44 protein-coding genes are annotated in these 44,722 nt (G+C 28.8%); 27 read left to right on the plus strand and 17 right to left on the minus strand.

The window, feature by feature from the left end:
• The first annotated feature begins 188 nt into the window (after positions 1-188).
• Positions 189-641 (plus strand): DUF411 domain-containing protein, encoded by a 453-nt coding sequence (locus L8U37_RS06930; protein WP_263728897.1) that lies wholly within the window; start codon positions 189-191, stop codon positions 639-641.
• A 10-nt stretch (positions 642-651) separates the two neighbouring features.
• On the opposite strand, the gene L8U37_RS06935 is transcribed toward L8U37_RS06930, so the two are convergent.
• Genes L8U37_RS06935 through exbB form a run of 3 tightly spaced genes read right to left on the minus strand, consistent with a single transcriptional unit; the run spans position 652 to position 2,115 of the window.
• Positions 652-1,305: an energy transducer TonB gene (locus tag L8U37_RS06935; protein ID WP_263728898.1), complete on the minus strand. Its 654-nt coding sequence runs from the start codon at positions 1,303-1,305 to the stop codon at positions 652-654.
• Positions 1,302-1,691, minus strand: coding sequence for a TonB system transport protein ExbD (gene exbD, locus L8U37_RS06940; RefSeq protein ID WP_220567154.1), 390 nt, complete (start codon positions 1,689-1,691; stop codon positions 1,302-1,304). Before exbD ends, L8U37_RS06935 begins: the two co-directional genes overlap by 4 nt.
• On the minus strand, positions 1,684-2,115 hold the full coding sequence (gene exbB, locus L8U37_RS06945; RefSeq protein ID WP_133319846.1) for a TonB-system energizer ExbB: 432 nt from the start codon (positions 2,113-2,115) through the stop codon (positions 1,684-1,686). The genes exbD and exbB overlap by 8 nt, the downstream gene beginning before the upstream one ends.
• A 157-nt stretch (positions 2,116-2,272) precedes the next feature.
• Between exbB and L8U37_RS06950 the strand changes: the two genes are divergently transcribed.
• Positions 2,273-4,366: a TonB-dependent receptor domain-containing protein gene (locus L8U37_RS06950; protein WP_263728899.1), complete on the plus strand. Its 2,094-nt coding sequence runs from the start codon at positions 2,273-2,275 to the stop codon at positions 4,364-4,366.
• Here L8U37_RS06950 and L8U37_RS06955 read toward each other — a convergent pair.
• Both L8U37_RS06955 and rho read right to left on the minus strand, forming a co-directional pair.
• Positions 4,363-5,898: a DNA polymerase III subunit gamma/tau gene (locus tag L8U37_RS06955; RefSeq protein WP_263728900.1), complete on the minus strand. Its 1,536-nt coding sequence runs from the start codon at positions 5,896-5,898 to the stop codon at positions 4,363-4,365. The two genes, L8U37_RS06950 and L8U37_RS06955, sit on opposite strands and share 4 nt — an antisense overlap.
• A 2-nt stretch (positions 5,899-5,900) precedes the next feature.
• Complete coding sequence (gene rho / locus L8U37_RS06960) at positions 5,901-7,205, minus strand: transcription termination factor Rho (RefSeq protein ID WP_039617780.1); 1,305 nt, start codon at positions 7,203-7,205, stop codon at positions 5,901-5,903.
• Positions 7,206-7,386: 181 nt separating this feature from the next.
• On the opposite strand from rho, the gene L8U37_RS06965 reads away from it, so the two are divergent.
• Together L8U37_RS06965 and L8U37_RS06970 are read left to right on the plus strand one after the other, a co-directional pair.
• Positions 7,387-9,732: a heavy metal translocating P-type ATPase gene (locus L8U37_RS06965; RefSeq protein WP_263728901.1), complete on the plus strand. Its 2,346-nt coding sequence runs from the start codon at positions 7,387-7,389 to the stop codon at positions 9,730-9,732.
• Positions 9,729-9,944 (plus strand): cbb3-type cytochrome oxidase assembly protein, encoded by a 216-nt coding sequence (locus L8U37_RS06970; RefSeq protein WP_220567158.1) that lies wholly within the window; start codon positions 9,729-9,731, stop codon positions 9,942-9,944. Before L8U37_RS06965 ends, L8U37_RS06970 begins: the two co-directional genes overlap by 4 nt.
• An 11-nt stretch (positions 9,945-9,955) precedes the next feature.
• Here L8U37_RS06970 and L8U37_RS06975 read toward each other — a convergent pair whose 3' ends face one another.
• Positions 9,956-10,261 (minus strand): c-type cytochrome, encoded by a 306-nt coding sequence (locus L8U37_RS06975; protein WP_133319851.1) that lies wholly within the window; start codon positions 10,259-10,261, stop codon positions 9,956-9,958.
• 121 nt (positions 10,262-10,382) lie between these two features.
• Here L8U37_RS06975 and L8U37_RS06980 point away from each other — a divergent pair, with 121 nt between their 5' ends.
• The 4 genes from L8U37_RS06980 to gmhA are packed head-to-tail and all read left to right on the plus strand — an operon-like array spanning position 10,383 to position 13,773.
• The gene (locus L8U37_RS06980) at positions 10,383-10,907 is read left to right on the plus strand and encodes a D-glycero-alpha-D-manno-heptose-1,7-bisphosphate 7-phosphatase (RefSeq protein WP_393921569.1); all 525 of its coding nucleotides are present in this window, start codon (positions 10,383-10,385) and stop codon (positions 10,905-10,907) included.
• Positions 10,904-11,857 carry an ADP-glyceromanno-heptose 6-epimerase gene (gene rfaD, locus L8U37_RS06985; RefSeq protein ID WP_263728903.1) on the plus strand — a complete coding sequence of 318 codons (954 nt, stop codon included), beginning with the start codon at positions 10,904-10,906 and terminating at the stop codon, positions 11,855-11,857. The genes L8U37_RS06980 and rfaD overlap by 4 nt, the downstream gene beginning before the upstream one ends.
• On the plus strand, positions 11,850-13,223 hold the full coding sequence (gene rfaE1, locus L8U37_RS06990; RefSeq protein WP_263728904.1) for a D-glycero-beta-D-manno-heptose-7-phosphate kinase: 1,374 nt from the start codon (positions 11,850-11,852) through the stop codon (positions 13,221-13,223). The genes rfaD and rfaE1 overlap by 8 nt, the downstream gene beginning before the upstream one ends.
• On the plus strand, positions 13,213-13,773 hold the full coding sequence (gene gmhA / locus L8U37_RS06995) for a D-sedoheptulose 7-phosphate isomerase (protein ID WP_220567162.1): 561 nt from the start codon (positions 13,213-13,215) through the stop codon (positions 13,771-13,773). Before rfaE1 ends, gmhA begins: the two co-directional genes overlap by 11 nt.
• Before the next feature lie 7 nt (positions 13,774-13,780).
• On the opposite strand, the gene pyk is transcribed toward gmhA, so the two are convergent.
• From pyk to L8U37_RS07025, 6 genes are all read right to left on the minus strand, one after another.
• Positions 13,781-15,232, minus strand: coding sequence for a pyruvate kinase (pyk, locus tag L8U37_RS07000; protein ID WP_220567163.1), 1,452 nt, complete (start codon positions 15,230-15,232; stop codon positions 13,781-13,783).
• A gap of 12 nt (positions 15,233-15,244) precedes the next feature.
• The gene (locus tag L8U37_RS07005) at positions 15,245-16,591 is read right to left on the minus strand and encodes an FAD-dependent oxidoreductase (protein ID WP_263728905.1); all 1,347 of its coding nucleotides are present in this window, start codon (positions 16,589-16,591) and stop codon (positions 15,245-15,247) included.
• Between the two features lie 110 nt (positions 16,592-16,701).
• Entirely contained in the window at positions 16,702-17,325 is a 624-nt protein-coding gene (locus L8U37_RS07010; RefSeq protein WP_133319858.1) for a type III pantothenate kinase, read from the minus strand.
• Positions 17,312-17,644: a hypothetical protein gene (locus L8U37_RS07015; RefSeq protein ID WP_220567165.1), complete on the minus strand. Its 333-nt coding sequence runs from the start codon at positions 17,642-17,644 to the stop codon at positions 17,312-17,314. Before L8U37_RS07015 ends, L8U37_RS07010 begins: the two co-directional genes overlap by 14 nt.
• Position 17,645: 1 nt before the next feature.
• Positions 17,646-18,641, minus strand: a complete 996-nt coding sequence (locus L8U37_RS07020) for a hypothetical protein (RefSeq protein ID WP_133319860.1) — start codon at positions 18,639-18,641, stop codon at positions 17,646-17,648.
• Entirely contained in the window at positions 18,638-19,183 is a 546-nt protein-coding gene (locus tag L8U37_RS07025) for a hypothetical protein (protein ID WP_263728906.1), read from the minus strand. Before L8U37_RS07025 ends, L8U37_RS07020 begins: the two co-directional genes overlap by 4 nt.
• Positions 19,184-19,329: 146 nt before the next feature.
• Here L8U37_RS07025 and gatC point away from each other — a divergent pair, with 146 nt between their 5' ends.
• Genes gatC through L8U37_RS07065 form a run of 8 tightly spaced genes read left to right on the plus strand, consistent with a single transcriptional unit; the run spans position 19,330 to position 25,555 of the window.
• Entirely contained in the window at positions 19,330-19,617 is a 288-nt protein-coding gene (gene gatC / locus L8U37_RS07030) for an Asp-tRNA(Asn)/Glu-tRNA(Gln) amidotransferase subunit GatC (protein ID WP_133319862.1), read from the plus strand.
• Between the two features lie 21 nt (positions 19,618-19,638).
• The gene (locus tag L8U37_RS07035) at positions 19,639-20,208 is read left to right on the plus strand and encodes a CvpA family protein (RefSeq protein ID WP_133319863.1); all 570 of its coding nucleotides are present in this window, start codon (positions 19,639-19,641) and stop codon (positions 20,206-20,208) included.
• Positions 20,198-20,653, plus strand: a complete 456-nt coding sequence (locus tag L8U37_RS07040; protein WP_043019516.1) for a Fur family transcriptional regulator — start codon at positions 20,198-20,200, stop codon at positions 20,651-20,653. Before L8U37_RS07035 ends, L8U37_RS07040 begins: the two co-directional genes overlap by 11 nt.
• An 11-nt stretch (positions 20,654-20,664) precedes the next feature.
• Entirely contained in the window at positions 20,665-22,167 is a 1,503-nt protein-coding gene (gene lysS, locus L8U37_RS07045) for a lysine--tRNA ligase (RefSeq protein ID WP_263728907.1), read from the plus strand.
• Positions 22,168-23,409, plus strand: coding sequence for a serine hydroxymethyltransferase (locus L8U37_RS07050; protein ID WP_133319865.1), 1,242 nt, complete (start codon positions 22,168-22,170; stop codon positions 23,407-23,409).
• A complete protein-coding gene (locus L8U37_RS07055; RefSeq protein WP_133319866.1) occupies positions 23,406-23,951 on the plus strand; it encodes a DUF1882 domain-containing protein in 546 nt (181 codons plus the stop codon). The genes L8U37_RS07050 and L8U37_RS07055 overlap by 4 nt, the downstream gene beginning before the upstream one ends.
• A gap of 18 nt (positions 23,952-23,969) precedes the next feature.
• A complete protein-coding gene (locus tag L8U37_RS07060; protein ID WP_220567171.1) occupies positions 23,970-24,776 on the plus strand; it encodes an SPOR domain-containing protein in 807 nt (268 codons plus the stop codon).
• A complete protein-coding gene (locus tag L8U37_RS07065; protein WP_133319868.1) occupies positions 24,773-25,555 on the plus strand; it encodes a shikimate dehydrogenase in 783 nt (260 codons plus the stop codon). The genes L8U37_RS07060 and L8U37_RS07065 overlap by 4 nt, the downstream gene beginning before the upstream one ends.
• Here L8U37_RS07065 and dnaJ read toward each other — a convergent pair.
• Complete coding sequence (dnaJ, locus tag L8U37_RS07070; protein WP_263670354.1) at positions 25,552-26,673, minus strand: molecular chaperone DnaJ; 1,122 nt, start codon at positions 26,671-26,673, stop codon at positions 25,552-25,554. The genes L8U37_RS07065 and dnaJ overlap by 4 nt on opposite strands.
• A 115-nt stretch (positions 26,674-26,788) precedes the next feature.
• Between dnaJ and L8U37_RS07075 the strand changes: the two genes are divergently transcribed.
• From L8U37_RS07075 to recR, 3 genes are read left to right on the plus strand one after another with little or no spacing between them, the layout of a single operon-like run.
• Entirely contained in the window at positions 26,789-27,460 is a 672-nt protein-coding gene (locus tag L8U37_RS07075) for a response regulator transcription factor (protein ID WP_066006696.1), read from the plus strand.
• A complete protein-coding gene (locus L8U37_RS07080) occupies positions 27,457-28,689 on the plus strand; it encodes an ArsS family sensor histidine kinase (protein ID WP_263728909.1) in 1,233 nt (410 codons plus the stop codon). The genes L8U37_RS07075 and L8U37_RS07080 overlap by 4 nt, the downstream gene beginning before the upstream one ends.
• Before the next feature lies 1 nt (position 28,690).
• Complete coding sequence (gene recR, locus L8U37_RS07085) at positions 28,691-29,263, plus strand: recombination mediator RecR (protein WP_133319871.1); 573 nt, start codon at positions 28,691-28,693, stop codon at positions 29,261-29,263.
• On the opposite strand, the gene L8U37_RS07090 is transcribed toward recR, so the two are convergent.
• Genes L8U37_RS07090 through L8U37_RS07100 form a run of 3 tightly spaced genes read right to left on the minus strand, consistent with a single transcriptional unit; the run spans position 29,250 to position 32,534 of the window.
• Positions 29,250-30,278 carry a hypothetical protein gene (locus L8U37_RS07090; protein WP_263728910.1) on the minus strand — a complete coding sequence of 343 codons (1,029 nt, stop codon included), beginning with the start codon at positions 30,276-30,278 and terminating at the stop codon, positions 29,250-29,252. The genes recR and L8U37_RS07090 overlap by 14 nt on opposite strands.
• Positions 30,275-32,068, minus strand: a complete 1,794-nt coding sequence (gene uvrC / locus L8U37_RS07095; RefSeq protein WP_263728911.1) for an excinuclease ABC subunit UvrC — start codon at positions 32,066-32,068, stop codon at positions 30,275-30,277. Before uvrC ends, L8U37_RS07090 begins: the two co-directional genes overlap by 4 nt.
• Entirely contained in the window at positions 32,061-32,534 is a 474-nt protein-coding gene (locus tag L8U37_RS07100; protein WP_263665026.1) for a hypothetical protein, read from the minus strand. The genes uvrC and L8U37_RS07100 overlap by 8 nt, the downstream gene beginning before the upstream one ends.
• Before the next feature lie 134 nt (positions 32,535-32,668).
• Between L8U37_RS07100 and nhaD the strand changes: the two genes are divergently transcribed.
• Both nhaD and guaA read left to right on the plus strand, forming a co-directional pair.
• Positions 32,669-34,027 (plus strand): sodium:proton antiporter NhaD, encoded by a 1,359-nt coding sequence (nhaD, locus tag L8U37_RS07105; RefSeq protein WP_263728912.1) that lies wholly within the window; start codon positions 32,669-32,671, stop codon positions 34,025-34,027.
• A 9-nt stretch (positions 34,028-34,036) separates the two neighbouring features.
• Entirely contained in the window at positions 34,037-35,572 is a 1,536-nt protein-coding gene (gene guaA / locus L8U37_RS07110) for a glutamine-hydrolyzing GMP synthase (RefSeq protein WP_220567179.1), read from the plus strand.
• On the opposite strand, the gene L8U37_RS07115 is transcribed toward guaA, so the two are convergent.
• Positions 35,573-36,124, minus strand: a complete 552-nt coding sequence (locus tag L8U37_RS07115; protein ID WP_133319878.1) for a class I SAM-dependent methyltransferase — start codon at positions 36,122-36,124, stop codon at positions 35,573-35,575.
• A gap of 112 nt (positions 36,125-36,236) precedes the next feature.
• On the opposite strand from L8U37_RS07115, the gene L8U37_RS07120 reads away from it, so the two are divergent.
• The 6 genes from L8U37_RS07120 to L8U37_RS07145 all read left to right on the plus strand — a co-directional run bounded on the left by L8U37_RS07120 (position 36,237) and on the right by L8U37_RS07145 (position 44,567).
• Positions 36,237-37,676 (plus strand): hypothetical protein, encoded by a 1,440-nt coding sequence (locus L8U37_RS07120; RefSeq protein ID WP_133319879.1) that lies wholly within the window; start codon positions 36,237-36,239, stop codon positions 37,674-37,676.
• Between the two features lie 259 nt (positions 37,677-37,935).
• Positions 37,936-39,186, plus strand: coding sequence for a phosphoribosylamine--glycine ligase (gene purD / locus L8U37_RS07125; RefSeq protein ID WP_263728913.1), 1,251 nt, complete (start codon positions 37,936-37,938; stop codon positions 39,184-39,186).
• Positions 39,183-39,641 (plus strand): RDD family protein, encoded by a 459-nt coding sequence (locus L8U37_RS07130; RefSeq protein ID WP_220567182.1) that lies wholly within the window; start codon positions 39,183-39,185, stop codon positions 39,639-39,641. Before purD ends, L8U37_RS07130 begins: the two co-directional genes overlap by 4 nt.
• Complete coding sequence (locus L8U37_RS07135; protein ID WP_263709775.1) at positions 39,631-41,667, plus strand: LPS-assembly protein LptD; 2,037 nt, start codon at positions 39,631-39,633, stop codon at positions 41,665-41,667. Before L8U37_RS07130 ends, L8U37_RS07135 begins: the two co-directional genes overlap by 11 nt.
• Positions 41,664-42,323 (plus strand): phosphoribosyltransferase, encoded by a 660-nt coding sequence (locus L8U37_RS07140; RefSeq protein ID WP_133319883.1) that lies wholly within the window; start codon positions 41,664-41,666, stop codon positions 42,321-42,323. Before L8U37_RS07135 ends, L8U37_RS07140 begins: the two co-directional genes overlap by 4 nt.
• A gap of 135 nt (positions 42,324-42,458) precedes the next feature.
• Positions 42,459-44,567 (plus strand): polyribonucleotide nucleotidyltransferase, encoded by a 2,109-nt coding sequence (locus L8U37_RS07145; RefSeq protein ID WP_263728915.1) that lies wholly within the window; start codon positions 42,459-42,461, stop codon positions 44,565-44,567.
• The last annotated feature ends 155 nt before the right edge of the window (positions 44,568-44,722 follow it).

A 44,722-nucleotide genomic window follows, 5' to 3' on the forward strand; every position in this document is an offset into this window, starting at 1 on the left:
TTACAAAATAAAAAGAAGGTTTTAGCATTTATTAAGTGGTAGAAAATCAGAAAAGTTATTTAGAAATTTTATTTAGTAGTAATACTTTAATTTAATATTTTTAATTAGCCATAGTTGATATTTTTGGTTTTTGATATAAAATATTAATTTTTATAATGTATTGTATCTTTTTTATTTTTGGAGGATATATGAAAAAATTATTTTTAACTTTAACGCTTAGTTTTACAAGCTTATTGGCTAATGAAAAAATATTAAATATTTACGAAAGTCCCACTTGTGGATGTTGCGATCTTTGGGCTAATTATATGAAAGATAAAGGCTATAAAGTACAAATACACAAAAGTGAAGATTTTTTAAAAATAAAAGAAAAAATGAATATTCAGCCTATGTATCAAAGCTGTCATACTGGCGTGATTGATGACTATGCTATAGAAGGGCATGTTCCTGAAGATGCAGTTGCTTGGCTTTTGGAAAATAAACCTGAGGATGTTATAGGTATTTCTGCTCCTGGTATGCCTCAAGGAAGTCCTGGAATGGAACAAGGTTATGAAGAAGAATATCCTGTAGTTTTGATGCTTAAAAATGGAGATTATAAAATTTATGGGATCTATAAAGGACATAATTTAATCAAGATAAACTAAGTAAAATTGCTTAGTTTATTTTGTATATTAAAGGTATTCTTATATGAAAAGTTTTTTCATATTGTGGAAAATTCTTAGATGCTATGCGTATAGTTTCTAAGGCACTATCATTTAATAGTTTATATTTTGATGGTTTTAATATTTTTAAGTTTAATAAGTTTTTATCCTTAGTCCATGTGAATTCTACTAAAATTTCACCACTCATCCGCATTTTTCGAGCTTGCCTAGGATAAATTAAAGCTTTATTTATAGCTTGCTTAACTTCTTTTAAAAGTTCATTGTTATTAGTTAAAGATATACTTTCTTGAGAATTTATCAGGATGTTTTTTTCTTGAGATGTTATTTTTTGAGATTTTATTTCCTCTTTTAATCGATTTGTTGCTTTAGTATCGGTTGAAGTATTTATTTTTTTAGGTTGAACGATAGGTTTTTCTTTTACTTGTTCTATTTTTTTTATTTTTTCTTGTTTAGATTGTTCATTTTTTACTTTAGGAGAATCTTGTAAAAATTGTTTTATAGCTATATTAAATTTTTCTTCCTTTGTAGTGTTATGTTGTATATGTAAAAAATTCTTAGTATAAAGAAAAACAAAAAGTAAAGGTAAAAAGATAAATAAAGTAATGAAAAATGATTGATTTTTATGATTACTTATAAAAGTCTTCATCTTTTTTGCTCTGTTAAAATTTGAAAATTTTCATGATTTTTATTTTTTAAAATATCAATAATTTTTACAAAGCTTTCAAATTTTGCCTCTTTATCGCTTTTTAACTCTACTAAGGTTTTAGAATTTATAGTGTCAAATTTTTCTTTTATTTCTTCTATGGAAACTGTTTTTCCATCGATATAAAATTTATTTTCTTTATCGATTAAGATGCTTATTTTGTCTTTATTTTCACTTATGGAATTTGAATTTTCACTTTGAGGTAGATTGATTTTGATTTCACCATGTGCGATAAAAGTGGATATACTTAAAACAATGGCTAGTAAAACAAGCATTATATCTATAAAAGGAATAATATTTAAACTTTCATTTTTTGGTAATTTAAGCATTTTTATCCTTAAAAATACGATATGCATTACTCAAAGTTGATATTTTTCTAAGCAATCCATTATAAGCCATCAAAGAAGGGATGGCAACTAAAATTCCCAAAGCAGTAGCCTTTAAAGCCAGCGATAAGCCAATAACAATAGATTTTACATCAATATTTCCACTTGCTCCCATGTCGTAAAATGTAATCATAATCCCTACTACAGTTCCTAAAAGTCCTACATAAGGAGCGTTAGTGTAAATAATATAAAGCATGGTGATATTTTCACTAATTGCATCATCAAATTTTTCTTGGCATTGATAATCATTTAGTTTAATTTTTCTAAAAAATAAGATGCGTTCTATAGTGCACCATATAGCAATAAATGCCATTAACCCTAAAACAATAAATATAATTAAGTCAATATAAGTTTTTAAAAATTCCATACATCCTCGCTTTAAAAATTTTTGTGATTATATTACTAAAAATTAAATTTTTTATTAATAACAATTATCATAATTGATACAATAAATTTATTTTAAATTAATAATTATTATCATAATATTCCAGTTTTGAAAATTTTATTTATCATGAAAGGAAATAATGAAAAAACATTGTTTATCATTTTGTGTCGCTAGTTTTTTGATCTGCAATGCTTTATCACAAGAAGTTTTATTAGATAGCTCCATAGTAAGTGCTTCGGGTTTTTCTCAAGATATCAAAGAAGCCCCTGCTACTATAAATGTGATTGGTAAAAAAGATTTAGAAAGTAAGCCTTATAGGGATGTTGCCGAAGCTATTGCTGATATTCCTGGTGTAGATTTATTTGCTAGTAAGGGAAAAACTGGATCTTATAATATCACCATGAGAGGTATTACAGGATACACTTTAATTTTAATCGATGGACGGCGACAAGGGATAGGTGGAGAAGTAGGACCTAATGGTTTTAATGAAATTTCAAATTCATTCTTACCACCAATTTCTAGTATAGAAAGAATAGAAGTAATAAAAGGGCCAATGAGCACTTTATATGGTTCTGAAGCTTTGGGTGGTGTTGTAAATATCATCACAAAACAAGTAAGTAACGAGTGGGAAACATCATTTAGTTTGGATAGTATTTTTAATGCACATAAAGAATGGGGTAATACTTATGGTACAAGTATATATTCAAGTGGCCCATTGATGAATGATCGTTTGGGACTTACTTTGCGTTTTAGAGAATTTTATAGAGAGCAATCTAATGTTGAATTTAGTAATGGGAGTGGTCAAAGAGTGCAAGGTGATCAAGCACAAAGTCCTACAAAAGCAAGTAATTTTAATTTAGGAACTAGATTAAATTACTTAATAGATGATTATAATACTTTGATATTTGATATTGATTTTTCAAGAAATCATTATGATAATAAAAAAGGCCAACTCGGTACATTAACAAAACCAACAGATAAAAATGATGGCTCTTTAACAGGTGGTTATACAGATACCATGCAAGTAGATAAGTTGGTAACTTATTTAAGTCATGAGGGAGTATATGATGATTTTTTAATTACTTCTACCTTGCAGTATAACCGTGTAAGTAACGATGGGCGTGAGGTAGTTGGCCAAGCAAATCAGCCATTTTTAGGGCAAAATAGAGATATAGTTGCTGAAGATATTATTGTAGATACAAAATCAGTTATTCCTTTAGGTCAAAGTCATATTTTAAGCGTGGGTGGTGAGTATAGACTTGAGAAAATGCAAGATAAAATTGCTAATCCTACTAATTTTGATCAATATTTATTAGCTTTTTTTGCAGAAGATGAATATAGTATAAGAGATGATTTAAGATTTACTTTTGGAGCAAGATATAATTATCATGAAATTTTTGGAAATAATATTTCACCAAGAGCTTATTTAGTTTATAATCCTACTAGTGAGCTTACTTTAAAAGGCGGTGTTTCAACAGGCTTTAGAACCCCATATGCTAATAGATTGATAGCTGGTGCTTATAATTATAGTGGACAAGGTAAATATCCTATGTATGGAAATCCGAATTTAAAAGAAGAAACATCGCTTAATTATGAATTAGCCGCTGTTTATAATAATGATTTGTTTTATATTTCAGCAACTGGCTTTTTAACAAATTTTAAAGATAAAATTTCTAGTCAAAAATTTAGTAAAGATAGTATGATTTTGGGTATTGGAAAATGTGAAGCTGATACATGTTATCAAGCGATTAATCATGGCAAGGTTGAATATAAGGGTATAGAGCTTGGAGCAGGGATTACCCCTATAGAACATTTAAATCTAGATTTAGCTTATACTTATCTTGATAGTGAAGTAAAAGATGCACAAGATAAGGCTGTGATAGGAAAGCCAGAGATTGATAGTTTAAAACACAACATCATGCTAAAAGCAAGTTATAATATCTTTAGCAAATTCACTCCATGGATAAAAGGCGAATGGCAAATAGATCGTTATATGGGTGATACAAATATTAATAGAGAGTATTATCAAGATGTCTTTTTAGCTTCTATGGGTGTGCGTTATGATATCAATAAAAAATGGAATATTAATGCGGCAATTTATAATCTTTTTGATAAAAGTTTTACAAATGATTGGGAGTCTTATAAAAACAAAGGTGAAGATACTTGGGTAAATACTTATAATCGCATAGAAGAAGGAAGAAGAATTTATATTTCAATCAACGGCAGTTTTTAATTTTGTATAGTTGGGGAGCCAAAGAGCTTATTGAGAGCTTCTTTGGTTTCTTCTTTAGGATCGTATTTTTTAGCATCTTTTTTAAAATTTTCAAAATGTTCATTTAAATTCGGAGTACTTTTTATTTCTTGTTTTATAGGAGTTTTGAATATATCTTGTAATTTTTGGGTATCTATAGTTTCTATTTTTTGAATTTTAATTTGTGTTTTTTCTCCAAAAAGCTCATGAAGCAAGACTTTGATTAATTTAAAGCCATTGTTTAGGGTTTTTCTATCATCATCTTTAGCATGTGAGCTAATACTTAAAATATCATCTTCAAAAGAAATAAACTGCGTAGTTTTTTTGAAAACTTCAGCTAAATCATAATCTCTTTTGTAAATAGCTTTTAACAAACTTTCATAAGGATTAAGTTCTTCTTCTTTAATTGTTTGTGTAGAAAGAATTTCTTGTTGTTTTGGGCTTGGTGTGTTATCTTGTTTTGGGCTTTTACTGTAAATAGCCTCATCAATACTTTTTAGATAAGTTGCTTCTATAAGCATGAAAGCCATAACACAAAGTACAAAACTATCATCATCGCTAGAATTTAACATAGTCTTAGCACGCGAAAGAATTCTAAAAAATCTTTCGTAAATTAACATAGAAAAAAGATTGTTTTTAGCAAAAAATGCTTCTTTTAAAAAAAATATCATCTCATCGATGACATTGCTTGCCTCGTAATCTTCAAATTCTTTTAAAAACTCAAGAACTTTATCTTTATCGCTAGCTAAAATGGCTTGATAAAATTCTTCAATTTTAGATGGATCTAAAAAGCCTAGCATCGCAGTAATTTTTTGTGTTTGTATATGATTTTGACAATATACTATGGCTTGATCTAATAAAGTTAGAGTATCTCTTAAAGATCCGTTTCCACTTCTTGCTATGAGTTTTAAAGCTTCTTTTTCATAATTGATATTTTCTTTTTCTAAAATCCACTCAAGATGATTTAAGATATCGTGAATAGAAATTTGCTTAAATCTAAAATGCTGCGTTCTTGAAAGAACCGTAGCAGGAAGTTTCAAAGGGTCAGTTGTTGCTAGTATAAATTTTACATAGCTTGGTGGTTCTTCCAAGGTTTTAAGCAAGGCATTTGCTGCTTGTGGGGTAAGCATATGCACTTCATCGATAATAAAAATTTTAAACCTAGCTAAAGATGGAGCGTATTTAACTTGCTCGATAAGCTCTTGAATGTCTTCTAAGCTTCTATGGCTTGCAGCATCCATTTCTATAATGTCTATATTAGAGCCACTGAGTGAAGATAAGCATTGAGAACATTCTCCACAAGGGTTAGCATTTGGTCCTTTTTCACATACTAGGGCTCTTGAAAAAATTCTTGCACTTGAAGTTTTTCCACTTCCGCGTAATCCTGAAAATAAATAAGCATGTGCTAAGCGATTATTTTCAAGAGCATATTTTAAGCTTGTAGAAACAGTATTTTGCCCTACAAGCTCATTGAAATTTTTTGGTCTGTATTTAACAGCAAGAGCTTGGAGCATTACTACTCATTCATGATGGATAACAACTCTTCATTGCTTTTGGTTTTTAGCATTTTAGAGTATAAGAATTTTAAAGCTTCTATATCATCCATTTGTGAAATAGCTGATCTAATTGCCCAAATTTTTTGAAGTTTTTCAACACCTTGGAGTAATTCTTCTTTTCTAGTGCCTGATTTTATGATGTTAATTGCAGGGTAAATTCTTCTGTCTGAAATATTTCTATCAAGAACGATTTCGCTATTTCCTGTTCCTTTAAATTCTTCAAAAATCACTTCATCCATTCTTGAGCCTGTTTCTATCAAAGCAGTTGCTATGATGGTTAATGAGCCACCATGTTCTATATTTCTAGCTGCACCAAAAAAGCGCTTTGGCTTATGCAAGGCATTTGCATCAACCCCGCCACTTAAAACTTTACCACTGCTTGGTGTGGCAGTATTATAAGCTCTTGCTAATCTTGTAATAGAATCAAGTAATATAATGACATCTTTACCTGTTTCTACCATCCTTTTTGCTTTTTCTATAACAAGTTCAGCCACTCTAACATGATTATAGGCAGGTAAGTCAAAAGTAGAGCTAAAAACCTCGCCTTTAACACATCTTTGCATATCTGTAACTTCTTCAGGACGCTCATCTACTAAAAGTACAATCAAATGAGCCTCCGGATGATTTTTAGCAATAGCGGTAGCTAGTTCTTTCATTAACTCAGTTTTACCAGTTCTTGGAGGTGCTACTATTAAGCTTCTTTGACCTTTTCCTATAGGGGCAAACAGATCAAGCATTCTGCCTGTTAATTTTAAAGGATCATATTCTAATTTGATTTTTTCAGTTGGAAAAATTGGAGTAAGATTGTCAAATAAAGGTCTTTCTCTAGCTTCTTTTAATGGAAGATAGTTGATTGCTTCAATTTTTAATAAAGCATAGTATTTTTCTTGATCTTTTGGCTCTCTAACTTGACCAGTAACTATATCTCCTACACGCAGAGCAAATTTGCGAATTTGTGAGTTTGATACATAAGCATCATTTACACTATCGCTTAAATTTGAGTCCATTCCACGTAAGAATCCATAACCTTCAGGCGAAATTTCTAAAATTCCTGTAAAGAGTATAAAGCCACCTTTTTTGGTTTGTGCTTTTAGAATTTCAAAAATAAGATCTTGTCTTCTAAATTCTCTTGGATTTTCTATTTCTGCTTCATTTGCTATTTTTACTAAGCTTTCTAAATCAAGCAACTTTAAATCTTCTATTTTATAACCTTCAACAGGAATGTGTGTTCTTTGGTGTTGTTTCTTTTCTTTTGTATTTTCCATATATCCTCATAAAATGTAGAAAATGTAGTTTTTGTTTTAGTTTATTCAAAAAAGATTTTATTAAAAAAAATACTTTTTTGTCAAATTTTGGAAATTATAATATAGCTTTGTAAATAATTTTTAAAATTGAAAGTTTGAAAAAATGATAAAATATTGTAAAAACTTATAAAGAAAGTATAAAATGAGATGTAAGCATTGCCAATTAAGCTTTAAACAAGAACAAATGATAGAAAAAAATGGAAATTATTTTTGTTGTAAAGGCTGTGAAAGTGTATATGAAATTTTACAAGAGAATAATTTGGAGGAATTTTATGAAAAACTTGGTAATCAAACTTTAACCCCAATAACAATAGAATATAGTATTAAAGACTATGAAAAATACATACAAAAAACAAAAGAAGGCTTTAGTGAGGTTTTTTTACTGATAGAAGAAATTCATTGTGCGGCCTGTGTTTGGCTTAATGAAAAAATTCTCATTAAAAGCGAAGGAGTGATAGAAGTTGATATTAATTCTATTACCCATAAAGCTAGAATTGTTTTTGATGAAAAAAGTATTAATCTAGTAAAAATTATCCAAAATATAGAAAGCATAGGCTATAAAGCTAGTGTGTATTTACCTACAAAAAATGAACAAAGAGCAACTCAAACCAAAAGAGATTTTTATGCGAAATTAATAGTTGCTATAGCTTGCGTAATGAATATCATGTGGATATCTGTAGCTAAATATGCTGGGTTTTTTAGTGGTATGGAAGCTGATATTAAAGATATTTTACATTTTGCTGAATTTTTACTTTGTACTCCTGTACTTTTTTACACAGGCTCGATTTTTTATAAAAATGCCTATTATGCTTTGAAATTTAAAAATGTTAATATGGATACTCTAGTAATTAGTGGAGCAAGTTTAGCTTATATATATTCAGTGTGGGCAATGTTTTCAAGAGCTTCACAGGTATATTTTGACTCTGTGGCGATGATTATTTGTTTTGTTTTTATAGGAAAGTATTTAGAGCTTTTAAGTAAGAAAAAAGCCCTTGATACGCTCGATCATTTGAGATCATTTTTAGGTAATGAAGTAAGGGTATTAAAAAATGATAAAATAGAAAATATTGATGTAGAAGAGGTGCAAATAGGAGATATTATAGAGTTAAAAGAAGGCGATAGGGTTTTAATAGATGGAGTGTGTATTAGCGGTAATATTAGTTTAGATATGTCTAGTTTAAACGGAGAGAGCTTACCACTTGATGTGCAAAAAGATGATATGATTTATTCTGCTTCTTTAGTTTTAAGCGGGAATGCTTTATATAAAGCAAACACACTTTATAAGGATTCTAAATTAGCTAGGATTATTAATTTACTTGAAAACTCCAGTTCAAAAAAAGCCAAAATAGAAAAAATGGTACAACAGGTGAGTAAGTATTTTTCGCCTATTATTTTAATTTGTGCTTTGTTGTGCTTTGTTTTTACTTTTTTTGTACTAAATTTAGGTTTTGAAGAAGCCATGATACGCATGGTTTCTGTACTAATCATAGCTTGTCCATGCGCTTTGGCTTTAGCTACGCCGGTGAGTTCTTTAGTAGCAATTAGTGCTGGTTTGAAGGAAAAAATTTTATTTAAAGAAGCAGGTGTTGTGGAAGATTTGAGTAAGTGCAATGTGACTGTATTTGATAAAACAGGGGTTTTAACAAAGGCTAGTTTAGAAGTTAAAAAAAGCTTTTTAGATGAAAGGTTGGATAAAAATGAATTATTAAATTTCTTACATTTAACTAACCACCCAGTGGCTAAAAGTATTTTAAAATTTTTAGATAGAAAAATAGATAGTAGAATAGAATTTGAAAAAGTTCAAAATTTTCAAGCAAGAGGCTATAAAGCCTTTTTAGGCAAAGATGAATTTTTGGGAGGGAATGAGAAATTTTTTAAAGAAAATCATATACAAGTGCAAGAATTTCAAACTACGCATTTTATATTTGCTAAAAATAAAACTATATTAGCAGTTTTTGAATTAGAAGATAGTATGAGAGAAAGCTCTGAAGAGTTGATTGAATTTATGAAAGAATGTAAAATGCAAATTTATATATTAAGTGGCGATAATTTAAATGCTGTAAGTAAGGTGGCTGAAAAATTAAAAATAAATAATTTCAAAGCTTCATGTATGCCAGAAGATAAGATGCAAACAATAGCTAGGTTAAATCAAATAGGTAAAGTTTTAATGGTAGGAGATGGAGTAAATGATGCTTTAGCACTTTCTTATGCAGGTGTTGGAGTTTCTTTAAAAGAAGGTTCTGAGCTTGCTATGGAAAATAGTGATATTATATTGTTAAAAAACGACTTAAAAAGCTTGCAAAAGGCTATACAAATAGCTAAAAAAACTTATCAAATTATTAAACAAAATTTAGCTTTTTCTTTATTTTATAATGCCTTGAGCATGCCTTTAGCTTTTTTTGGTTTGATTAATCCTTTAATTGCAGCTTTATCGATGTCTTTTAGTAGTATAATAGTGATTTTAAATGCTTTAAGGATTAAAAAATGAATGGTGTTTTAATGATGATGATAGGTGTTTCTATGGTTGCTTTATTTTTGGCAATTTGTGCTTTACTTTGGGGGATCAAAAATAAGCAATTTGACGATGATTATAAATTTACTATTTTAAATGATAGCGAAGAAGCTTTAAATGATGCAGTAATTTTGGAAAAAAGAAAAAAAGAAGCTTTGGAAAAGAAAAATCAAGAAAAACAGCCATAAAGGCTGTCAAATTATTTTTTTAAACTCTCGATGTATTCCTCAATTGCTTTAAAATCTGCTTCTGTTAAACCTTTAAGGTTAATCTTCATGATTGCACCTTGGCCATAAGCATTTCTTTTACCTGCTGCATAATCTTTCATGTATTGTAATCTTTCAGCTGCAGTTAAAGTATTTAAAGCAGGAACTTTGTTAAGATAAACTTTATCTGCTTTAGCACCATGACATACTGCACATTTTTTATAAAGTGTAGCACCATCCGCAGCAAAAGCTGAAACACTAAGACATGCCAAAGCTGATAAAACAAGTAGCTTTTTCATTGTATCACTCCTATATAAATTGAAAATAAAATGTTTTTAATTATATGCTTTTTTTATTTAAAGTCGCTTAAAAAACTTTTTTACTTGATAAATTATAAAATCTTAAAAAAAATTCATTATAATTTTTTTTATGAAAACAAAGGCGTTATTTTTAGATAGAGATGGAATTATAAATATAGATAAAAAATATGTTCATAAGATTAGTGATTTTGAATTTTGTGATGGTATTTTTGAACTTTGTGATTTTTTTCAAAAGCAAAATTTTTTAATTTTTATAGCTACTAATCAATCAGGTATTGCAAGGGCTTATTATAATGAAAAAGATTTTGAAATTTTAAGCTCGTATATGCTAGGTGAATTTTTAAAAAAAGGCATTAAAATAGAAAAAATTTATCACTGCCCTCATTTAGAAAATTGTGAATGCCGTAAGCCAAAACCCGGCATGCTTTTAAAAGCACAAAAAGAATTTAATATAGATTTTTCACAATCTTTTTTTATAGGAGATAATTTAAGCGACATGCAAGCTGGAATTAATGCTGGTATAAAAAATCTATTTTTGATTAATGAAAATTATAATGATGGTAAAAATTATAAGGTCTTTAAAAATTTAAAAGAACTTTTGTATTATTTAAAGGATAGGAAATGAAAATTGTGATAACAGGTGGAGCAGGTTTTATAGGCTCTGCTCTTGCTCTAGAACTTCAGGATAAACATGAGGTTTTGATTGTGGATAAAATGCGATCAAGTGCTACTTTTGAAAATGGAAATTTAGAAAGTTTTGGTCATTTTAAGAATATTTTAGATTTTGAAGGTGAGCTTTATGTGGGCGATATTAATGATGAAAAAACTTTAAAAGTTATAAAAGCTTTTAAACCTGATGTGATCTTTCATAAGGCTGCAATTTCAGATACAACTGTTTATGATCAAAACAAAGTTTTAAAGACCAATTTAAACACTTTTAAAGATTTTATAGAACTTGCTTTGGAGCTTAATGCAAAACTAATCTATGCAAGTTCAGCCTCAGTTTATGGAGATGCTCCAAGCCCGCAAACTGTAAATTTAAGTGAAGCCCCTAAAAACCCTTATGCATTTTCAAAATTAATGATGGATAAATTAGCAAAAAAATATTTTGATAAAATGCATATAGTTGGGCTTAGATATTTTAATGTATATGGCAAGGGAGAATTTTTTAAAAATAGCACTGCTTCTATGATTTTGCAATTTGGACATCAAATTTTAGCGGGTAAAAGTCCGCGTTTGTTTGAAGGAAGTGATCAAATTTATCGTGATTTTGTGTATATTAAAGATGTTGTGAGTGCAAATTTACAAGCTTTAGAAGCAAAAAGTGGAATTTATAATGTAGCTACAGGTAAAGCAAGAACTTTTCAAGATATAGTAGATATTTTGCAAAAAGAATTAAACACTAATTATCCTTGTGAGTATATTCCTAATCCTTACAAAAATGCTTATCAATTCCATACTCAAGCAAAATTAGATGAGAGTTTTTCATATAAAGCTAAATTTAGTCTTGAAGAGGGAGTAAAAGATTATTTAGATGAAATTAAAAGGCTTTATGAAAAGGAAGTAAATGCTTGATTTTTTAAGTTCTAAAAAGCCAAAAATTTTAGTTGTTGGGGATTTTATGGTGGATCATTATATATGGTGTGATTGTACTAGAATTTCCCCAGAAGCTCCTGTAATGGTGATGAAATCACAAAAAGAAGATAAAAGACTAGGTGGAGCTGGTAATGTGTATGCAAATTTAAAAAGTCTTGGCGCTGAGGTTTTTGCTCTAGGACTTGTGGGTGATGATGAGAGCGGGAGGTTTTTAAAAGAGAATTTAAATGCAAAATTATTAGTAGAAAAGGATAGAAAAACTCCTCTTAAGAGTAGGATTTTATCACATTCTCAGCAAGTTTTAAGATTTGATGATGAGAATGATTTTAACACTAAATTAGAAGATGAAATTATTCAAGAGTATAAAAAAATCGCAAAAGATTATGATGCAATTATTTTGAGTGATTATGCTAAAGGAGTTTTAACTTCAAAAGTAACAAAAGTTTTGATAGAGCATGCAAATACTTTAAATTTACCTATTTTGATTGATCCAAAAGGAAGCGATTTTAGCAAATATCAAAATGCAACCTTGTTAACTCCAAATAAAAAAGAAGCTATTCAAGCTTTAGGTGTAGAAAAAATTGATAATTTGGAAAAAGCTTTAAAAAAATTAAAAGATGATTTAAATTTAGCTTATTCTATTATAACTTTATCCGAAGAAGGAATAGCACTTTTTGATGAGAAATTACATATTATTCCCGCAAAAGCTTTGGAAGTTTATGATGTAACAGGAGCTGGAGATAGTGTTATAGCTATGCTTGCTTATGCTTTAGCCTTAAAAGTTGATATCGTAAAAGCATGTGAGTTAGCAAATGATGCAGCAGCTGTTGTGGTAGCAAAAGTAGGAAGTGTGAGTGTAAGTTTAGAAGAGATTAAAAATCTAAAAAAAGCTTCTTTTGAAGATAAAATTAAAAGCAAAGAAGAGCTTGCGAAGTTGATACAAAATCAAAAAGTAGTTTTTACCAATGGATGTTTTGATATTATGCATTATGGTCATATAAAATACCTTGAAAAAGCTAAAAAACTAGGAGATATCTTAGTTGTAGGTTTAAATTCAGATGAAAGTGTAAAAAGACTAAAAGGAAACTCAAGACCTATAAATTTAGAATTCCAACGCGCATGTATGCTTGCGAGTATGTATTTTGTAGATTATGTAGTGATTTTTAATGAAGATACTCCTTATGAACTGATAGAGTTTTTAAAGCCTGATGTACTAGTTAAAGGAGCTGATTATAAAGGCAAAGAATTAGTGGGTTCAAATTTAGTAAAAAAAGTAGAATTAATTGACTTTGAAGATGGATTTAGTACTACTAATATAATTAATAGGATTGCAAATGATAAATAAAATTGAAAAGGAATTTATTCAACATCAAAAAACTTTAGAGCAAAGTTTGAATTTAAAAGAGCAAATTGTTGCAGTTGCTCAAGAATTAAAAGTGTGCTTGAAAAGTGGTGGGAAAATTTTAATTTGTGGAAATGGTGGAAGCGCTGCAGATAGCCAACATTTTGCAGCTGAACTTAGTGGAAGATATAAAAAAGAAAGAAAGGCTTTAGCTGCTATTGCTCTAAGCACTGATACTTCTGCTTTAAGTGCTATAGGAAATGACTATGGTTTTGAATTTGTTTTTTCAAGACAAGTTGAAGCTTTAGCTAGCAATAATGATGTATTGATTGGAATTTCTACTAGTGGAAAAAGCCCAAATGTGATCAAAGCTTTTGAAAAGGCCAAAGAAATTGGCACTAAATGTATAGGGCTTAGTGGAAAAGGTGGTGGAACGATGAATGTATTATGTGAGCATAATATAGTCATTCCAAGCGATGATACGGCTAGAATTCAAGAAATGCATATTTTAATCATACACTGCTTGTGTGATCTAATAGAAGAAGAATATTAAGTTTGGGTTATTTTCCCAAACTTAAATAATATTCAATTTGATCTTTTTGTAAAATTCTAATTAAATTTGTACTTCCTGCAACACCTACTGGAAATCCTGCAGTAAGGGTATAAACCCCATCTTTTTGCATAAGACCTTTTTCAACTCCAAGTTTTACAGAATTACTTAAAAGCTCTGTTAAATTTTCATGTTTTTCTATCAATATAGCAGGTTGAACTCCCCAGACTATACTTAAAAAATTTAAAGCTTTTTTGGAATGAGTAATAGCTATGATATCCATTTTTGGACGATACCTTGCTGTTTTAACCGCAGAAGCACCACTGCTTGTAATGGTAAAAATTGCATTTGCATTTAAATCAGTAGCTAGTTGTGTGCTTGATTTGGCAATGATATCAGTTTCGTTAAAACATTTAAAATTTTCAAATTTTTCATAAGGATAGTTTTTTTCTGTTTCTATAATGGTTTGAGTCATAATATCAACCGCATTTGCCGGATCAATCCCCACTGCACTTTCTTCGCTAAGCATAACCGCATCAGTGCCATCAAGTACAGCATTAGCAACATCTGAAATTTCAGCTCTTGTGGCAGTTTTGGATTTTGCAAGCGAAAAAAGCATTTGAGTGGCAGTGATTACAGGTTTATTGGCTTCATTAGCTTTTTTAATGATGAGTTTTTGTATATTTGGCACTCTATAATAAGGCACTTCAATGCCTAAATCTCCTCTTGCTACCATTATACCATCGCTGCTATTTATAATTTCATCGATATTTTCAACAGCATCAAATTTTTCTATTTTTGCAAAAATAGCAATTTTGGCATTATTTTCATCAAGTATTTTTTTAACTTCATCAATATCATGAGCATTTTGCACAAAAGATATAGCTAAAAAATCAACATCGTTTTTAATGCCCCATGCAAGATCGTCTTTATCTTTTTGAGTTATAACATCGATATTGATTTTTGTATTTGGAAAATTAATTCCTTTATTTGAACTAAGCACCCCGTTATTTTCTACTTGGGTTTGGATAAAATCTTTTTCAACTTGTATAACTTTAGTTTTAATAGAGCCATCACAAAGATAGATGTATTCTCCCACTTTTAGCATAGAAAGAATTTCAGGATGATTAATACAGACTTTATAATGTTCATTAGAAAGTTTTTCGCCTTCAAAAGTATCTTTGTAGAAGTCTAGTCTATCTCCACTTTTTAACTCAAAAGCTTCTGGAATTTTTAAGGTTCTAATTTTTGGCCCGCTAATATCTTGTAAAATTCCAATCCTTGCATTAAGTTCAGCTGCTACTTTTCTAATGGTGGCTAGATTTTGACTATGATATTCATGAGTTCCATGTGAGAAATTTAAGCGAAAAACATTCACTCCATTAATAATCATTTGTCTTATTGTAGTTTCATTTTCACTTGCTGGCCCAATTGTTGCGACTATTTTTGTTTTTTTTAACATTTCCTATCCTTTTTATAGCAGTTCGCTAGTAAATAAATCTTCATTAAAATTAGCACCCAAGTATTGACAAATAAGTTTTGCATCTCTATAACCATTACCAAGACAACTCGTAGCACCTGGGCTTGGTGTCATATTAAAAATTATACCCGGAATTTCAGTGATGCTAGCCTCTCCAAGCATTAATTCTCCTGCTTTTTTATCAAGCACTTGAGGTCGCACTCCTCCAAAATTTTTAGCATAGTAAATATCATCTGTTTTTAAACTAGGAACTATTTTTTTAGCATCTTTTACAAAAAGTTTTTTGTTGATATAAGGAATTTCAAATAAATAATTATAAAGAATATAATTTCTAATAGTAGAATCTTTAAAAAGATTAAAACAAATTTTAATTACATTCATATCAAGATTAAGTGTTTTAAAAAATTCAGGTAAAGATTTAAAGCCATGGTATCTTTCTAGCATAGGAATAACTAAAGCAGTAGGACCAAAACGGGTGTTCATGTTAGCTAGTAAATCAGGATCGCCATGTAATGCAGCAAATGGGAGTTTTGGATTTTGCACCATATAAACCTTACCATTTAAAATTTTTCTTTTTGCCATGTAAAAACTTCCTGCAACAGGAAAGCAAGATTTGTCTAAACCTATACCCATTTTATGTGCTAAAAATAACGAGTGTGCGCCTGCATTGACAATAATAGATTTCGCGCTATATTCTTTAAAATCTCTTGTTTTTATATAAAAAATATCATCTTTTTTTTCTATAAACACAACTTCTTGATTGTAAGCAACATGAGTATCTTTACCTTGTTTGCAAGCTTGCTCTATGAGATTTTGACTCATAAGTCCAAAATCTACTGTGGTATAAATTTCACCTTCTTCTACACCCATAGCTACTATATTATCCGCCCTATCATTGACACCATCTTCACCTAAAACAACATTTGGTTCTATTTGTTTGATTTCATTTTTTGTGTAAAATTTAATATAAGGATATAATTCTTTAAATTCTTCATATCTATTTTTCATATATTCACATTCTTTTTCCCCAACTGCAAGTGCAAGTTTTTGGTGTGAATACATGAATTTATTTTGTGCTTTTTGCAAGAGCCCATATTTTACAATCATATCTGCTGTTTTTTTAACTTTTTTTGCTTTTTCCAAGGTATAGTTAGTTTCTATATCACCGCAGTGGATGGTTTGTGAATTACTTGTGCTGTGACTATTTAATGTTGCAGCGTTATTGTATTTTTCTAATAATGCAATACTTTTAATATCAGTATATCTTGCTAATTCGTAAAATGCTGCAGCACCAGAAATCCCACCGCCAATCACCACGGCATCAAAGTGTTTTCGATCCATTATCATCAATTCCTTTTGTGTATGTTTGATTTTGCTAATAATATCAAAATATAGTTGTTTTGAGTTTAAATAAAGCTTATAATTGAAAAGCCAAAGATATGGTTAATCTTTTAAAGTATAAAATTTTCACAAACAGCTTTTTTCATACCTCTAAAAATCAAAAATTTATCATAAATTGCATAATCAAAAAAATTTGCAAGAAATTGCCCATCGCCACCTGTAAAATATAACTTTTTATCATATGCACTATCTTTTATAAGTAAATATATACTTTTAAAAACTCCATAACTTAAGGCATCAATAGTTCTTTGGGGAAAGGCATCAAAGTTTATTTGAGTGTTAAGTTCGTGTTTTAAGCGAGAAGAAATACTAGCAAAAGATTTTTTGTAGCTTTCAATACCAGGCAGGATAAATCCTCCAAGATGGATTGAATTTGAAACAATATCCACAGTTATTGCAGAGCCAGCATCAACTACTACCCCATCTTCTATGGTATAGCAAGCTGCTATTCTATCAACTCCTAAATTCTTATAAATAGTATCAAAATTAAAATATGGAGCAAGGTTAATAAATAAAGGATTTTGCTTTAATCTTTGCTCTAAATTTGGATTAACATTGATGTAAAACACTTTTTGTGTCGGCTCATACTGTAAAAATTGTTCTATGCTCATAGAATGAAATTTTTGCTCATTTAAAAAACTTGCAGTTGTATTACCAATATCACACAAAAGCATAACTTTGAATTCCTTTGGTGAATAAATATTCTTTTGCTTTTGAGCAAATTAGAGACTGATGAAAAATAAAATGATTTTTAAATTTTAAATTTAAAATTTGACTTATGTTTTGAAAAATATTTTCAAATTCTAAACCATCTTTTTTTAAAATCTTACTTTTTGCAAAAGAAAATAAAAATAAACAATATTGTTTTTTTGTATTTTCTCCATAAAAGCAAATTAGTTTTTTCTTTTTGCTAAAAGCATGGATATCCAAAGAATTAATATTTTTTAAAATAATTCCATGTTTAATAAGAATATCGCTTAGTTCTTGATTCATTTTAATTTAATTGTAAAACTTTATTGTGATAGAAAAATTTACCATTAGCCATAAAACTTTTTTTATCAATAGCTTCATTTAATTTATATACGGTAAAATCTTTCAGATTTGTATTTAATTTAATTAAATAGCCAGTTTTTTCAAATATATACAAAGAATCATTATATAATGTGCTTTTGGAAAATAAAGCAAATTGAAATTTTATTTCATCAATTTTTCTAAGATTATAATCATTTTTGATAACTCTTCCATCTTTTGTTAATATAAAAATTTCTTTATCATTAATATTTACCTCTTTAATGTTTTCGTTTAAGTATAAAGTTCTATTTGGTGTTACAACGATGATTTTTTGTGCTGTTGCGGCAACCATTGTATCGTTTTTAACATGAAGATAGATGATATTGTTAAAAAATTCTTCACTACTTACTAAAATTTCTTTACTAACTTTTAGTGTACTTTTGTTAAGTATGGCTAATTTTCCATTAAGCATAGGGTATATGATAATGGTATTTAAAAAATAAGGATTAGCATAGCGACTATCTTGAGCATAAGCAGTGCCTAAATTTTGTAGCATTCTTATACCAAGATTTTTATTAGCATACACTAAAGTATTACTTGCTAAAATCAAAGCTATATCATCCCCGTCTACATTAGCACTTACTACACTTTCGTTAAATTTATGAGAAAATAATTCTTCACCTTGTAAATTTAAAATTTTAAAATTCCCATCATTATCGGCTATAAGAATTTCTTCTTGACGGATATTTAAAATATTATAGTTTTTATCTATTTTTAAAGCAGTAATATTTCCTTTATTGTCTATGAAAGTATTATTATTTAACTGAGCAATGTTGTTGTTAAAATTAACTATTTTTCCATTAATATTTTTAGAATTATAAGGAAGTTGTTCTAATTGTGTTGGTTGATAGTATTCCCTTTTAGTGCCACAAGCACTAAAAAATATTAAAGTAATAATAAATAAATAAAAATGCTTCATTTTGTTCCTTGATAGTGTTTTAAGCTTGTGATGATTTGCCATAAAGGAGAATTTATAGGTATTTTATTAAATTCAACATCTGCGTTTTTAAAATCATTTTGTTTTAAAAATTCAAAACCTATTAATAGAGTATTATAATCTTTTAGAAAATCTGATTTTTGATTATTTTGGGCAAGCACTATTTGTTTTAACAAAGGATCTATATTAAGACTCAAGGTTTGATTAAGATCTTGATTATTTTGACCCATAATATATATGGTGTATAAATTTGCATTTTTTTGCTTTAATTCCTCAATTAATTTTTGATCTGAAGGATTTTTTAACAGATTATTAAAAATGATATTACTTTCTTGGATATTTTTTTCTTGTTTTATATTATAAATATAACTTCCACTAAAATAAAGAACTAAAAGAGTAATAAGAGCAATAAAATAATATTTGTATTTTCTTATAAAGCGTTCTGATTTGATAAAATTTTCCATCATTTGCTCTTGAGAGCTTAATTCTTCTTTTACTGCTTTCAAATTTTCTTTTAAAGCCATATTTTTCCTTTATTAATATAAAAAATGTTATTTTGTAATTTTAAAGTCTATAATTGTAACATATAAAAATGAAAAAATAAATTATTTTATGTTATAATTTTCAATCTAAACCAAAGAGTTTTATAAAATTAAAATTAAGGTAAATGATGCAAATTGATGATAAATTATTAACTAAACTTGAAAAGCTAAGTGCTCTAAAAATAGCAGATGAAAAAAGACAAGAATTAGAAGAACAATTAAGTCAAATTGTTAATTTTGTAGAAAAATTAGATGAATTAAAACTTGATGATATAGAAGCCATGACTAGCACAACAAATGGTGGAACCTTATTGAGAAATGATGAGAGTAAAAAATCTGATGTGATAGATACGATAAGTAAGCATGCTCCAAATTCTCAAGATGGATTTTTTATAGTCCCTAAAATAATTGAATAAAATATTTGGAGTTTAGCGTAGATGGAAAATTTTTCGTGGTTTGATGTTTTTGTTTTAGGTTTGACTGTAATTTTAGGCTTAAAAGGCTTGGTAAGTGGCTTATTTAAAGAAATTTTTGGTTTATTGGGTATAGTTGGTGGGGTTTTACTTGCTTCAAGATATGCTAAAGAGGTAGCAGAGATTATCAATAATAATTTTTATGCAATTGAAAATGAAAATCTTGCTATTTTTGCAGGTTTTTTAGTTTTGTTAATCGTGATATGGATAGCATGTATGGCCTTGGGAAATATATTATCAAAAATGTTTAGCATGAGTGGTCTTGGTTTTATAGATCGTATAGGTGGATTTTTATTTGGAAGTGCTAAAATATTTTTAATTTTTGCAATTTTAGTTGCTTGTATTAATAATATAGAATTTTTAAATTCAAGTTTAGAAAAATATGCAAACAATAGTCATACTTTAAATTTACTTAGAAAAACAGGTGAATTTATAATGAATACTGATTTTACTCAAAATAGTTTAGAAAAAATAGAAGAAAGAATTAAAGATTCTAATATAAGTCTAAATTCGGAGGTAAATAATGCAAATTGAAAATATAGAATATGATGTTTTACTTGAGCGCTTTAAGAAGACACTTAAGGATAATGGCTTAAAATATACCAAACAAAGAGAAGTGCTTTTGAAAACTTTATATAATAGTGATATGCATTATACCCCAGAAAGTTTGTATGTGGAAATCAAGCAAAAAAATCCTGAATTAAATGTAGGAATTGCTACAGTTTATAGAACTTTAAATTTATTAGAAGAATCGGGCATGGCTACTTCTATATCTTTTGGAGCTTCAGGGAAGAAATTTGAACTTGCAAATAAACCTCATCATGATCATTTAATTTGTAAAAGTTGTGGAGAAATAGTTGAATTTGAAAATTCTATTATTGAGCAGCAACAAATGTTAATAGCAAAAGAATATAATTTTAAATTAACAGGGCATTTAATGCAACTTTATGGGTTATGTCCGCAATGTAGTAAAAAATAAAGGTAAAATTAATGTTTGATAATATTTTAGAACAACAAAAAATTCAAAAAGCACAAGAATTAAAAAAGCTAGGAATTAATCCATATCCACATTTTTTGAAAAAAGAAATGAGTATAGTTGAATATAAAAATAAATTTGCATACATTAAAGATACGGAAAATCAGCGTGATGAAAAAGTATATGGAGTGTTAGCAGGAAGATTAAAACTTCTTAGAATAGCTGGTAAATCGGTATTTGCCAATATAGAAGATGAGCAAGATAATATTCAAATTTATTTTAATCAAAATATTTTAGGGGAAGAATACTTTGCTATTTTAAAAAAATATCTTGAAGTAGGAGATATTGTTTTGGTTAAAGGTTTTCCTTTTATGACTAAAACAGGAGAATTTAGTCTTCATGTTGAGCAAATTCAAATAGCTACAAAAGCCATAGCGCCTTTACCGGAAAAATATCATGGGCTTACTGACATTGAGCAAAGATATAGAAAAAGATACCTTGATATGATCATGAATAGTGAAGTAAGAAAAGATTTTATTTTGCGTTCTAAAATTGTTTCTTACATTAGATCTTTTTTTGATAATAAAGGATTTTTAGAGGTTGAAACACCAATGATGCATCCTATTGCAGGAGGAGCAAATGCAAAGCCTTTTGTGACTTATCATAATGCTTTAGGCGTGGAAAGATTTTTAAGAATTGCTCCAGAATTATATCTAAAGCGTTTGATTGTAGGTGGTTTTGAGGCAGTTTATGAGATTAATAGATGTTTTAGAAATGAAGGAATGGATTTAACACATAATCCTGAATTTACTACAATCGAGTTTTATTGGGCTTATCACAATTATCATGATTTAATGGATTTAACAGAAGAGCTTTTTGCTATGCTTTTGGATAAATTAAATTTAGATAAAAAGCTCGAATTTGATGAAAAAATAATTGATTTTTCTAAACCATTTGAAAGAATTACTTATAAAGATGCTTTGAAAAAATATGGCGGTTTAGATGATGAGCTTATTAATAATAAAGAATTAATTTTAGAAAAATTAAAAAAAGATGGTTTTGAAGCCAATGAAAAATTGGAATTAGGTCATTTGCAAGCTGAACTTTTTGATAATTATGTTGAAGATAAGTTGATTAATCCCACTTTTGTAATAGATTTTCCTATTTCTATAAGTCCTTTGTCTAGAAGAAGTGATAAGGATAAGGATATTGCTGAAAGATTTGAATTGTTTATCGCGGGTAGAGAGATTGCTAATGGATTTAATGAGCTTAATGATCCGCTAGATCAATATGAGAGATTCTTAAAGCAAATTGAAGCTAAAAATGCAGGTGATGAGGAAGCATGTGAAATGGATGAAGATTTTGTTAATGCATTGGGCTATGCTATGGCACCAACTGCAGGTCAAGGCATAGGAATAGATAGGCTAGTTATGCTTTTAATTAATAAAAAATCAATTCGTGATGTAGTGCTTTTCCCAGCTATGAGGCCACTTAAAAATGAGGTAAAAGGAGAGTAAATGTTGGAAAATTTTGATAAAGAAATTTTTGATTTAACCCAAAAGGAGCTAGCAAGACAATGCGATGGTCTTGAAATGATAGCAAGTGAGAATTTCACTATACCAGAAGTAATGGAAGTAATGGGGAGTATTTTAACAAATAAATATGCAGAAGGCTATCCTGGTAAAAGATATTATGGTGGATGCGAATTTGTTGATGAAATTGAGACAATTGCTATAGAAAGATGTAAAAAACTTTTTAATTGTAATTTTGCCAATGTACAGCCTAATTCAGGTTCTCAAGCAAATCAAGGTGTATACATGGCATTGTTAAATCCTGGTGATAGAATTTTGGGTATGGATTTAAGTCACGGAGGACATTTAACTCACGGTTCTAAAGTAAGTTCTTCTGGAAAAGTTTATGAAAGTTTTTTTTATGGGGTAGAGCTTGATGGGAGAATTAATTATGATAAAGTTAGAGAGATAGCAAAAGAAGTTAAGCCAAAACTTATTGTTTGTGGTGCTAGTGCTTATCCTAGAGTGATTGATTTTGCTAAATTTAGAGAAATAGCAGATGAGGTTGGCGCATATTTATTTGCTGATGTTGCGCATATTGCAGGATTGGTTGTAGCAGGTGAGCATCCTAGCCCGTTTCCTTATGCTCATGTTGTAAGCTCTACAACACATAAAACTTTAAGAGGTCCAAGAGGCGGGATTATTATGAGTAACGATGAAGAAATTGCCAAAAAAATCAATTCTGCAATTTTTCCGGGTATTCAAGGTGGTCCATTAATGCATGTAATTGCCGCCAAAGCTGTTGGATTTAAATATAACTTAAGTGATGAGTGGAAAATTTATGCTAAGCAAATCATTAAAAATACTGCTACCCTGGCTCAAGTTCTAATAGATAGAAAATATGATTTAGTTAGCGGTGGTACTGATAATCATTTAATTTTATTAAGCTTTTTAAATAAAGATTTTAGTGGTAAAGATGCGGATTTAGCTTTAGAAAGAGCAGGTATTACAGCAAATAAAAATACGGTTCCAGGGGAAACTAGAAGTCCATTTGTAACGAGTGGTTTAAGACTTGGAACGGCAGCTTTAACAGCAAGAGGTTTTAAAGAGGAGCAAATTGCTATTGTTGCAAATTATATAGCTGATATTTTAGATGATATACAAAATACAAAACTACAAGAAGAGATTAAAGTTAAACTGAAAAATTTGGCAAGTAATTTTATTATTTATGAAAGGGCTTTATTTTGATTACAACTATGGATTTGGCTTTAATTAAAATGGTTACAAGCCATTATTATATTAAGCGTAATGCTATAATTAACAAATATGAGCATAAAGGTAGAATTTTTTTTGATAAATTCGAAAAAGTAAATGCTCCTTTGACAGCTAATGTTATACAAGAACATATGGAAAAAAAGATTATTGTAGCACACTCTTTGATTAATAGTTTTGATAAGGTTGAAAATATTGTATTTGATTACAATGGTTTTAACGCAGAGCGTTTTTGGCATAGAGCACAGCTTGTTTTAAGGGAAGAAGGTTTTATAAATTTTACTGCCTATAAAACAAGAACTAACAATCACTTGCACTTGTATATCCATAAAGGACATACTACTTTTAACGAAGCATGCTCTTTGGGATCAAAATTATCTTTGCTTTTTTCTCAAAAAATGCCTGTAGAGTGGAAAGTTTTTCCTAGTATGGATATACCTAAGGAATTTAATATTTTAACTTTACCTTATGAGGTTTATCAAAAAGAGCGTGGCGCTTCTTGGTCTAAACATATGTAATTTTTGAAAGGATGAAAAATGGAAGAAAACAACAAAAATGAGTTTGATGATATTATCTTGCAAAAAAGCAATAAAAGTGAAAAACTTAAAAAAATTTTACTCAGATCGATTATTTTAATTATTGTGTTTTTGGTAGTAATGATAGCAATGAAGTTAATTAATGATCCAGGCGAGGAAAAATCACTACAAATGCCATCAGAGCCGCAAGAGCAAGCTTCTTATGAAAATAATTTTAATTCTTTGCCTATTACGGATAATACTAAAGAAGAGGATGAATTTGAAGCTTTAGCTAGAAAACTGAAAGAAGAAAGTTCATTGGCTGATGCAAATAATACCATAGAGGAAAAACAGGAAATTCCAAGCAATAGTGTATTAGATCAAATTACATCAACAGAACCAAAAGAAGAGCCAGCTAAGGTGGAAGAAAAACAAGAAGAGATTAAGCCTGTAGAAAAATCTATAGAAAAACCAATTCAAAAACCTTCTGAAAAATCAAAAACTAATGTTGTTGAAAAGCCAAAAACCCCAGAGCAAAGCAATGCAAATGAATTGTTTGAGAGTATAAAAACCACAAGTATTCAAACACAACTTCCTGCAGGTGCTTATATTCAAGTTTTTTCTTTAAATAGTCTTGATCCTAAATCAAAAGAATTAAATATACTTAAAGAAAATGGATATGAATATAAAATTTACAAAACAACAGTAAATGGCAAAGAACTTACAAAAGTTTTAGTTGGGCCTTATAAAGAAAGCGAATTAAAAGCTGAATTGGAAAAGGTGCGTTCTAAAATCGCAAAAGGTGCTTTTACTTTTAGAGTAAAATGAAAATTTTCACAGTTATAGGTGATCCTATTGTGCATTCTAAATCTCCAAGAATGCACAATAATGCTTTACAAGTTCTTAAAAAAGACGCAGTATATACAAGATACCATTTAAAAAATAAAGCAAAATTAAAAGAAATTGTTCAAAAATTTGATGGAGCAAATATTACTATACCTTTTAAAGAAGAAGCGTATAAAATTGCAGATTTTTGTGATGAAAGTGTTAAGCAAATAGGATCTGCCAATACTTTAATAAACAAAGATGGTAAAATTTATGCTTGCAATACAGATTATTTGGGATTTTTAAAAGCAATTGAAAATTTTTTTTCTATTAAAAATGCTTTGATTTTAGGTGCTGGTGGCACCGCTAAAGCTTTAGCTTATGCTTTAAAATCTATAAATATTGAAGTTGCAATAGCAAATCGCTCTAGTGTTAGATTTAAAAATTTAAATAATTATCCATGTTTTTTATATGATCAACTTGATTTAAATACACAATTTGATTTGATAATAAATACGACTAGTGCAGGTTTACATGATGAAAGTTTACCTTGCGAAGAAAGGATTTTAAAAAATATTTTTCAAAAAACTAAGTATGCTTTTGATGTTATTTATAGTAGAGAAACATCTTTTTTAAAGTTGGCACGAGAAAATGGATTAAAAATAAAAGATGGCACGCAAATGCTTTTATGGCAAGGTGTTTTTGCTTTTGAGCTATTTTTAGAGTGTCAAAAAACAGAAGAAATTTATAAAGCCATGGAGATGGCTTTAAAACTTCCTTAGTGACTAAACCAAGATTTGATTTTATCAAACAAGCTTTCTTGTTCTATAAAAGCTTCCTCATTTTCTAAGCCAAAGCTTTTTTCAAGTTGCAATAGTAGATTTTTTTGTTCATCAGTAAGTGTTTTTGGAAATTTTATTTCAATTTGTACAATATGCGAACCAAGTTTTCCATTGTGAATATTTTTAACACCTTCATTAGCTAATTCAAATTTTTGTTTATCTTTTGCACCCACTGGAAGTTTAAGATCAGCTTCTCCTCTTATGGTGGAAATTTTAATTGTCTTTCCAAGAGCAGCTTGGGTAAAAAATACAGGTACTATGGTATATATATCATCATCATGTCTAATAAATTTATTATCATCTTCTACAACGATTTTGATATACAAATCACCTCTTTGAGAAGAATTTGGAAGCTCATTTGCTTTGTTTTGCACTCTAAGACTCATACCATTATCAATACCTTCTGGTATATCAAGTTCTATATGATCTTTTATTTCTTCATAACCATTTCCATGGCATGTCTTACACTTATTTTTTATTATTTTCCCACTGCCCTTGCAATGATCACAAGTTTGTACAAAAGTCATAAAACCTTGTCTAACACCAACTTGTCCTTTTCCTCCACAATGAGAACAAGTATCTTCTTTTCCATTTTCTGATCCACTACCATTGCATATTTTACAAAATGTTTTATAGGTAAAATCAATTTCTTTTTTGCAGCCAAAAACAGCCTCTTTGAAGCTAATCTTTACCGCTATTTTTAAATCATGTGAATATTTATTTTCCCTTTCTTTTTTACGCGTTGAGTTTCCAAAACCAAATCCATCTCCAAAAAAACTTGAAAATATATCCCCTAAATCAACATCTCCAAAACCACCAAAACCACCGGCCTGTCCTTTTAATCCTTCTTTGCCGTATCTATCGTATATACTTCGCTTTTCATCATTACTAAGTACTTCATAAGCTTCATTGACAAGTTTAAATTTTTCTTCAGCTTCTTTATCTCCTTGATTTCTATCAGGATGATATTTTAATGCCATTTTTCTATAAGCTTTTTTTATAGTTTCTTTATCTGAAGTTTGAGAAATTTCTAATATTTCATAATAATTAAGTTCCACTTTTTTCCTCTCTTGAAAAATTAATATTATAATTTTAGCAAAAAAATAAATGAATAGTTAAATTATGTGTTATAATATTAAGTTTGTAACATATTTTCACTAATAAGGGGTAGAGATGATTAATGTTTTAATGATCGAAGATGATCCAGATTTTGCAGAGTTTTTAGCAGAATATTTGGCCCAATTTAATATCAAAGTTACTAATTATGAAGATCCGTATTTGGGAATGAGTGCTGGTATAAAAAATTATGATTGTTTAATTCTTGATTTAACTTTACCTGGACTTGATGGTCTTGAAGTTTGTCGCGAAATAAGAGAAAAATATAGTATTCCTATTATTATTTCTTCAGCTAGAAGCGATTTAAGTGATAAAATTGTAGGACTTCAAATAGGTGCGGATGATTATCTACCAAAGCCTTACGATCCTAAAGAAATGCATGCAAGAATTATGAGTTTAATCCGTCGTTCAAAACGCGTAAATGAAACTCCTGAAAAAATAATCAATTCAGCTTTTAAAATTGATGAAAAAAGACATGAGATTAGTTACAATGAAGAGGTTTTAATTTTAACTCCTGCTGAATATGAAATTTTAAGTTATATGATAAGACAACATGGATTTTCAGTTAGCAGAGAGCAGCTTGTGTATCACTGCAAAAGCTTAAAAGATAAAGATTCTAAAAGTTTAGATGTAATTATTGGTAGGCTTAGAACTAAGATCGGCGATAGTTCGAAGGCACCAAAGCATATTTTTTCAGTTAGAGGGATAGGATATAAATTAATAGGATGAAAGTAACTATTAATCTTAAGATTACCGTTCTTTTTGCAACGGCTTTTTTGTTTGTTTGTGCTTTGTTTGTGCTCTTGGGTAAGGTTCAGGTTGATTCTTATTTAACCAATGAGCAAAATAGACAAAAAGAAATTGTAGAAAAAATTATATATAATTTAGAAAGAAAAGAAGGTTTTTCAATTCATGATTATCTTCTTTCTAAGTCTTTTAAAATAGTTGAAAATGAACGCAGTGCAAAACATATAGTTGCAAAAGGTGAAAAGGTGCTTAAGGTTAATTCTGCTTACGGTAGTTTTTCTTCTATTATTTACCATAATCAAATTTTTTTTTATGTTGAACAAGTTAATTTAAAGCAGCTTTATGAGCTAAATGCATCTACGCGTTTAGAGTATTTATTTTTACTAAGTTTCTTTTTTAGTTTGATTTTGATTATATTTTTATATTTTTCTGTTTTAAGATCTTTAATGCCTTTAAAAATTTTAAAAAAGAAAATTAAAAATATTAGTACTGGAAAAATAGAACCTTTATCCGAATATTCACAAATTAATGATGAGATTTCAGAAATTTCTTTTGAATTTGACCATGCTATTAATAAAATACAAGAATTAGTAAAATCAAGACAATTTTTTTTAAGAATGATTATGCATGAACTTAAAACACCTATTGGAAAAGGTAGGATAGTTTGTGAGATGCTAGACAATCAAAAACAAAAAGACCGCTTAGTAGCGATTTTTGAAAGACTTGAATTATTGATTGATGAATTTGGTAAAATTGAAAAAGTTTTATCTAGAAATTGCCAACTAAATTTGCAAACTTATCATTTGAGCCTAATTTTAGAGCAGGCTGAAGATTATCTCATGAGAGATGATTTTTATCAAAAAGTTAAGATTTCTTACAAAGAAGATACTATGATTGTTGCTGATTTAGAACTTTTTTCCTTAATGCTTAAAAATTTGATTGATAATGCTATTAAATATTCTGACGATAAAGCTTGTGAGATTATATGTTCAGGGGACTATGTAATTGTTAGAAATAAAGGGGTTCAACTTAAAAAAACTTTTGATTATTATTTGAAACCTTTTGTAAGAGAACAAAATACTCAAGTTGAAGGTATGGGATTAGGGCTTTATATTATCAATAATATTTGCAATCTTCATGGTTATAATTTAACTTATAGTTATGAAGATGGTTATCATATTTTTAAGATTGTTTTTTCAAGGTTAAAATGACTTGAAAGATTTAGAAAAATTTAATGAATTGGTAAATGCATTTTCTGCATTGCCTACTATCGGTAAAAAGTCCGCATTAAGACTTGCTTATCATGTTTGTATAAAAGATCCTTTGCTAGGTTCTAAACTTGCTTATAGTATTGAAGAATCCATTAGAGGGATTAAAAAATGTATACAATGCGGGGCTTTAAGTGAAAATGAATTATGTGAAGTTTGTTCTGATATAGAAAGAAATAATAATATTATTTGTATAGTGCAAGATCCTAAAGATATATTAATTTTAGAAGATAGTAAAAGCTATGATGGGCTTTATTTTGTACTAGAAAATACCAACGAAGAAAATATTACTAAATTAAGAGTAATGATTGAAAACAAAAATACTAAAGAAATTTTTTTCGCTTTTACTCAAGGCTTAAATTCAGATGCTGTAGTTTTTTTTATAGAGGAAAAATTAAAGGATTTAAATTTGAGTTTTTCCCAAATAGCCCAAGGTATTCCAAGCGGTGTTAGTTTGGAAAATGTCGATTTTATATCTTTACATAAGGCTATTAATCATAGAACTAAACTTGATTGATATATTTTTTAAGTAAAATTATCCATTCATTTTTGCTAATGTCATTTATAATTTCATCGGCAAAATCACAATTTTTAACTCTATTTTTGGTAAAAAGTAAAATTTTATTTTGTGAATTTTGTATTTTATATTCATGTAGTATTTGACTAAAATATAAAATATCGAACTTTATGACTTCATAATCAACCAAAATTAATCTAAAATTTAACTTTAAAGCGTTCTTAAAATCACTTAGGCTATCTACAATTTGATTATTTGAGCAAAATTGATTGGTTATATTTAAAATTAGATTATTTTCAAAACTAGAAGATTTAAAAATCAATACATTGTATAAATTTGCTATTTGATAACTTTCTTCTTTAAAATTTGTACTTAAAAAACTGATAAGATCTTTGACATTGACATCTACAAATGTGTAGTTTAGCGTATTTTTTATTTTCTTCTTTGAAATAATAAAGGAATATTTTTTCTCTACTTTTTGAAAATCATCAAAAATTTCACTACTAATGCCTATATCTAATAAAATACATTGTAATAAAAAATTTTCAATCATATCATCATTTACAATGCATGCGTGGATATTCTTAAAAATAATATTTTTTGTTTTTGTACTTATTTGATATTTTTTTAAAATCGGCTTTAGTGTAATGGAATTTTCTAATCGCATATAGTTAAAACTTTGAATAAGATATTGCAAGTTTTTTTGTAAAAGTTTGTTTTGTATTTTTTGATCTTGCAATTGTTTTTGCGTTAGCTCAAATGATGTTTTTAATTTTTCTTTTAGATCTATTAAAGAGGTTGAACTTGATATTTTTAAAAATTTTTCTATTTCTTGAATAATGATATTATCTTTTTTAAATTTTTGATTTTTTATGATTAAATAAATACATGTAGCGGTAAATATTAAAATACTAATAGAGGTATAAATATAGAATAATTTTTGATCAATTGGATATAAAAAATAATAATTTAAAAAACATAAAATCAAAGTTAAAGAACTAATAAATAATATCATAAATTTTCCTTGATTAATTTAGCTATCTTTGCATTGGAAAGTGATTTTAATTCATCAAAACTAGCTTTGCTAATCTCATCAAAACTACCATAATAATCTAAAAATTTTTTAATATATCCTTGGGAAATTCCAAGTTGTATTAACCTAGAACTTTGCAAATCTTGTTTTCTTTTTGTTTTTTGATGAAAACTAATTGCAAAGCGATGTGCCTCATCGCGTAATTTTTGCAAAAATTGTAATTTTTTATCATCGGTAGAAAGTTGAATTTTACCTTCTTGGGTATAAATTTTATCTTTCGCACCTCCTTTTGCCCTATAAGCTTTTGTATCTATTTTTTCTTTAGAAATCGCTAAAATATCTACATTTGCCCCAGAACTTTTGATGATATCATTGGCTAGTTTTAATAAAGCATCTCCCCCATCAATTAACCATAAATCAGGCGGAGGATTTTTATCAAAGGATAAAGCTCTTTTGCTAAGGATTTGAAGCATTTGATCATAATCATTTTTATAAGATAAATGATAGTGTCTATAAGAGCTTTTATCAAATTTCCCATCTTTGAAGGCTACTAAAGCACCAACATTTGCCTCACCTTGCATATGAGAATTGTCAAAAATTTCTATACAATTAGGATAATTTTGTAAGTTAAAAAATTCTTTTAGTTCTTTTAAAAATAAATAATTATCACTTTTTAAGTGTTTTTGTATGTTTATTTTTGCATTTTCTAATGCAAGTTCGCACAAAGCTTTTTTTTCACCAAGTTTTGGAGCCTTAAGGTGAAATTTTCTAGAAAATCTCTCACTAAGTAAATTTTGCAAAAGGTTCATATCTTCAAATTCTTCATGCGTATAAATTCGGGTTGAATTTATTGGACTATCTTGGGTATAATTTTCTAATATGTATTGCTTATATACCGCATTTAAGTCAAATTCATCTTGATGATTTAGGGTTAGCACTTTATGGTTTGAGCTAATTATCCTACCATTATTTATAACAAAACGTACCATAGAGAGTATATTTGCTTCATGATATATGGCAAAAACATCAAAATCTTCTAATTTTGCAAGGTCTATTTGTATTTTTACGCTTAAATCTTCTATTGTTTTGATTTGATCCCTTATAATAGCCGCTTCTTCGTAGTTTTCATTTTTTGCATATTCAAGCATTTTATTTTCTAAATTTTTTGTTAAAGATAAGGGATTTAAAAGAGCTTGAGTAGCATTTTGGATAATTTTTTCATAATCTTGTTTGGAAATTTTTTGCTCACATGGACCTTTACAACGCTTGATTTGATAAAAAAGACAAAGTTCTTTACAAGATTTTTTTTGTCTTAGTTCAAAAGATAAATATAAAGCATTTAAAAGCTCTTTTGCTCCTTTAAAAAATGGACCAAAATATTTTATTTTATTTTTTTTGATAATTTTTCTTGTAATTTCAAATCTAGGAAAATCTTCATTTAAATCTATATAAATATAAGGGTAGGTTTTATCATCTCTTAATAATATATTGTATTTTGGGTGTAATTGTTTTATAAAAGAATTTTCTAGTATTAAAGCATCAGCCTCGCTTTTTGTGGTAATAAATTCTAAATGATGTGTTTGGCTAATCATCTTTTGAATTCTTAAACTATTGCTAAGATTTGGGCAAAGATTTGGAGTGAAATTAAAATAACTTCTAACGCGGTTTTTTAAATTCTTGGCTTTACCTACATATAAAAGCTTACCTTGTATATCAAAATACTGATACACGCCAGGTAAATTAGGTAAGGTTTTGAGTTCATTTTCAAGCATTTTTTATAAGCTTTCGTAGTTCTTCAAATTTATTATATAAAATAGGATTTTCAAAATGGTTTTTAAAATTTCCATTAGAAAGTTCTAGATGAGTTTTTTTATGTGCGCTAAAAGTATTGTTTTTGGATATAAAGTTTTTGTCGCTAAGTATTTTTATATTTTCCACTTTTGCAAAATTACTCATTGGCTTAGCTAAAATATAGTTTTTTATGAGACTTTTAATCATTTTTTTGGTATTATCGTGATTAAGCTCCATATATGCAATGTGGTGTTTAACTAAAATAATCAAAGTATTATTTTTTATAAAGAGTTTAGTAATCATTTGTTGGTGATTATGGTTAAACAGTTTTAAAAACTCTTTATATTGCAAAAGTGCTTTTAAAGGTCTATAATGTTTATATTTTTCAGAATTAGCAAATATATCAATAACATCACAACTTGTTTTAATATCATTTTTAACTTCCATTTAATTATTGTAACATTTTTTTTATTAATATTTTTAAGTGCATGTGGTTATAAAGCTGCTCCATTTTATGAAATAAAAGATAATAATGGCAGCGTAAAGGAAATAAAAAAATTCCAATCTTTGGAGAGTGAAATATGAGTAGAATACTTTTTTTACTTTGTTTTAGTATTAGCTTTTTATTAGCAGGTCAAACTCATGAGTTAAATTTGGCTTTTAGTGCTTTGGGTATAGGTGTTTTAATAATTTTTGTATTGGGGTATTATTTTATAGCAGCAGAAGAAAAATATCATATCAACAAAACTAAGCCTGCTTTGTTTATAGGAACATTTTCTTTTATTGTCATTGGTATATATATGGTAGTAAATGATTTAGACACGCAAATACTTGAAGAAAGTGTTAATCATCTTATCTTGGAAATCGCACAAATTGTGTTTTTCTTAATAGCAGCAATGACTTTTATAGAAGCATTAATAGAAAGATCGGTTTTTGAAACTTTAAAATATAAGCTTGTAAGCAAGGGTTATACTTATAGAAAATTATTTTGGCTAACAGGAATTTTGGCTTTTTTTATCTCTCCGATTGCAGATAATCTTACCACAGCTTTGATTTTATCTACTGTGCTTTTAACTATAGATAAACATAATAAAGAATTTTTAATCCCAGGTGCTATAAATATTGTAGTAGCAGCTAATGCTGGTGGAGCTTGGTCGCCATTTGGTGATATTACTACTTTGATGGTTTGGACGGCAAAAAAAGCTACTTTTTTTGAATTTTTTGCTCTTTTTCCTGCTTCTTTTATTGGATGGTTTCTTACGGCTTATTTGCTATCGCGTTATGTGTCTGATGTTGAGCCAAATTTTCATAAAGATAATCTAGAAAAAGTTGAAATTAAGCCGGGTGGTAAAGTATTTATTGTGCTTGGTTTTTTAACTATCGCTTTAGCAGTTTTTATCCATAGTATTTGCGATTTACCTGCAATGTGGGGTATGATTTTTGGTCTTTCTTTGCTCAGCTTATATATGTATTTTTTCAATAGAAAACAAGGTAAAAAAGATTTGAATATTTTTCATTATATGACGCGTATTGAAATGGATACTTTATTATTTTTCTTTGGAATTTTATCTGCTGTGGGCGCTTTACATTTTGTTGGATGGCTTGCTTATGCTTCCGATCTTTATACAAAATTTGGAGCTACTAGTATTAATATAGGCGTAGGTTTTTTATCTGCTATTGTAGATAATGTTCCGGTTATGAGTGCGGTATTAAAAGCTAATCCAAGTATGGATGATACTCAATGGCTTTTAGTAACTCTTACAGCAGGAATTGGAGGATCATTAATAAGCTTTGGCTCAGCAGCTGGTGTGGGGGTAATGGGAAAAATGAAGGGAATTTATACTTTTAATTCTCATTTAAAATATGCATGGACGATTTTAGTTGGATATATAGTATCTATTATAGTTTGGTATGTACAATTTCAATTGTTAAATTTATAAAGGAGTTAGATGAAAAAAGCAGATATTTTGGTTTTGGACTTTGGTTCGCAATATACACAGCTCATTGCAAGAAGATTAAGAGAGCAGGGCGTATATGCAGAAATTTTACCTTTTAATGTAAGTTTAGATGAAATTAAAATTAAAGAGCCTAAGGGTATTATTTTAAGCGGTGGACCGGCTAGTGTATATGCAAATGATGCTTATTTTTGTGATAAAGGTGTTTTTGATTTAAATATACCAGTTTTAGGAATTTGTTATGGTATGCAACTTATGGCACATCATTTTGGTGCAAATGTAGCTCCAGCAGGTCATAAAGAATATGGCAAAGCAACTATAGATATTCAAAATGATAGTGACTTGTTTAAAAATTTACCTAAAAAACAAACGGTATGGATGAGTCATTCTGATAAGGTAGAAAATTTACCACAAGGTTTTGAGGTTTTAGCAACAAGCGAAAATAGTCCTTTTTGTGTATTTGGAGATGAAAAGCGTAAATTTTTTGCTTTACAATTTCACCCTGAAGTTCAACATAGTGAGTTTGGAAAAAGCATCTTAAAAAATTTCGCTAAGTATGCATGTAATTGTGATAGTATATGGAATATGGGATCTTTTGCAAAAACTCAAGCGCAAAAAATTAAAGAAGAGGTAGGTAATGATAAGGTATTATGTGCTGTTAGTGGTGGGGTTGATAGCAGTGTAGTGGCTGCATTACTAGCAAGTGCGATAAAAGATCAAGTGGTAGTAGTATTTGTTGATAATGGTCTTTTAAGAAGCGGTGAAAAAGAGCAAGTTGAATATATGTTTAGACATACTTTAGGTATTGATCTAATTAGTATTGATGCTAGGGAGATTTTCTTAAGTCGCTTAGCAGGTGTTAGGGATCCTGAACAAAAGAGAAAAATTATAGGAAATACCTTTATAGAAGTTTTTGAAGAAGAAGCTAAAAAACATAAAGATGTAAAATATTTAGCACAAGGAACTTTATATACTGATATTATTGAAAGTTCGGTTGTAGGGGCTAGTAAAACCATAAAATCTCATCATAATGTGGGTGGGTTACCTGAAAAGATGAATTTAAAACTTATTGAACCTCTAAAAGAAATTTTTAAAGATGAGGTAAGAGCTTTAGGAATAGAACTTGGCTTGAGTAAAGATGTAGTTTATCGTCATCCTTTTCCGGGACCAGGGCTTGCTATACGCATTATGGGTGAAGTAAATGAGCCTAGTTTGGAGCTTTTGAGAAAAGCTGATGTGATTTTGATTGAAGAATTAAAAAGCAGTGGTTGGTATGATAAAACATGGCAGGCTTTTTGCGTGCTTTTAAATGTGCAAAGTGTTGGCGTAATGGGTGATAATAGGACTTATGATAATGCAGTTTGTGTGCGTGTGGTGAATGCAAGTGATGGTATGACAGCTACTTTTTCTCATTTACCTTATGAGTTACTAGAAAATATTTCACGCCGTATTATTAATGAAGTAGAAGGAATTAATCGTGTGGTGTATGATATTTCTAGTAAGCCACCAGCGACTATTGAATGGGAATAGTTATTTAGTGCAAAAATAAACAAAAGCAGGAGGGAGATTTTGCCAAATGATAGGTGAAATTTCTACCTTGCTAAAAGTAGTAAAAAGTTTTTTCTTAAAAGCTCTTCCTTTTGGCGTGGGCAGTATATATGCAAATGTTGCAAAGCAACCATTTTCCTCTAAAACCTCATGAATGGACTTTAATAATAAATCTTGTTCTTTGGAATTTAATAAAGCCCAAGGAATTCCAGAAATAATTAAGTCTGCGTTGTTGATTGCTCTTTTTTCTAACATATCAGGTAAAAATTCTGCTGATCTAATTTCTAAATCTATATTTTTTATATTTTGTTGTAGTTTTTTTGCCATATGTGGATTAATTTCAACTGCAAAAAATCTTGCATCATGATTTTTTTGCTTAAGGATATATTTGGTAAAACTTCCTGTTCCAGGTCCTATTTCAATAATATTTTTTGCATGTTGGACATGAGAGGTTATGAGTTTGCTTAGTTTTTTTGAGCTTGCACAAAATGCTCCTGTTTGCTTTGGATTTTTAAAGTATTGATATAAAAACATAGATTAAATACCTAAGATAGTTATTTTTAATAAATTTTAAAATATTATTGTAAATTTATGAAAACAAAGTTAAAATAAGAATTTAATTTTTCTTTAGATCAAGGATTTGGATATGCATGGAAAAATAATGGTTTATGTGGATGGTACTGGAAGAGGAACAGTAATTAATCTTGCAAAAACATTTTTTGAATTTAATAAACATGCTTGGCACGATAAAAGAAGCATGCCAACGGTTGGTATGTTTGTTGAGTTTAGATCCGATGGAAAGCATATTACAGATTTAAGACCTTCTAAATTTCAAGAATTTGGAGATAATGATTTTATCAAAGAAAGAGATTTTTGGAAAACAGATAGTGATGATGAATTGGAGGATTTAAGACTAACAAGGCGTGATGCTTATGTTCAAGAGCTTTATAGAGAAACCGATTATGATAATCTTGATAAGATTACTCTAAATTTGACTATCCCACAAGCCATTCAAAGGTATTTTTATAATGAAACACTATCAATCAATGCTGTGAAAGATATTAATACAGATGAGGTGCCATATATTATAGATTTTTTTGCTATGAAGCGTTTTTTACATAAAGCTTTGGATACTTTGCTTTTTTCAGATAATACCATTAACCAAGCTGACTTTTCTGCTATGAAAAATATTATAGTACATCTTGAAATGGCTTATAAAGATATGAAAGATAAGCAAAAACATATCAACATGGAGCGTTTGTATGATGAGGTCTTTTTGTCTCATCAATGTCATTACCAAGCACTTCTTGCTTCGATCGACAATAGGAAAAATAGAAAATTAGCACTTGATCGCCAAATGAGTACTTTGATTACAGATATTAAATCAAAACAAGCGAGAATAGAAACAGAAAGTGGCAAAAAACGACAAGAATTTGAAGAAATGATACAAAGTAAAAAACAAAAGCTTGTTGAAATAAAAAATGAAGTAGATTATTTTACAAAAAGCATTGAAAAATTAGAGGCAATGAGAAAGTCTTTCTATGAAAAAAATCTTACCATTTTTAATAATAGTTTTAATATGGCTAGAGAGAAACTTTTTGAGAAAATTAAACAAGGTTTAAATATATGTGCTACAAAATTAGATATAGAAATTTGGAAAAAATCTTTAAAATCAACAAGTATAAAAAATTCTTATTTTAAAACTGCAAGCGAAATTTCTTTCTGCACTCTTTCTTTTGCTGAACTTTATTTAAATAGATTAAATAAACATGCACTAAATCCAAATGATCAATTATTGCTTTCTTATGTTAAAAAAGTAAGAAAAGAATGTGAAAAAAGTTTTTTAATAGTTACTTCCAATCCTGATTTATATGTTAATATGAAAATCCAAATTTTTGCAATGAATCCTTATTATGTTGTTAAGCATGCACCTAAAAAAGTAAATTATCAAGGATTGATGAAAAATACTGAATTTGATATAGTTTATGTAGATGAAAAAACTATTTGGGCATCTGTTGCTGATGTTATTTTAGAAGGAAAGTATTTTTTAAAAAAGGACTCCAAAACTAAATTCAAAATTTTATAAAAATCCTTTTAAACCCTATTTTTAAGTTTTCTTAGTTATAATTAGAATGCCTAAATGGTTCGATATGGTATTAAAGAGGATCCAACACATTAATTATAAGCTGTGATGTGTGATTTACCGTGTTCTGTGACTTCGTTTGAGTTTTGAAAAAAAGCGAGAAGCTGCAGCCTTTAAAAATCACCTAATGGCATACTTTGACTTTTTGAGGGTCAGACACTTATACTCCGGCCATTTGGGTTTTGATATTTTAAGGAAAATAATGAAAATTTTAATATTAGGAAGCGGTGCTAGGGAATATTCTATCGCTTTGGCTCTTCAAAAAACAAATGATAATTTGGAATTTTATTTTGCACCAGGAAATGGTGCTACCGCTAAAATAGGAACAAATCTTAATATGAAAGATCCTAAGGTTATTACAGCTTATGCAAAGGCATCTGAGATTGATCTTTGTATAGTTGGAAGTGAAAATTTTCTAGCAGAGGGTATAGTAGATCTTTTTAAAGAAAATAATATTGCTATTTTTGGTCCTACTAAAGCTGCTGCTATGCTTGAAGCTTCAAAATCTTATATGAAGAGTTTTTTAAAAAAATATAAAATTAAAACAGCTAAATTTTTAAATACAACAGATTATGAGAAAGCTAAGAAATTTATTATGAGTTTAACTCCTCCTATAGTGGTAAAAGCAGATGGTTTGTGTGCGGGCAAAGGTGTGATTATTGCTCAAAGCCATGAAGAAGCTTTAGAGGCTACTAAAAATATGCTTAGCGGAGAGAGTTTTGGTGAAGCTGGTAAGATTGTTGTTATAGAAGAATATCTCAACGGATTTGAATTAAGTGTATTTGCAGTTTGTGATGGAGATGATTTTATGTTGTTACCTGCTGCACAAGATCATAAAAGATTACTGGATAATGATAAGGGACCAAACACAGGAGGAATGGGTGCATATGCTCCAAGTATTTTAGCAAGTGAAAATTTATTAGAGCAAGTAAAAAAAGATATAGTAGTACCAACTCTTAAAGGTATGAAAGAAGAGGGTACTGAATTTGTTGGAGTGTTGTTTATAGGTTTGATGGTTGTAAATAATAAACCTTATGTTTTAGAATACAATGTGCGTTTTGGTGATCCTGAGTGCGAAGTTTTGATGCCTTTGATAGAAAATCCTTTGGATTTATTTTTAGCATGTGTGAATAAAAATCTTGCAAATACTCGTATAAAAATCAAAGATGAATTTGCAGTAGGTGTGGTTTGTGCAAGTAAAAACTATCCTTATAAAGATTCTCCAAAAGCATTAATTGATATAGGAGAAATTCCGCAAAATTCTCATATTTCTTATGCTGGAGTAATTTTAGAAAATAACAAACTATATGCTAGTGGTGGTCGTGTATTGGTTTGTGTAGGAACTGGAAAAAGTATTGAAGAAGCGCAAAAAAACGCTTATATGCTTTGTGATAATGTTCATTTTAAAGGAAAACAACATAGAAAAGATATTGCTTTTCAGGTTCTTAAATGAGTGTAAATCAAGAATTATTTGACAAACTAGAAAAAGAAGAGCTAAAAATAGCAAGTTTTAAAAAAAGATTTTTAGCTTATATTGTTGATAGTTTTGTGATTTTAGCTATTGTGAGTATTATTTTATTTGATAAGATTAGTTCTATGCAAACTTATGATGAAATTCACAATCTTTTAATACGTTTTGCTGGTGGAACTTTAATTTTGCAATTTACATATCATAGTCTATTTACATATTTATATGGTGCAACTTTAGGAAAAATGCTTTTGAAGATTATGGTTATTGATCAAAACTTATTAGATAAACCAAATTTCATTCAAAGTGCTTTAAGAGCAGGTGTAAGGCAAATTAGTGATATGTTGTATGGTTTGGGTTTTGCTTGGGCTTTAAGCAATATCGTTTTAAAAACTTGGCATGATTATGCGGCCAAAACAGTGGTGATAGATCTTGCGTAAAATATTACTTTCTTTGGCTTGCATAGGAAGTTTATATGCTTCCAAAGTAGATATTTATGCTTTGGATGTTGTCAAAAAAAATGATATCATAGAGGCAAAAAATAATGTAGTTGTGGTATCTGATTTTTATTTGATAACTGCAAGCGAGGCTAAATTTAATGAAACAACAAAAGATTTGGAGCTTTTTGGAGATGTTAATATCTTAAGGGGGCAAAAAGAAAGAACTAATTCTACTTATACGAAGATTAACTTAAAAAATAACACTACAGCTTTTAAAAATTTATTTTTTTCAAATAATGATTTGGAGGTTTGGCTACAATGTCATCAAGCTAAAATTGATGACAAATTTGTAATGAGTAAAAAGTCTGTTGTATCTAGTTGTAATGTTGAAAATCCTGATTGGGAAATTCGTTTTGATGAAGGCAAATTAAACAAAGAGAGTAATTTTTTACATCTTTATAATGCAAGATTATATGTAAAAAATGTTCCGGTGATGTATTTACCTTATTTTGGTTTTAGTGTAGATACTAAAAGAAAAAGCGGATTGTTAATTCCCCAAGTAGTTTTAAAACAAAGTGAAGGGCTATATTATAATCAGCCAATTTATTATGTTATTGATGATAATGTGGACATTCAATTTGAACCTCAGATTAGAACAAAAAGAGGTTATGGCTTATACTCAACTTTAAGATTTATTGATACCCCTTATTCTCAAGGTGAAATTAGCGGTGGTATTTTTGGCGAAAAATCAAGTTATAAAAGAGAAGAAAATTTAAAAAATAAAGAACACTATGGTTTAGAGGTTAAATATTCAAATGAATCTTTATTTAAAAGTCTTTTAGGTGAAGAATTTCAAGAGGGTTTATGGGTTGATGCTACTTATTTAAATGATGTTGATTATATGAATTTAAGTTCTAGCGCAAAAACCGAAGCTTCTTTAGTTACTTCTAAAATAAATTATTTTTTATCAGATGATGATAATTATTATGGTGCTTATGCAAAGTATTATATAGACACTTCTAAAATTAGCAATAAAGATACTTTACAAGAATATCCATCTTTTCAATATCATAGATATTTAAATGGATTTTTTGATAATTATATACAATATAGCTTGGATGCTTCTTTTCATAGGTATTATAGACATACGGGTATTTATGCTAAAACTTTAGATTTTGATTTACCTTTAATTTATCATACGAGTTTTTTTGATGATTTTTTAAATTTTGCGTTCACAGAAAGGATATATGCAAATTTTGTAGATTATTCTAATACAGATGTTAAAAATCAAGAACATTTATTTAGAAATTCTCATAATTTTTCTTTATATACAGATCTTTCAAAGCCATATGAAAATTTTTATCATACTCTATATTTAGGGGTTAATTATTTTCTACCTGGAGCTAAATCGGGTGAAATCACTGAAGATTTTGTAGAGTTAAAAAATGATCCTGAGCAACTTAATTTTTCAATGTATCAGTATTTTTATAATACTTTAGGCAAAAAAAAATTATATCATAACTTGAAGGTTAAATACTTTACTAAAGAAGGTAGCTTTGGTGCTTTTGATAATGTTGTAGAATATTTTTACAATGATTATATAAGTTTAAGAAATGAAGCTGAATATTCTGGAGTTGATAATCGTTTTGATAAGGTTTTTAGTGAAGCTTTGTTTGATTATGGTGAATGGAAGATTAGTTTAAACCATGCTTATAGAATGTATGAAAATGAAAAATATAATTTTATAGGAACTAAAGCCCAATATGATATAAATACTAATTATCAAATTTTTGGCGGATTGTGGTTTGATTTGAACAAAGATCCTGAAAAATGGGAAATAGGTTATACTTATCAAAGAAAATGTTGGAATTATTCTTTGATGTATCGCAAAGATATTTCACCTAAACTTACAAGTGGTGGTATTAGTGCTAAAGATCAAAGTGGTGTATATTTTATGTTTAATTTTTATCCATTAGGCGGGGTATCTTATGATTTTTCTTTAGAGGAAAATGAAAGGTCGATATGATATTTTTTGAAGATGAAAAAGATGCACTTGAGAAATTATATGATATATTACCATTAAACAAACTAAAAGATTATATTATTATTACACCTTCTTTAAAATCGATAGTTTTTGTTGATGCACTAGCACAAAAATTAGAAATTCCATATGATTTTTTATTTACAGAACAAATTAAAGCTCCTAATAATGATGAATGTCAAATAGCTATGATTAGTGAAACAAAGGAGTTGGTTTATAATGAGGCTTTAGTTAAAGCTTTTGATATAAGTTTAGATTATATTTATGGTGAAGCCAATAGAACCTACGAAGAAAAAATTTTAAAAAATGTGTATCGTTATAGAAAAGGAAATCTTTTAAAGGATTTAAAAGGGAGAAATATTTTAATATTGCATGAAGGTTGCGAAAGTGGAATTACTGCTTCTTCATGTATTAAAAGTTTGTTAAAAGAAGAAGTAAATAGTATTGTTTATGCTACTGCTTTAATGCCAAGTGATGTATATGAATATATCGGTGTTTTTGTAGATGAGGTTTATTGTGTGCAAAAAATTGATCATTTTGTGAATATTGAGTTTTATTTTAAAAATAAAACGATTTTGCAAGCTCATGAAATTTTAGATATTTTAGAAGAAAGTAAATATTATCTTCCATTAAAGAGATAAATTTATATCTAAACAATCGGTTGTTTAGATATAAATTTATAGGCAAAACAAAAACAGGCTTTTTAAGTTTTAATTTTTAAAATTTAAAAAGCTTATTTGGTTTTTGCCTATGATGAAAATATTAAAGGAAAAATCATGCGACATGAAATAAATATTAATAATCATCTTGAAATATTTGAGACTAATAAGGTTGCAAAACAAGCAGCAGGTGCAGTTTTAATGCAAGAAAAAAATGCTGTAGTTTTGGCAACTGTTGCTAGAGAAGAAAAAATGGTAGAAGAGGATTTTTTACCTCTTACGGTACAATATATAGAAAAAGCTTATGCAGCAGGAAGAATTCCAGGTGGTTATGTAAAAAGAGAAACTAAACCAGGTGATAATGAAACTTTAAGTGCAAGGATTATAGATAGAAGTTTAAGACCTCTTTTCCCAAAAGGCTATGCCTATCCAACTCAAATTGTAGTAATGGTTCTTTCTGCTGATCCTGAAGTAGATCTGCAAGTGATGAGTTTAAATGCCGCAAGCATTGCTTTATATTTAAGTGATATTCCTATAAAAGCGCCAGTTTGTGGTGTAAGAATAGGTCGTATGAATAATGAATTTGTTTTAAATCCAAGCAATAGTGAATTAAAAAATAGCACCTTAGACCTTTATGTGGCGGGTGTTAAAGATGAGCTTTTAATGATAGAAATGAGAGCTTTAGCAAACAAACAAAATGGTCAACATTATATGAATGAGCTTAATGAGGATGATGTTTTAAAGGCTTTGGAATTTGCAGGTAATGCGATTTTGCGTGGCTCTAATGAATATGAAAGAGTTTTTGCTGCTTATAGAAAAAATTCCAAACTTGAATTTAAAATAGAAACAGATGGTGGCAAAATTGTTGATTTTATTAAAAATTCCTATATCTCAAAGCTTAAAATTGCAATTAACCAAATGGCGAAAAGTGAAAGAGCAAGTGAAATTTCACAAATAGCAAAAGAGATTGAAAATGAAGCTAGTGCTATTGAAAATGAATGGAAAATTGAAGATATTGAGAAAGCTTTATATTTGTGCAAAAGAGAACTTGTTAGAAGTCAAATTCTTAATGAAAATAAAAGGGCGGATGGTAGAGGCTTGAAAGATGTTAGAAAGATAGATATAGAGACAAATATTCTGCCAAATGCACATGGATCGTGTCTTTTTACTAGAGGGCAAACTCAAGCTTTAGTTATAGCTACCTTGGGAAGTGATAATGATGCGCAAATGTCAGATTTACTAACAGAAAAAAATCCTATATGCGAAAAATTTATGGTAAATTATAATTTTCCAGGTTTTTCCGTAGGTGAGGCTACTCCTATAAAAGCTCCAGGTAGAAGAGAGTTAGGGCATGGAAATTTAGCAAAAAGAGCTTTACATCCTAGTATTGATACGGATTATATTCATACTATTCGTTTAGTGTCTGAAATTTTAGAAAGTAATGGTTCTAGTTCTATGGCTACTGTTTGTGGTGGTGCTTTGGCTTTAAGAGCCGCAGGGGTAAAAAGTGAAAAACTAGTGGCAGGTGTGGCAATGGGACTTGTTTTTGAAGATGAAAAATATGCTATTTTAACAGATATTATGGGTCTTGAGGATCATGATGGAGATATGGATTTTAAAGTAGCAGGAAGTTACAAGGGAATCACTGCTTTGCAGATGGATATAAAACTTGGCGGTATAGAGCAACAAGTTTTAAAAGAGGCTTTATATCAAGCAAAAGAAGCTAGGGAGCACATTTTACAATTAATGGAAGAGGCCAATCAAAACATAGTTGTTAATGAAGCAATTTTACCAAAGATTGAAATTTTTAATGTAGATCCAAATAAAATCCCTGATATTATTGGCCAAGGTGGTAAAACTATAAAAGAGATTATAGAAAAATTTGAAGTTAATATTGACTTAGATAGAGATAAAGGTGAGGTTAAAATAGCAGGAATTAATCATGATTTTATTTCTCAAAGCAAAGAATATATATTAAATTTAGTTCGTTCTAAAGGTTCTAATAAAAAGCGCGATAGAAAAGAAGTGCCTAAATTTGATATCGGAGAAGAATTTATAGGAAAAGTTCAAAAAGTTGTAGAATTTGGAGTTTTTGTAGAACTTAGAGATGGCGTAGATGGTTTATTGCATAATTCTAAATTCAAGGAAAAGTTAGAAATTGGTAACGAGGTTAAGGTTAAGGTGGCAGAAATTAAAAATGGAAAAGTGTCATTGGACTTAGCTTAATCGTTTAAATTTAAGCATATTTAAGAATATGCTTAAATTTTTATTTTAGATCTTGACAAAAAAATATTCTTTTGGCATAATTTCATTTTTTGATTGTCTCGTTAGCTCAGCCGGTAGAGCATCTCCCTTTTAAGGAGGGGGCCGTTGGTTCGAAT

Origin of the sequence: Campylobacter sp. RKI_CA19_01122, assembly GCF_025771325.1 — a bacterium.
GTDB classification, from domain to species: domain Bacteria; phylum Campylobacterota; class Campylobacteria; order Campylobacterales; family Campylobacteraceae; genus Campylobacter_D; species Campylobacter_D lari_D.

Excerpts from the sequence above, each read along its gene's own strand:
- L8U37_RS06930 (WP_263728897.1), top strand. The coding sequence starts at position 189 with ATGAAAAAATTATTTTTAACTTTAACGCTTAGTTTTACAAGCTTATTG.
- L8U37_RS06935 (WP_263728898.1), bottom strand. The coding sequence starts at position 1,305 with ATGAAGACTTTTATAAGTAATCATAAAAATCAATCATTTTTCATTACT.
- exbD (WP_220567154.1), bottom strand. The coding sequence starts at position 1,691 with ATGCTTAAATTACCAAAAAATGAAAGTTTAAATATTATTCCTTTTATA.
- exbB (WP_133319846.1), bottom strand. The coding sequence starts at position 2,115 with ATGGAATTTTTAAAAACTTATATTGACTTAATTATATTTATTGTTTTA.
- L8U37_RS06950 (WP_263728899.1), top strand. The coding sequence starts at position 2,273 with ATGAAAAAACATTGTTTATCATTTTGTGTCGCTAGTTTTTTGATCTGC.
- L8U37_RS06955 (WP_263728900.1), bottom strand. The coding sequence starts at position 5,898 with ATGCTCCAAGCTCTTGCTGTTAAATACAGACCAAAAAATTTCAATGAG.
- rho (WP_039617780.1), bottom strand. The coding sequence starts at position 7,205 with ATGGAAAATACAAAAGAAAAGAAACAACACCAAAGAACACACATTCCT.
- L8U37_RS06965 (WP_263728901.1), top strand. The coding sequence starts at position 7,387 with ATGAGATGTAAGCATTGCCAATTAAGCTTTAAACAAGAACAAATGATA.
- L8U37_RS06970 (WP_220567158.1), top strand. The coding sequence starts at position 9,729 with ATGAATGGTGTTTTAATGATGATGATAGGTGTTTCTATGGTTGCTTTA.
- L8U37_RS06975 (WP_133319851.1), bottom strand. The coding sequence starts at position 10,261 with ATGAAAAAGCTACTTGTTTTATCAGCTTTGGCATGTCTTAGTGTTTCA.
- rfaD (WP_263728903.1), top strand. The coding sequence starts at position 10,904 with ATGAAAATTGTGATAACAGGTGGAGCAGGTTTTATAGGCTCTGCTCTT.
- rfaE1 (WP_263728904.1), top strand. The coding sequence starts at position 11,850 with ATGCTTGATTTTTTAAGTTCTAAAAAGCCAAAAATTTTAGTTGTTGGG.
- gmhA (WP_220567162.1), top strand. The coding sequence starts at position 13,213 with ATGATAAATAAAATTGAAAAGGAATTTATTCAACATCAAAAAACTTTA.
- pyk (WP_220567163.1), bottom strand. The coding sequence starts at position 15,232 with ATGTTAAAAAAAACAAAAATAGTCGCAACAATTGGGCCAGCAAGTGAA.
- L8U37_RS07005 (WP_263728905.1), bottom strand. The coding sequence starts at position 16,591 with ATGGATCGAAAACACTTTGATGCCGTGGTGATTGGCGGTGGGATTTCT.
- L8U37_RS07010 (WP_133319858.1), bottom strand. The coding sequence starts at position 17,325 with ATGCTTTTGTGTGATATTGGTAATACAACTGCAAGTTTTTTAAATGAG.
- L8U37_RS07015 (WP_220567165.1), bottom strand. The coding sequence starts at position 17,644 with ATGAATCAAGAACTAAGCGATATTCTTATTAAACATGGAATTATTTTA.
- L8U37_RS07020 (WP_133319860.1), bottom strand. The coding sequence starts at position 18,641 with ATGAAGCATTTTTATTTATTTATTATTACTTTAATATTTTTTAGTGCT.
- L8U37_RS07025 (WP_263728906.1), bottom strand. The coding sequence starts at position 19,183 with ATGGCTTTAAAAGAAAATTTGAAAGCAGTAAAAGAAGAATTAAGCTCT.
- gatC (WP_133319862.1), top strand. The coding sequence starts at position 19,330 with ATGCAAATTGATGATAAATTATTAACTAAACTTGAAAAGCTAAGTGCT.
- L8U37_RS07035 (WP_133319863.1), top strand. The coding sequence starts at position 19,639 with ATGGAAAATTTTTCGTGGTTTGATGTTTTTGTTTTAGGTTTGACTGTA.
- L8U37_RS07040 (WP_043019516.1), top strand. The coding sequence starts at position 20,198 with ATGCAAATTGAAAATATAGAATATGATGTTTTACTTGAGCGCTTTAAG.
- lysS (WP_263728907.1), top strand. The coding sequence starts at position 20,665 with ATGTTTGATAATATTTTAGAACAACAAAAAATTCAAAAAGCACAAGAA.
- L8U37_RS07050 (WP_133319865.1), top strand. The coding sequence starts at position 22,168 with ATGTTGGAAAATTTTGATAAAGAAATTTTTGATTTAACCCAAAAGGAG.
- L8U37_RS07060 (WP_220567171.1), top strand. The coding sequence starts at position 23,970 with ATGGAAGAAAACAACAAAAATGAGTTTGATGATATTATCTTGCAAAAA.
- L8U37_RS07065 (WP_133319868.1), top strand. The coding sequence starts at position 24,773 with ATGAAAATTTTCACAGTTATAGGTGATCCTATTGTGCATTCTAAATCT.
- L8U37_RS07075 (WP_066006696.1), top strand. The coding sequence starts at position 26,789 with ATGATTAATGTTTTAATGATCGAAGATGATCCAGATTTTGCAGAGTTT.
- L8U37_RS07080 (WP_263728909.1), top strand. The coding sequence starts at position 27,457 with ATGAAAGTAACTATTAATCTTAAGATTACCGTTCTTTTTGCAACGGCT.
- L8U37_RS07090 (WP_263728910.1), bottom strand. The coding sequence starts at position 30,278 with ATGATATTATTTATTAGTTCTTTAACTTTGATTTTATGTTTTTTAAAT.
- uvrC (WP_263728911.1), bottom strand. The coding sequence starts at position 32,068 with ATGCTTGAAAATGAACTCAAAACCTTACCTAATTTACCTGGCGTGTAT.
- L8U37_RS07100 (WP_263665026.1), bottom strand. The coding sequence starts at position 32,534 with ATGGAAGTTAAAAATGATATTAAAACAAGTTGTGATGTTATTGATATA.
- nhaD (WP_263728912.1), top strand. The coding sequence starts at position 32,669 with ATGAGTAGAATACTTTTTTTACTTTGTTTTAGTATTAGCTTTTTATTA.
- guaA (WP_220567179.1), top strand. The coding sequence starts at position 34,037 with ATGAAAAAAGCAGATATTTTGGTTTTGGACTTTGGTTCGCAATATACA.
- L8U37_RS07115 (WP_133319878.1), bottom strand. The coding sequence starts at position 36,124 with ATGTTTTTATATCAATACTTTAAAAATCCAAAGCAAACAGGAGCATTT.
- L8U37_RS07120 (WP_133319879.1), top strand. The coding sequence starts at position 36,237 with ATGCATGGAAAAATAATGGTTTATGTGGATGGTACTGGAAGAGGAACA.
- purD (WP_263728913.1), top strand. The coding sequence starts at position 37,936 with ATGAAAATTTTAATATTAGGAAGCGGTGCTAGGGAATATTCTATCGCT.
- L8U37_RS07130 (WP_220567182.1), top strand. The coding sequence starts at position 39,183 with ATGAGTGTAAATCAAGAATTATTTGACAAACTAGAAAAAGAAGAGCTA.
- L8U37_RS07140 (WP_133319883.1), top strand. The coding sequence starts at position 41,664 with ATGATATTTTTTGAAGATGAAAAAGATGCACTTGAGAAATTATATGAT.
- L8U37_RS07145 (WP_263728915.1), top strand. The coding sequence starts at position 42,459 with ATGCGACATGAAATAAATATTAATAATCATCTTGAAATATTTGAGACT.